Source organism: Mycobacterium sp. PSTR-4-N (assembly GCF_022348085.1).
Classification (GTDB): domain Bacteria; phylum Actinomycetota; class Actinomycetes; order Mycobacteriales; family Mycobacteriaceae; genus Mycobacterium.
On record NZ_JAKRFN010000015.1, the window covers coordinates 1 to 56,094 of the forward strand.

At 68.1% G+C, this 56,094-nt stretch carries 57 protein-coding genes and 1 tRNA gene (1 of these 58 only partly in view); 33 read left to right on the forward strand and 25 right to left on the reverse strand.

All coding sequences use genetic code 11. From position 1 onward, the window contains the following. Nucleotides 1–237: 237 nt before the first annotated feature. The 3 genes from nirD to MHN84_RS18940 are packed head-to-tail and all read right to left on the reverse strand — an operon-like array spanning nt 238 to nt 3,359. Nucleotides 238–540, reverse strand: a complete 303-nt coding sequence (gene nirD / locus MHN84_RS18930; protein ID WP_241206045.1) for a nitrite reductase small subunit NirD — start codon at nt 538–540, stop codon at nt 238–240. Then, nucleotides 537–3,002 (reverse strand): nitrite reductase large subunit NirB, encoded by a 2,466-nt coding sequence (gene nirB / locus MHN84_RS18935; RefSeq protein ID WP_241206046.1) that lies wholly within the window; start codon nt 3,000–3,002, stop codon nt 537–539. Before nirB ends, nirD begins: the two co-directional genes overlap by 4 nt. Nucleotides 3,003–3,005: 3 nt before the next feature. Continuing rightward, nucleotides 3,006–3,359 carry a molybdopterin oxidoreductase gene (locus tag MHN84_RS18940; protein WP_241206047.1) on the reverse strand — a complete coding sequence of 118 codons (354 nt, stop codon included), beginning with the start codon at nt 3,357–3,359 and terminating at the stop codon, nt 3,006–3,008. A gap of 211 nt (nt 3,360–3,570) precedes the next feature. On the opposite strand from MHN84_RS18940, the gene MHN84_RS18945 reads away from it, so the two are divergent. From MHN84_RS18945 to MHN84_RS18960, 4 genes are all read left to right on the forward strand, one after another. Beyond that, the gene (locus MHN84_RS18945; RefSeq protein ID WP_241206048.1) at nt 3,571–4,971 is read left to right on the forward strand and encodes a NarK family nitrate/nitrite MFS transporter; all 1,401 of its coding nucleotides are present in this window, start codon (nt 3,571–3,573) and stop codon (nt 4,969–4,971) included. A gap of 11 nt (nt 4,972–4,982) precedes the next feature. Next, on the forward strand, nt 4,983–8,915 hold the full coding sequence (locus MHN84_RS18950) for a bifunctional nitrate reductase/sulfite reductase flavoprotein subunit alpha (protein ID WP_241206174.1): 3,933 nt from the start codon (nt 4,983–4,985) through the stop codon (nt 8,913–8,915). A 138-nt stretch (nt 8,916–9,053) separates the two neighbouring features. Then, nucleotides 9,054–9,806 carry an ANTAR domain-containing protein gene (locus MHN84_RS18955; RefSeq protein WP_241206049.1) on the forward strand — a complete coding sequence of 251 codons (753 nt, stop codon included), beginning with the start codon at nt 9,054–9,056 and terminating at the stop codon, nt 9,804–9,806. A 47-nt stretch (nt 9,807–9,853) separates the two neighbouring features. Further along, the gene (locus MHN84_RS18960) at nt 9,854–11,269 is read left to right on the forward strand and encodes an HNH endonuclease signature motif containing protein (protein ID WP_241206050.1); all 1,416 of its coding nucleotides are present in this window, start codon (nt 9,854–9,856) and stop codon (nt 11,267–11,269) included. 10 nt (nt 11,270–11,279) lie between these two features. Here MHN84_RS18960 and MHN84_RS18965 read toward each other — a convergent pair whose 3' ends face one another. Together MHN84_RS18965 and MHN84_RS18970 are read right to left on the reverse strand one after the other, a co-directional pair. After that, nucleotides 11,280–12,236 carry an alpha/beta fold hydrolase gene (locus MHN84_RS18965; RefSeq protein WP_241206051.1) on the reverse strand — a complete coding sequence of 319 codons (957 nt, stop codon included), beginning with the start codon at nt 12,234–12,236 and terminating at the stop codon, nt 11,280–11,282. Between the two features lie 32 nt (nt 12,237–12,268). Then, nucleotides 12,269–12,354, reverse strand: a tRNA-Leu gene (locus MHN84_RS18970). A gap of 75 nt (nt 12,355–12,429) precedes the next feature. Here MHN84_RS18970 and MHN84_RS18975 point away from each other — a divergent pair. Further along, nucleotides 12,430–13,764 carry a M20/M25/M40 family metallo-hydrolase gene (locus MHN84_RS18975; protein WP_241206052.1) on the forward strand — a complete coding sequence of 445 codons (1,335 nt, stop codon included), beginning with the start codon at nt 12,430–12,432 and terminating at the stop codon, nt 13,762–13,764. 26 nt (nt 13,765–13,790) lie between these two features. Further along, a complete protein-coding gene (locus MHN84_RS18980) occupies nt 13,791–14,330 on the forward strand; it encodes a YbhB/YbcL family Raf kinase inhibitor-like protein (RefSeq protein ID WP_241206053.1) in 540 nt (179 codons plus the stop codon). On the opposite strand, the gene MHN84_RS18985 is transcribed toward MHN84_RS18980, so the two are convergent. From MHN84_RS18985 to MHN84_RS18995, 3 genes are read right to left on the reverse strand one after another with little or no spacing between them, the layout of a single operon-like run. Continuing rightward, nucleotides 14,327–15,388, reverse strand: coding sequence for a quinone-dependent dihydroorotate dehydrogenase (locus tag MHN84_RS18985; protein WP_241206054.1), 1,062 nt, complete (start codon nt 15,386–15,388; stop codon nt 14,327–14,329). The genes MHN84_RS18980 and MHN84_RS18985 overlap by 4 nt on opposite strands. After that, entirely contained in the window at nt 15,388–15,651 is a 264-nt protein-coding gene (locus MHN84_RS18990; protein ID WP_241206055.1) for a DUF5703 family protein, read from the reverse strand. The genes MHN84_RS18985 and MHN84_RS18990 overlap by 1 nt, the downstream gene beginning before the upstream one ends. Then, nucleotides 15,648–16,643 (reverse strand): hypothetical protein, encoded by a 996-nt coding sequence (locus tag MHN84_RS18995; protein WP_374238390.1) that lies wholly within the window; start codon nt 16,641–16,643, stop codon nt 15,648–15,650. The genes MHN84_RS18990 and MHN84_RS18995 overlap by 4 nt, the downstream gene beginning before the upstream one ends. Before the next feature lie 180 nt (nt 16,644–16,823). Here MHN84_RS18995 and MHN84_RS19000 point away from each other — a divergent pair, with 180 nt between their 5' ends. The 9 genes from MHN84_RS19000 to MHN84_RS19040 all read left to right on the forward strand — a co-directional run bounded on the left by MHN84_RS19000 (nt 16,824) and on the right by MHN84_RS19040 (nt 24,121). Further along, entirely contained in the window at nt 16,824–17,135 is a 312-nt protein-coding gene (locus tag MHN84_RS19000) for a hypothetical protein (protein WP_241206057.1), read from the forward strand. Between the two features lie 44 nt (nt 17,136–17,179). Next, complete coding sequence (locus MHN84_RS19005; RefSeq protein WP_241206175.1) at nt 17,180–18,010, forward strand: undecaprenyl-diphosphate phosphatase; 831 nt, start codon at nt 17,180–17,182, stop codon at nt 18,008–18,010. Continuing rightward, nucleotides 18,007–18,720: an MSMEG_4193 family putative phosphomutase gene (locus MHN84_RS19010; protein WP_241206058.1), complete on the forward strand. Its 714-nt coding sequence runs from the start codon at nt 18,007–18,009 to the stop codon at nt 18,718–18,720. The genes MHN84_RS19005 and MHN84_RS19010 overlap by 4 nt, the downstream gene beginning before the upstream one ends. 27 nt (nt 18,721–18,747) lie before the next feature. Then, complete coding sequence (locus MHN84_RS19015; protein WP_241206059.1) at nt 18,748–19,335, forward strand: DUF3090 domain-containing protein; 588 nt, start codon at nt 18,748–18,750, stop codon at nt 19,333–19,335. Continuing rightward, nucleotides 19,319–20,140: an SCO1664 family protein gene (locus MHN84_RS19020; RefSeq protein WP_241206060.1), complete on the forward strand. Its 822-nt coding sequence runs from the start codon at nt 19,319–19,321 to the stop codon at nt 20,138–20,140. The genes MHN84_RS19015 and MHN84_RS19020 overlap by 17 nt, the downstream gene beginning before the upstream one ends. Then, entirely contained in the window at nt 20,125–20,925 is an 801-nt protein-coding gene (locus MHN84_RS19025) for a 3'(2'),5'-bisphosphate nucleotidase CysQ (RefSeq protein WP_241206061.1), read from the forward strand. The genes MHN84_RS19020 and MHN84_RS19025 overlap by 16 nt, the downstream gene beginning before the upstream one ends. A 63-nt stretch (nt 20,926–20,988) precedes the next feature. After that, complete coding sequence (gene mshC / locus MHN84_RS19030; RefSeq protein WP_241206062.1) at nt 20,989–22,227, forward strand: cysteine--1-D-myo-inosityl 2-amino-2-deoxy-alpha-D-glucopyranoside ligase; 1,239 nt, start codon at nt 20,989–20,991, stop codon at nt 22,225–22,227. A 23-nt stretch (nt 22,228–22,250) separates the two neighbouring features. Continuing rightward, complete coding sequence (locus MHN84_RS19035) at nt 22,251–23,132, forward strand: SDR family oxidoreductase (RefSeq protein ID WP_241206063.1); 882 nt, start codon at nt 22,251–22,253, stop codon at nt 23,130–23,132. After that, the gene (locus MHN84_RS19040; protein WP_241206064.1) at nt 23,129–24,121 is read left to right on the forward strand and encodes a patatin-like phospholipase family protein; all 993 of its coding nucleotides are present in this window, start codon (nt 23,129–23,131) and stop codon (nt 24,119–24,121) included. The genes MHN84_RS19035 and MHN84_RS19040 overlap by 4 nt, the downstream gene beginning before the upstream one ends. A 3-nt stretch (nt 24,122–24,124) precedes the next feature. Here the strand turns inward: MHN84_RS19040 and MHN84_RS19045 are convergent, their stop codons facing one another. Next, a complete protein-coding gene (locus tag MHN84_RS19045; RefSeq protein ID WP_241206065.1) occupies nt 24,125–25,003 on the reverse strand; it encodes a PAC2 family protein in 879 nt (292 codons plus the stop codon). A 264-nt stretch (nt 25,004–25,267) separates the two neighbouring features. On the opposite strand from MHN84_RS19045, the gene metH reads away from it, so the two are divergent. Next, the gene (gene metH, locus MHN84_RS19050) at nt 25,268–29,014 is read left to right on the forward strand and encodes a methionine synthase (RefSeq protein ID WP_241206066.1); all 3,747 of its coding nucleotides are present in this window, start codon (nt 25,268–25,270) and stop codon (nt 29,012–29,014) included. A gap of 4 nt (nt 29,015–29,018) precedes the next feature. Continuing rightward, nucleotides 29,019–29,594: a pyridoxamine 5'-phosphate oxidase family protein gene (locus MHN84_RS19055; RefSeq protein WP_241206067.1), complete on the forward strand. Its 576-nt coding sequence runs from the start codon at nt 29,019–29,021 to the stop codon at nt 29,592–29,594. Here MHN84_RS19055 and MHN84_RS19060 read toward each other — a convergent pair. Genes MHN84_RS19060 through MHN84_RS19075 form a run of 4 tightly spaced genes read right to left on the reverse strand, consistent with a single transcriptional unit; the run spans nt 29,582 to nt 33,348 of the window. Further along, nucleotides 29,582–30,241, reverse strand: coding sequence for a nitroreductase (locus MHN84_RS19060; RefSeq protein WP_241206068.1), 660 nt, complete (start codon nt 30,239–30,241; stop codon nt 29,582–29,584). The two genes, MHN84_RS19055 and MHN84_RS19060, sit on opposite strands and share 13 nt — an antisense overlap. Continuing rightward, the gene (locus MHN84_RS19065; RefSeq protein WP_241206069.1) at nt 30,238–30,672 is read right to left on the reverse strand and encodes a cupin domain-containing protein; all 435 of its coding nucleotides are present in this window, start codon (nt 30,670–30,672) and stop codon (nt 30,238–30,240) included. The genes MHN84_RS19060 and MHN84_RS19065 overlap by 4 nt, the downstream gene beginning before the upstream one ends. A gap of 55 nt (nt 30,673–30,727) precedes the next feature. Then, entirely contained in the window at nt 30,728–32,176 is a 1,449-nt protein-coding gene (locus tag MHN84_RS19070) for an ATP-binding protein (protein ID WP_241206070.1), read from the reverse strand. Continuing rightward, nucleotides 32,173–33,348 carry an NAD(P)/FAD-dependent oxidoreductase gene (locus MHN84_RS19075; protein ID WP_241206071.1) on the reverse strand — a complete coding sequence of 392 codons (1,176 nt, stop codon included), beginning with the start codon at nt 33,346–33,348 and terminating at the stop codon, nt 32,173–32,175. The genes MHN84_RS19070 and MHN84_RS19075 overlap by 4 nt, the downstream gene beginning before the upstream one ends. A 36-nt stretch (nt 33,349–33,384) precedes the next feature. Here MHN84_RS19075 and MHN84_RS29725 point away from each other — a divergent pair, with 36 nt between their 5' ends. From MHN84_RS29725 to MHN84_RS19085, 3 genes are all read left to right on the forward strand, one after another. Continuing rightward, on the forward strand, nt 33,385–33,510 hold the full coding sequence (locus MHN84_RS29725) for a hypothetical protein (protein ID WP_255730634.1): 126 nt from the start codon (nt 33,385–33,387) through the stop codon (nt 33,508–33,510). Nucleotides 33,511–33,522: 12 nt separating this feature from the next. Then, nucleotides 33,523–34,200, forward strand: a complete 678-nt coding sequence (locus MHN84_RS19080; RefSeq protein WP_241206072.1) for an HAD family phosphatase — start codon at nt 33,523–33,525, stop codon at nt 34,198–34,200. An 89-nt stretch (nt 34,201–34,289) separates the two neighbouring features. Next, complete coding sequence (locus MHN84_RS19085; protein WP_241206073.1) at nt 34,290–35,762, forward strand: sugar porter family MFS transporter; 1,473 nt, start codon at nt 34,290–34,292, stop codon at nt 35,760–35,762. Here the strand turns inward: MHN84_RS19085 and MHN84_RS19090 are convergent. From MHN84_RS19090 to MHN84_RS19100, 3 genes are read right to left on the reverse strand one after another with little or no spacing between them, the layout of a single operon-like run. Next, a complete protein-coding gene (locus MHN84_RS19090; RefSeq protein WP_241206074.1) occupies nt 35,759–36,196 on the reverse strand; it encodes a hypothetical protein in 438 nt (145 codons plus the stop codon). The genes MHN84_RS19085 and MHN84_RS19090 overlap by 4 nt on opposite strands. Next, entirely contained in the window at nt 36,193–37,251 is a 1,059-nt protein-coding gene (locus MHN84_RS19095) for a hypothetical protein (protein WP_241206075.1), read from the reverse strand. Before MHN84_RS19095 ends, MHN84_RS19090 begins: the two co-directional genes overlap by 4 nt. Next, entirely contained in the window at nt 37,248–37,532 is a 285-nt protein-coding gene (locus tag MHN84_RS19100; protein WP_241206076.1) for a hypothetical protein, read from the reverse strand. The genes MHN84_RS19095 and MHN84_RS19100 overlap by 4 nt, the downstream gene beginning before the upstream one ends. 53 nt (nt 37,533–37,585) lie before the next feature. Here MHN84_RS19100 and MHN84_RS19105 point away from each other — a divergent pair, with 53 nt between their 5' ends. From MHN84_RS19105 to MHN84_RS19130, 6 genes are all read left to right on the forward strand, one after another. Further along, complete coding sequence (locus MHN84_RS19105; protein WP_241206077.1) at nt 37,586–37,867, forward strand: phosphoribosyl-ATP diphosphatase; 282 nt, start codon at nt 37,586–37,588, stop codon at nt 37,865–37,867. 1 nt (nt 37,868) lies between these two features. Continuing rightward, nucleotides 37,869–38,714, forward strand: a complete 846-nt coding sequence (hisG, locus tag MHN84_RS19110) for an ATP phosphoribosyltransferase (RefSeq protein WP_241206078.1) — start codon at nt 37,869–37,871, stop codon at nt 38,712–38,714. Between the two features lie 38 nt (nt 38,715–38,752). Then, nucleotides 38,753–39,235: a DUF4126 family protein gene (locus MHN84_RS19115; RefSeq protein WP_241206079.1), complete on the forward strand. Its 483-nt coding sequence runs from the start codon at nt 38,753–38,755 to the stop codon at nt 39,233–39,235. Between the two features lie 4 nt (nt 39,236–39,239). Further along, nucleotides 39,240–40,610, forward strand: a complete 1,371-nt coding sequence (locus MHN84_RS19120) for an FAD-containing oxidoreductase (RefSeq protein WP_241206080.1) — start codon at nt 39,240–39,242, stop codon at nt 40,608–40,610. 67 nt (nt 40,611–40,677) lie between these two features. Continuing rightward, on the forward strand, nt 40,678–41,397 hold the full coding sequence (locus MHN84_RS19125) for a TetR/AcrR family transcriptional regulator (RefSeq protein ID WP_241206081.1): 720 nt from the start codon (nt 40,678–40,680) through the stop codon (nt 41,395–41,397). After that, nucleotides 41,381–42,328, forward strand: a complete 948-nt coding sequence (locus MHN84_RS19130; RefSeq protein ID WP_241206082.1) for a R2-like ligand-binding oxidase — start codon at nt 41,381–41,383, stop codon at nt 42,326–42,328. Before MHN84_RS19125 ends, MHN84_RS19130 begins: the two co-directional genes overlap by 17 nt. A gap of 9 nt (nt 42,329–42,337) precedes the next feature. Here MHN84_RS19130 and MHN84_RS19135 read toward each other — a convergent pair whose 3' ends face one another. From MHN84_RS19135 to MHN84_RS19145, 3 genes are read right to left on the reverse strand one after another with little or no spacing between them, the layout of a single operon-like run. Next, the gene (locus MHN84_RS19135; protein WP_241206083.1) at nt 42,338–42,763 is read right to left on the reverse strand and encodes a pyridoxamine 5'-phosphate oxidase family protein; all 426 of its coding nucleotides are present in this window, start codon (nt 42,761–42,763) and stop codon (nt 42,338–42,340) included. A 47-nt stretch (nt 42,764–42,810) separates the two neighbouring features. After that, a complete protein-coding gene (locus MHN84_RS19140; protein WP_241206084.1) occupies nt 42,811–43,608 on the reverse strand; it encodes a thioesterase family protein in 798 nt (265 codons plus the stop codon). Then, nucleotides 43,605–44,459: a RecB family exonuclease gene (locus MHN84_RS19145; protein ID WP_255730646.1), complete on the reverse strand. Its 855-nt coding sequence runs from the start codon at nt 44,457–44,459 to the stop codon at nt 43,605–43,607. The genes MHN84_RS19140 and MHN84_RS19145 overlap by 4 nt, the downstream gene beginning before the upstream one ends. Nucleotides 44,460–44,567: 108 nt before the next feature. Between MHN84_RS19145 and MHN84_RS19150 the strand changes: the two genes are divergently transcribed. Then, a complete protein-coding gene (locus MHN84_RS19150; protein WP_241206086.1) occupies nt 44,568–45,398 on the forward strand; it encodes a tRNA (adenine-N1)-methyltransferase in 831 nt (276 codons plus the stop codon). A 3-nt stretch (nt 45,399–45,401) separates the two neighbouring features. On the opposite strand, the gene MHN84_RS19155 is transcribed toward MHN84_RS19150, so the two are convergent. Genes MHN84_RS19155 through MHN84_RS19165 form a run of 3 tightly spaced genes read right to left on the reverse strand, consistent with a single transcriptional unit; the run spans nt 45,402 to nt 46,831 of the window. Then, nucleotides 45,402–45,698 (reverse strand): DUF503 domain-containing protein, encoded by a 297-nt coding sequence (locus MHN84_RS19155; RefSeq protein ID WP_241206176.1) that lies wholly within the window; start codon nt 45,696–45,698, stop codon nt 45,402–45,404. A gap of 2 nt (nt 45,699–45,700) precedes the next feature. Continuing rightward, complete coding sequence (locus MHN84_RS19160; protein WP_241206087.1) at nt 45,701–46,300, reverse strand: hypothetical protein; 600 nt, start codon at nt 46,298–46,300, stop codon at nt 45,701–45,703. Between the two features lie 42 nt (nt 46,301–46,342). Continuing rightward, nucleotides 46,343–46,831, reverse strand: coding sequence for a hypothetical protein (locus MHN84_RS19165; protein ID WP_241206088.1), 489 nt, complete (start codon nt 46,829–46,831; stop codon nt 46,343–46,345). A gap of 147 nt (nt 46,832–46,978) precedes the next feature. Here MHN84_RS19165 and arc point away from each other — a divergent pair, with 147 nt between their 5' ends. Further along, a complete protein-coding gene (gene arc, locus MHN84_RS19170; protein ID WP_241206089.1) occupies nt 46,979–48,799 on the forward strand; it encodes a proteasome ATPase in 1,821 nt (606 codons plus the stop codon). Here the strand turns inward: arc and MHN84_RS19175 are convergent. From MHN84_RS19175 to MHN84_RS19185, 3 genes are read right to left on the reverse strand one after another with little or no spacing between them, the layout of a single operon-like run. Further along, a complete protein-coding gene (locus MHN84_RS19175; protein WP_241206090.1) occupies nt 48,796–49,410 on the reverse strand; it encodes a hypothetical protein in 615 nt (204 codons plus the stop codon). The genes arc and MHN84_RS19175 overlap by 4 nt on opposite strands. Continuing rightward, nucleotides 49,407–50,579, reverse strand: a complete 1,173-nt coding sequence (locus tag MHN84_RS19180) for a hypothetical protein (protein WP_374238391.1) — start codon at nt 50,577–50,579, stop codon at nt 49,407–49,409. Before MHN84_RS19180 ends, MHN84_RS19175 begins: the two co-directional genes overlap by 4 nt. Next, a complete protein-coding gene (locus MHN84_RS19185; protein ID WP_241206092.1) occupies nt 50,570–51,748 on the reverse strand; it encodes a hypothetical protein in 1,179 nt (392 codons plus the stop codon). The genes MHN84_RS19180 and MHN84_RS19185 overlap by 10 nt, the downstream gene beginning before the upstream one ends. A 95-nt stretch (nt 51,749–51,843) precedes the next feature. Here MHN84_RS19185 and dop point away from each other — a divergent pair, with 95 nt between their 5' ends. The 5 genes from dop to MHN84_RS19210 form a co-directional block, all read left to right on the forward strand. Continuing rightward, nucleotides 51,844–53,352, forward strand: coding sequence for a depupylase/deamidase Dop (gene dop / locus MHN84_RS19190; RefSeq protein ID WP_241206093.1), 1,509 nt, complete (start codon nt 51,844–51,846; stop codon nt 53,350–53,352). Nucleotides 53,353–53,459: 107 nt separating this feature from the next. Beyond that, nucleotides 53,460–53,654 carry a ubiquitin-like protein Pup gene (locus MHN84_RS19195; RefSeq protein WP_046365221.1) on the forward strand — a complete coding sequence of 65 codons (195 nt, stop codon included), beginning with the start codon at nt 53,460–53,462 and terminating at the stop codon, nt 53,652–53,654. After that, nucleotides 53,651–54,577: a proteasome subunit beta gene (prcB, locus tag MHN84_RS19200; protein ID WP_241206094.1), complete on the forward strand. Its 927-nt coding sequence runs from the start codon at nt 53,651–53,653 to the stop codon at nt 54,575–54,577. The genes MHN84_RS19195 and prcB overlap by 4 nt, the downstream gene beginning before the upstream one ends. Beyond that, nucleotides 54,574–55,308 carry a proteasome subunit alpha gene (prcA, locus tag MHN84_RS19205; protein ID WP_241206095.1) on the forward strand — a complete coding sequence of 245 codons (735 nt, stop codon included), beginning with the start codon at nt 54,574–54,576 and terminating at the stop codon, nt 55,306–55,308. Before prcB ends, prcA begins: the two co-directional genes overlap by 4 nt. Nucleotides 55,309–55,399: 91 nt before the next feature. Then, nucleotides 55,400–56,094: the beginning of an aldehyde dehydrogenase family protein gene (locus tag MHN84_RS19210; protein ID WP_241206096.1), read on the forward strand. The gene runs 805 nt beyond the window's last position; the window shows 695 of its 1,500 coding nt (coding positions 1–695); its start codon is at nt 55,400–55,402; the stop codon falls past the right edge of the window.

Genomic DNA, 56,094 nt, shown 5'->3' on the forward strand with positions numbered 1-56,094 from the left:
CGACATGGAAGTTCACCGCTTCCGCATCATCTACAACACCATCCGACCCCACCAAGCACTGGCCGACCACACCCCCAAACAGGCCTACCTCGCCAACAAAAACCTGCCACTTTCTTGACTCAAGACATCGTGCCGTGGCGCCGCGCCAGGGCATCAGCGACCGTCTGGGGATAACGGCCCTGCTGTGGATAAACAGCCCTGACAACAGGTTTGGTGTCAGACCCGTGTGGTAGTGCGCTACAAAATGACCCTGATGGCGCCGTCGGACACCTGCACCGGGTAGCTGCGGACCGCGAAATCCGTCCCGGACGTCTCGCTGCCCGTCGACAAGTCGTAGGCGTACCCGTGCAGGGGGCAGACCACGACGCAGTCGTCGGTGAGTCCGTCGGCCAGTGGGCCGCCGCGGTGCGGACACACCGCGTCGAGTGCGCGCACCGAGTCGTCACGCAGCCGGAACACCGCCACTTGGCGTCCGTCGACCGCGAACGTGCGTCCCTCGCCGACCGGGATCTCGTCGAGCCTGCCGACCTCGACAGTCATCGAACCGGCACCCGGGGGAGCGGTAACAGCGGCAGCGACGTGCGAAACTGGCCTTCGGTCTTGGGTTCTCGGCCGTCGCGCCACGGATCCCGGTATGCGGCCACCGACTTCTGCATCCGCTCGTCCAGCCCCGCGGCCAACCCGTCGGCGTCCTCGACGACCACCGCCCGGATGTGCTCGATCCCGAGCCGCGGCACCCACGTGTACGTGCGCTCCAGCCAGTTCGCGCTCTCACGGTAGTACTGCAGGAACCGGCCCGTCAGCGTCATCACCTCATCAGCCGAGTCGACCGTGGCCAGCAGGTCACCCTTGCGGATGTGCGCGCCGGCCGCACCGCCGACGTAGATCTCCCAGCGGCCGCCGTCGATCGCGACCACCCCGAGGTCCTTACAGAGTGCCTCCGCGCAATTGCGCGGGCACCCCGTGACAGCCAGCTTCATCTTCGCCGGACTCGCCAGCCCCTGGTACCGCTCCTCGATCGCGATGCCCAGTGCCGTGGAATCGCCCACGCCGTACCGGCAGAAGTCGCTGCCCACACAGGTTTTCACGGTTCGGAAGCTCTTGCCGTAGGCGTATCCGGATGGCATGTCCAGATCGGCCCACACCGCGGGCAGATCCTCCTTGCGCACGCCCAGCAGGTCGATGCGCTGCCCGCCCGTGCACTTGATCATCGGGATGTCGTACTTGTCGGCGACATCGGCGATCCTGCGGAGTTGGGCGGCGCTGGTGACCCCGCCTTTCATCTGTGGCACCACCGAGAACGTGCCGTCGCGCTGGATGTTGGCGTGCACCCGGTCGTTGATGAACCGGGCGTCGCGCTCGTCGACGAACTCGTCGGCCCACATCATGTCCAGCAGCGAGGCCAGAGCCATCTTCGAGCCCGCGTCCTCCTTACCGTCGGGGGCGAGTGCGGCGAACACCGAGGACACCGAATGCAATCGGAGCTCGCGGATGTGGCTCATCAGCGTCGGCTTGTCGTACGGCAGCGCGGGCACATACCAGGATGCCGACGGGTCCTCGGTGACGGCGCCGTCGGCGGCCCATTCCACCACCTGGCACACCAGCTCCTTGCAGGAGCCACATCCCTTGCCGGCCTTGGTCTTCGCCATCACACCCGACACCGACGTCTCACCGTCGCGCACACAGGCTGCGAGCGCACCCTTGGAGACGCCGTTGCAGTTGCACACCTGTGCATCGTCGGCCAGTTCGGCGATCCCGACGCCGACGTCGGGCGTGCCGATGTCGAACATCAGCGCCACCCGCTCGTCGGGCAGCGGCAGCCCACTGTCGAAGGCCTGGGTCAGGAACGAGACCTTCGAGACGTCACCGACGAGCGTGGCGCCCACCAGCTTGCCGTCGCGGATCACCACCGTCTTGTACACGCCGTGTTTGGGCTCGCTGTACTGCACGAACTCGTCGTCGGGGTGTTCGGGCGCCTTGACGCCCATCGCGGCGACGTCGACGCCGGCGACCTTGAGCTTCGTCGCCACCCGGGATCCGTGGTAGGCGGCCGTGACGTCCGCGCCGGTGAGATGGTCGGCCAGTACCCGCGCCTGCTCCCACAGCGGCGCGACCAGACCGTAGACCTGACCGCGATGCTGGGCGCACTCACCGACGACGTAGACGTCGTCGTCGTCTACCGACCGCATGTGATCGTCGGTGACGATGGCGCGTTCTACTGTGAGCCCGGCCCGTTGGGCCAGGCCGACATTCGGCCGGATACCGGCAGCGATCACCAGCATGTCGCAGTCCAGCTGGGAGCCGTCGGCGAACCGGATACCGGTCAGGCTGCCGTCGGCCACCAGAACTTCGCTGGTGCGCTTCTCGGTGTGTACTCCGATGCCCAGCGATTCCACCGACGCCCGCAGGATCGCCCCGGCGGGGTCGTCGAGTTGAGCGTTCATCAGCGTGGGACCGGCATGCACGACATCCACGGTGAGGCCGCGATTCTGGAGTCCTCGTGCGGCTTCCAAACCGAGCAGGCCGCCCCCGACGACGACCGCTTTGGTGCGGTGCGCCGCTTCGGCGATCATCGCCGCGGTGTCGTCGAGGGTGCGGAACCCGAACACTCCGTCGGCCAACGTCTTGTCGTCGGCCCACAGTCCGGCCATCGGTGGAAAGAACGACCGGCTGCCGGTCGCGAGGATGAGTTTGTCGTAGTGCAGAGTGGTTCCGTCGTCGGCGTGCACGAGATGGGCGAAGGTGTCCAGTCGCACGACGCGCACCCCCGCACGCAACTCGATGTCGTTGTCGGCGTACCAATCCAGCGTGTTGAGGTAGATGTCGGTCGGGTCGTCAGCGCCGGCTAGCACGTTCGACAGCAAGATGCGATTGTAGTTGCCGTAGGGTTCGTCACCGAAGACGGTGATCTGGAACTGTTCACCACCGCCGCGGGCGAGGATCTCCTCGAGCGCGCGAATGCCGGCCATGCCGTTGCCGACGACGACGAGCCGCTGCGCCATCGTCTACACCTCGACCAGGCCGAGATCGACGACGACCGTGCCGGCTAGCCCGTCGGGTGCGGCCACCTGGATTTCGAGCACGGTGTCGGCGAGCAGATCTTCGACCACCCGCAGCGCCACATGGGTGGCGCCCTTCGCGGCGATCGGGAAGTACCGCATCGGAATGCCGTCCCGGTAGAGCACCACGCTGATCATCTCGTCGCTCGAATTGCCGCCCCGGAAGTACACCGGTTGGGCGACGGCGCCGGCGGGCACCTGATATCTGAGCGAGGCGTCTACCGGCAAGGGCGCGTCATAGCCTTTGCCCACGAAGGTGAAAGTGCCTTGCAGGAATTGCGGACTGCTTCCGTCGGACATGCTGCGAAGCTAAAAGCACCGTGTTTCCGTCCGGTTTCGGTGACGCTGCGCCTGTGGATACCCCCGCTCACTCGACGACGGCCTCACGGTGAGCTCAGCGCGGATGTGAGGGCGAGTTTTCCGCCGCGTCATCGAGGTGCAACGGGTGTGGAATCGCGCGGCAGTTCACTCGGTTCAACCCCAACCGCCCCTTCCCCCGGTAGGAGAAACCATGACCGTCACCGACAGCGACTCCGCGCAGGCTGTGGCCGTCGCCCCGCCGGCGCCATCGCGGCGCGGCAGGCACTGGATCGACGACTGGCGACCGGAGGAGCCCGAATTCTGGTCCACCGTGGGTAAACCGGTCGCCCGGCGCAACCTGATCTTCTCGATCTTCGCCGAGCACATCGGGTTCTCGGTATGGCTGCTGTGGAGCATCGTCGTGGTGCAGATGACGGCAGGACCCGGAGGTGCCGCCGCGGCGTCCGGCTTCGCGCTGACGACGTCGCAGGCCCTGTGGCTGGTGGCGGTGCCCAGCGGCGTCGGCGCTCTGTTGCGCATCCCCTACACCTTCGCCGTTCCGGTGTTCGGTGGCCGCAACTGGACAGTCATCTCGGCGATGCTGCTGCTGATCCCGTGCCTGCTGATGGCGTGGGCGGTGAGCAATCCCGACGTGCCCTTCGTGGCGCTGTGCCTGATCGCGGCCACTGCGGGATTCGGTGGCGGAAACTTCGCGTCCTCCATGGCCAACATCTCGTTCTTCTATCCGGAGCGGGAGAAGGGCTGGGCGCTGGGCCTCAACGCCGCCGGCGGCAACATCGGTGTCGCGGTGGCGCAGAAGATCATCCCGATCGTCGTGGTGGCCGGTGGCGGCGTAGCACTGTCGCGGGCTGGGCTGTTCTACGTGCCGTTGGCATTGGCCGCGGCGGTGTGCGCCTTCCTGTTCATGAACAACCTGACCGAGGCGAAGGCCGACGTGAAGCCGGTGTTCCAGTCGCTTCGCCACGCGGACACCTGGATCATGTCGCTGCTCTACATCGGCACCTTCGGCTCGTTCATCGGCTACTCGGCCGCATTTCCGACGCTGCTCAAGGCGGTGTTCGGCCGCGGTGACATCGCGCTGACGTGGGCATTCCTCGGCGCCGGCATCGGTTCGATCGCCCGTCCGCTCGGCGGGAAACTCTCCGACCGGATCGGCGGCGCGCGCATCACCGCCCTGAGTTTCGTGATGCTGGCCGTCGGCGCGGCCGCGGCCCTGTGGTCGGTCCGCGCGGTCAACCTCCCGGTGTTCTTCATCGCCTTCATGTTCTTGTTCGTGGCGACCGGCATCGGCAACGGCTCGACCTACCGGATGATCTCGAAGATCTTCCTGATCAAGGGTCAGGACGCTGGTGGTTCACCCGAGACCATGGTGCACATGCGGCGCCAGGCCGCCGGAGCCCTCGGAATCATTTCCTCGGTCGGGGCATTCGGCGGGTTCATCGTGCCGCTGGCCTACGCCTGGTCGAAATCCTCGTTCGGCACCATCCAGCCCGCATTGCAGTTCTACGTCGGATTCTTCATCGTCCTGCTGATCGTGACGTGGTTCTTCTACATCCGGAAGAGCACCCGGTTGGGTGAGGTCGGCGTGTGACCTCGAGCCACCTGACCCGCACCGCATGTTCGTACTGCGGTGTCGGATGCGGGATCTCGGTCCAGACCCGACCCGACTCGGCGACCGGTGCACCGGTGATCGCGACGGTGTCCGGTGACACCCTGCACCCCACCAACGCCGGCCGGCTGTGCACCAAAGGGGCGACGCATGCCGAATTGATGGCCGCCACCGACGGTCGCCTGACGACGGGGTTGCTGCGCCCCTCGCGCGGGGCGGACCCGGTGGCGGTCGACGTCGACGACGCGCTTGCCGAGGCGGGTCGTCGATTGCGGGCGATCGTCGACGAGCACGGCCCCGATGCGGTGGCGATCTATGTGTCCGGGCAGATGTCGATCGAATCACAGTACGTGGCAACCAAACTCGCCAAGGGCTTCCTGCGTACGATTCACCTGGAGTCCAACTCGCGGTTGTGCATGGCCAGTGCCGGTGTCGGCTACAAGCAGTCGCTGGGCGCCGATGGACCGCCCGGGTCGTACAGCGATTTCGATTGCACCGACCTGTTCTTCGTGATCGGCTCGAACATGGCCGACTGTCATCCGATCCTGTACCTGCGCATGGCCGATCGGCTCAAAGCCGGCGCGAAGCTCATCGTCGTCGATCCGCGCCGCACCACCACCGCGGACCGGGCCGATCTGTACCTGCAGATCCGGCCGGGCACCGATCTGGCCCTGCTCAACGGCATCCTGCACCTGCTCGTCGCGGACGGCGCCATCGACGAACAGTTCATCGCCGAGCACACCGAGGGCTGGGAGGCGATGCCGGCCTTGCTCGCCGACTACCCGCCCGATCGCGTCGCGGAGATCACCGGCCTTTCCGAAGCCGACATTCGCACCGCCGCAACGATGATCGCCGAGGCGGGGGAGTGGATGACCTGCTGGACCATGGGTCTGAACCAGAGCACCCACGGCACCGCCAGCACCACCGCGATCTGCAACCTGCACCTGGCCACCGGCGCGATCTGCCGGCCGGGCAGCGGGCCGATGTCGCTGACCGGACAACCCAACGCGATGGGCGGGCGCGAAATGGGCTACATGGGGCCCGGTCTGCCGGGCCAGCGGGCCGTGCTCGCCGCGCAGGACCGCGCATTCGTCGAGGAGCAGTGGGGGCTCGAGCCCGGCACCATTCGCGCCGATGTCGGGCCGGGAACCATCGAGACGTTCCGAAGGCTGGCCGACGGGCAGATCAAGGCGATCTGGATCATCTGCACCAATCCCGTTGCCAGCGTGGCCAATCGTGCGACGGTTCTGGAGGGGCTGCAGGCTGCCGAGTTGGTGATCGTGCAGGATGCGTATGCCGAGACAGCCACCACCCGCCATGCCGACATCGTGTTGCCCGCGACGCTGTGGGCCGAGGCCGATGCGGTGATGGTCAACTCCGAGCGGACGATGACGCTGTTGGCGCAGTCGATTCCGCCGCTGGGGGAGTCTCGGCCGGACTGGGAGCTGATCTGCGGGGTGGCGCGCCACCTCGGGTTCGGCGACGACTTCGACTTCAAGTCCAGCGAGGAGATCTTCGACGAGATTCGTCGGTTCACCAACCCGGACACCGGCTACGACCTGCGCGGCATCACCTACGAGCGCCTTCGCGACGCCCCGGTGCAGTGGCCATGCCCGCCCGAGGACGGCGCCGCCGGATCGCCCGACCGCAACGCGATTCGCTACGTCAACGACGGTGTCTCGCAACCCCTGTACGTCGACGCCAACGGTCGCCGCCCGCGCCTGGCGTTCCCCACCCCGTCGCGCCGTGCCGTGTTCCATGCACGGCCGCACGTCGACGCCGCGGAACGGCCCGACGGCGACTATCCCGCGGTCCTGAACACCGGCCGGCTGCAACATCAGTGGCACACGATGACCAAGACCGGCAGGGTCGCCAAACTGAACAAGCTGAATCCGAAACCGTTCATCGAAATCCATCCCGACGACGCGGAGGCCACGCAGATCGCGAATGGGAGTGCGGTCGAGGTGGTGTCCCGGCGGGGCAGGGCGGTGCTGCCCGCCGTCGTCACCGATCGTGTCAGACCGGGGTGCACCTGGGTGCCGTTCCACTGGAACGACGAGCACGGTGAGGATCTCACCGTCAATGCGCTGACCAACGACGCCGTCGACCCCGCGTCCTTGCAGCCGGAGCTCAAGGTGTGTGCCGTCCGGTTGGCCCCGATCGCCGCGCCGCGTGTGGCAGACCACGAGAAGTTCTATCTGCAAGGCTTTTTCGCCGGTGTCGAGCAGGGTCGACCGGGCGTCCCTGTACTGCCGGCCGACGCGCCGCTGAGCATGCAGACGCGGTGGTTCGTCGAGGGCATGCTGGCCGGCCGCTACTCCCGTGCGTCCGATACGCCGTCGCCGGATGGACCGCTGGTGCTGTGGGCGTCCCAGACCGGGAACGCCGAGGAGTTCGCGGCCCGGGTCAGCCGCCGGCTCGGCGGGGCACGGCTGTCGGCCATGGACGACATCGACGTGGCGGAGCTGGCCGACGCGAGTGAGGTGGTCATCGTCACCAGCACGTTCGGCGATGGGGGGCCACCTGACAATGGAGCGACGTTCTGGGAGCGGTTGACGGCCGCGGATGCCCCCGCACTGAGCGGGATGCGCTATTCGGTACTGGGGTTGGGCGATCGCTCATACGGAAACTTCTGCGGTCACGCGAAAGCTCTCGACGCACGACTGACCGCGCTGGGCGCCACCAGGATGCTCGAGCGCGCCGACTGCGAAGTTCACGACGAGGCGCCGATGGCCCGGTGGGCCGACGCGGTCGCCGAGAGTCTGACCGGCGCAGCGCCGACCGACACGGTGACGTCTCTCCAACCGGTCACATTCACGCGGGCGAATCCGGTCGAAGCGCCGCTGTGCCGCAACGTGGCGCTGACGCCACCCGGTGCGGCAAAGGAGGTGCGACAGTTCGGGTTCGACATCAGTGCGCACGAGGTCTCCTACGCTGCGGGGGATTCGCTCGGCGTCTACGTGCGGAATTCGGATGCCACCGTCGAGATGTGGCTGCGGGCCACCGGATTCGCCGGCACTGAGGATGTCGTGGTAGACGGCGTGGCGATGCCGCTGCGTGACGCGCTGGTGACTCGTTACGACGTGTGCACGGTGACGCCCGATCTTGTCGCCTTCGCCGCGGAGCACGGCCGGGACGGGGCCTCTGTGCGACGGATGCGCGCGAACCGGCGGGAGTGGGATCGGTGGCTCGCCAACCGGAACGGCCTCGATCTGGTGGCCGAGTTCGGGGTGCGTGCCGACCTCGAAGTGTGGCAGGAGGTGCTGGTGCGGTTGACGCCGCGGCAGTACTCGATTTCCTCCAGCCCGCTGGTCAGTCCGCACGAGGTGCAGCTGACCGTGTCGGTGGTCCGCTACTCGAACCCGGGCGGTGAGCCGCGCGGCGGGGTCGGCTCGACCCATCTGGCCGATCTTGCCGACGGCACAACGGTTCCGGTGTTCCTGCAACGGTCGCCGCATTTCCGGCCGCCGACCGACCCTCGCACGCCGATGATCATGGTCGGCCCGGGCACGGGCGTCGCACCGTTCCGTGCGTTCCTGCAGGAGCGACGAGCTCTCGGGCACACCGGCCGCAATTGGTTGTTCTTCGGTGATCAGCACCGAGCGCAGAACTTCTACTATCGAGAAGACCTGCAGGACATGGTGTCCGACGGATTTCTGAACCGGTTGGATCTGGCGTTCTCACGCGATCAGTCGACGCGCGTCTACGTGCAGCACAAGATGCTCGACTACGGCGCGGATGTCTGGCGCTGGCTCGAAGACGGTGCGCACTTCTACGTCTGTGGGGACGCCGCCAGGATGGCGCGCGATGTCGATGATGCGTTGACCACGATCATCCGGACGCACGGCGGCATGAACGACGAGGCCGCGCACGCGTACAAGCGGGAGCTGGTGGGGGACAAGCGCTACGTGCGCGACGTGTACTGAGCGTTTCGGGACGCTACGGCGAGAAGTTCGGGTGGCCGTCTGGCCTGTTCGGTGACGACGCCGTAGCCTGGAACGAATTTTGGAGGGTGGGGCGTTCGAGCAGGTGGACGCACACGACTAGACGTGAGAGCTTTCGGGATGCGCAATCAGCAGGCATTCGATGCAATCGGCAGGAAGGTTGGCGAACAGTTCCCCGCCCGGCCGGTGTTGGTGCTCGACACCCAGCTGCGAATCCGGGCAGTGACGCCGGCGTACGCGGGTGCCACGCTGCGCGAGAGCGATGAACTCGTCGAGCAGTTCATGTTCGACGCCTTTCCGGATGATCCCAGCGACCCTCAAGCCACCGGCACCGCTAATCTCGCGGCGTCGCTGGAGACCGCGATGCGCACGGGTCGCAAGCACGACATGTGGATTCAGCGCTACGACATTCCGGACCCCGCCGTGGCCGACGGTTTTCTGCCGAAGGTGTGGAGCCCGACCAATTCGCCGATCATCGATCACGGCGAGCTGCTGGGCGTATTTCACCAGGTGGAGGAGGTCGCCGATGTCGGGGGCGCGCTTTCGTTGATGGCCCGGGCCATCGACGCCGGCGACTCGTGTCCGGTGGCCGAGCTGCTGCACGCACTGACAGCGGTCAACACGGCGGAAAACACGCGTCGTGGCAAGCGGGAACAGGCTTTGGTAGCCGAGACCGAGCAGTTGCGGCGTGCCATCGATACCCGAGACACGATCGGCCAAGCCAAGGGGATCGTGATGGAGCGCTTCGGCATCGACGCGGTCGCAGCGTTCCAACTGCTCAAGCGACTCTCGAGAGAGACCAACACCCCGCTCCGCGACATCGCCCGCAAACTCATCGACGCCGACCATCTGCCACCTCCGTCGTCCGCTTGAACTGTCACGGCCGTCAATCACGGTGGGCCGAATTTGTCGGTGTTCGAATGTATGTTCGAAGTATGTCGGTGGGCGTGGCGGAGGCGGTGGCGCAGTTACGGGCCGGTGTCGATGCCGTGCTCGCCGCCGATCTGGACCTGTCCACCGCCGCCGAGGTCGTCGAGCTGCTCGATGAGCTGCAATCCGCGTCCTGCCGATTGCCGGCCGCCGGGCATCGCGCCCTGGCGCGGCTGCAGGTCGAGACCACCCCGCAGAAGATGGGCGCCAAGAACTGGCGCGACGTGCTGGCGATCCGATACCGGATCAGCGGCTCCGAAGCGCACCGCCGGCTGACAGAAGCGGCGCTGCTGGCTCTCCGGCAGTCGATCACCGGGACGCCGTTACCGCCGGCGTTGCCGGCGACCGCGGCCGCGCAGGAGCAGGGGCGGATCACCCCGGAGCATGTCGAGGTGATCCGCAAGGTCGTCGACAAGCTGCCCGGCTTCGTCGACACGGTCACGCGCGAGCAGTTCGAAGCCGATGTGGTGCGCATCGCCACCGGCGCCGGCCCGAAAGAAACGCGCGACGCCGCAGAGTTGGAGCTGTTTCTGCTCGATCAGGACGGGCCTGAACCCGACGACACCGAACGCACCCGGAAACGGGCTCTGACGAAATCTCGGCAGGGTCGGGACGGGATGACGGCGTGGCGGGCAGATCTGACCCCAGAAGCCGCGGCGGTGTGGGAGGCGATCTTCGCCCGCTACGCCGCCCCGGGCATGTGCAACCCCGACGACCCCGAACCCTGCACGTCGGGGACTCCGACGCAGGCGCAGATCGATGGTGATCACCGCAGCCTGGCTCAACGCCAGCACGACGCGCTGGTCGCGGTCGGGCGGATCGCGTTGATGAGCGGGGAGTTGGGCCAGTTGAACGGGTTACCGGTCACGGTGATCGTGCGCACGACGCTGCAGGACCTGGAATCGCGCGCCGGGATCGGCGTGAGCGCTGGTGGGACGCGGCTGCCGATCCGCGATGTGATCCGGATGGGTGCGCACGCCTCCCACTATCTGGCGATCTTCGACCGGGCCACCGGTTCCGCGCTGGACCTGTTCCGCACCCGCAGAGTGGCCTCGGCGGCGCAGCGGGTCATGCTGATCGCCCGCGACGGGGGCTGCACCAAACCCGGCTGCCCCGTCGGGGCGTACGGCTGCCAGGTGCATCACGTCACCCAAGACTGGGCCCAGGGCGGGCTCACGAACATCGACGACCTCGGCCTGGCCTGCCCACCCGACAACCGCGCGGTGAAAGACGGTGGCTGGACCACCACGATGAACGACCGCCACGACGTCGAATGGACCCCACCACCAGACCTCGACACCGGCCAGGCAAGAGTCAACACCCACCACACCCCCGAACGCCTCCTCCGCCCACCCGACGGAGACGGCCCCGGCGGACCCGCACCACCCGACGACGAAGTGGCGTGACCGCCGGAGTTCAGAGTTCGCCGTCTCCGGCCGCTGACGTGCGCGCGAACTGGCGAATGCACGCGTTGACTTCTCCGGGTTTCTCGGCGGGCAACGCGTGCGTGGCGTCGGGCCACAGGCGAACCCGCCAGTGCGGTGCGACGTCCTGGATATGCCGAATAGCCCTGTCGGCGTTGTGGATTGATCTACCCGCCAACAGGACCTGGGTCGGAACGCCGACCGACCGGAGCAATCGGTCCCCGGGAAAGCGCAGTGGAGGCGTGTTCACCGGCAACGCGAAGGCATCGAATCCGGCGAGAAACACCGCCCTCAGCACATCGATATCGCTACCCGCCGGGGGATGCCCCGTTATCCAGGACGCGGCGCGTTCCGCGCGGATGGAGTGGGGACGCGCCAACAAGACGGCGAGGCTTCGCCAGAACTTCCCTGACAGGCGAACCACCGTGTGCGCCGGGTCGATCAACGTCAGCGACACCACGCGCTCGGGTCGCAGTGCCGCTGTATGCGTGGCCAGCCAGCCCCCGTAGGAGTGGCCGACCAGATGCACCCCGCGCAGACCCAGGCCCGCCAAGACGGCATCGAGGCAGAGCGCCGCCTCGGCTGGCCCGCTCATCTTCGCGGTCTGCATACTCGCACCGGGCTGCCCTGGCATGTCCAGTGTGTACACGGTGAAATCCGTTGCCAGATCACTCGTCTGAGCCCACCACATCGCCGAGGTCATGAAGAACCCATGGACCAGGACGACGGGCACGCCACGCTCGGGTCCGTACCGGTAAGCCCGGACCATCCCGAAGTCCGTGGGTAGGTCGTGCACGGCGGCGGGTGCCGGGCCGAGCGCCCGCAATCGCTCGTAGAGCGTCAGGAAGTCGTTGCGAGCGCGATCACTCGTGAAGCCGCCGTGGGTCACACTCACTGATGCCCCCGGTCCTCGATCGCGACCGCGGCTGCCGCGCGGCGCGGTGCTCATCGGCCGATCGTGCATCGGCGAGAGTTGAAGAGTGTCCGAGGGGGGACTTGAACCCCCACGCCCGTTAATAGGGCACTAGCACCTCAAGCTAGCGCGTCTGCCATTCCGCCACTCGGACCAGTTCGAAGGCAGCTTAGGTTAACGGATCGGTGGGCTCGGACCCAAACCGGGAGCGGGTGGTAGGAAAGGGGGCGTGAGCGGTCCCCTGACTCCCAGCGATGAGGTCGTCGATCTCGTCAGTTCCTTGATCCGCTTCGACACCTCCAACACCGGTGAGCTCGCCACCACCAAGGGCGAGGCCGACTGCGCCCGCTGGGTCGCCGCCCAGCTCGAAGAAGTGGGTTACACCTGCGAATACGTCGAGGCCGGCGCACCTGGCCGAGCCAATGTGTTCGCCCGCCTGGAGGGTGCCGACCGGTCGCGAGGCGCCCTGATGCTGCACGGCCACCTAGACGTCGTCCCCGCCGAGGCGTCCGACTGGAGCGTGCACCCCTTCTCCGGCGCCGTCGAGGACGGCTACGTGTGGGGCCGTGGCGCGGTCGACATGAAGGACATGTGCGGGATGATCATCGCGGTCGCCCGCCACTTCAAGCGTGCCGGCATCACCCCGCCCCGCGACCTGGTGTTCGCGTTCGTCTCCGACGAAGAGGCCGGCGGCAATTACGGCTGCAAGTGGCTCGTCGAGAATCGCCCCGACCTGTTCGACGGCGTCACGGAGGCCGTCGGCGAGGTCGGCGGCTTCTCGCTCACCGTGCCCCGCCGCGACGGCGGTGACCGGCGCCTCTACCTCATCGAGACCGCCGAGAAGGCCATGATGTGGATGCGGCTGACCGCCCGCGGACGCGCCGGGCACGGCTCGATGGTGCACGAGGACAACGCCGTCACCGCCGTCGCCGAGGCCGTCGCGAAACTCGGCCGTCACCAGTTCCCGATCGTGCTGACCGAATCGGTGGAGCAGTTCCTCGCCGCGGTCAGCGAGGAGACCGGCTACACCTTCGACGCCACGTCACCCGACATCGAGGGCGCGGTCGCCAAGCTCGGCGGCATCGCGCGCATCGTCGGCGCCACGCTGCGTGACACCGCCAACCCGACGATGCTCAAAGCGGGGTACAAGGCCAACGTCATCCCCGCCACGGCGGAGGCCATGGTCGACTGTCGGGTGTTGCCGGGGCGGCTCTCCGCGTTCGAAAAAGAGGTCGACGAGATCATCGGTCCCGACGTCAAACGCGAGTGGGTCACCGAACTACCCTCGTATGAAACACCTTTCGACGGTGAGCTGCTCGAGGCTATGAACGCGGCCATCCTGGCCACCGACCCCGACGCGCGCACCGTGCCCTACATGCTCTCCGGCGGCACCGATGCCAAGCACTTCGCCCGGCTGGGCATCCGCTGTTTCGGGTTCGCGCCGTTGCGGCTCCCGCCCGAGCTGGACTTCGCGGCGTTGTTCCACGGCGTCGACGAACGGGTACCCGTGGACGCGTTGACCTTCGGCGCGCAGGTGCTCGAACACTTTCTCCTGCACAGCTGACCACCGACTGAAAGGACTGTCTCGCCATGGCGTTCGACTACGACCCGTATTCCTTCCTCCCCGAACTGCCCACATTCACGGTGACCTCGCAGTCGTTCGAGGACGGCGACGCCTGGGGGAACGAGCAGGTCAGCGGGATCATGGGCGCCGGTGGTGAGGACGTGTCGCCGCAGCTGAGCTGGTCGGGCTTCCCGGAGGAGACCCGCAGCTTCGCGGTCACCGTCTACGACCCCGACGCGCCGACAGGTTCGGGGTTCTGGCACTGGGCGGTGTTCAACCTGCCGGCCACGGTCACCGAGTTGCCGGCCGGTGTCGGCGACGGCAGCAGCCAGGGCTTCCCCGGCGACGCGGTCACACTGTCCAACGACGCCGGGCTCAAGCGCTTCATCGGCGCCGCCCCGCCGCCGGGACACGGACCGCACCGCTACATCGTCGCCGTGCACGCCGTCGACGTGGAGAAGCTCGACGTGCCCGCCGATGCCACACCGGCCTACCTGGGCTTCAATCTGTTCAGCCACGCGATCGCCCGCGCAATGATCACGGGGACCTACGAAATCAAGGGTTAATCGGACGCCGAGCCGACGGCCTCGCTAAGACTGGTGAAACCGTTGGCGCGCAAGCGTTCTGCGACACCCTCGTTGACGGATCTGGCCCAGGAGCCGCCACCGTAGACGAAGCCGGTGTACCCCTGCAGCAGGGACGCGCCGGCGGTGATGCGTTCCCACGCATCGTCGGCGGTCTCGATCCCGCCCACGCTGATCAGCACCAGGGAATCGCCGACCCGCCGCTGCAGCCGCCGCAGCACCTCCACGGAGCGGCGCGCCACCGGCGGTCCGCTCACCCCGCCGGCGCCCAACTCCGCAACCCCGGGCGTGCGCAGCCCGTCGCGCGAAATCGTGGTGTTGGTGGCGACGATCCCGGCCAGCCCGCAGTCCACCGCCAGGTCGGCGACGGCGTCGACATCGTCGTCCGCCAGATCGGGTGCGATCTTGACCAGCACCGGCGCCGACGTGGCGGCGACGACCCCGTTGAGAATCGGGCGCAGGGATTCGACCGACTGCAGATCGCGCAGCCCAGGGGTGTTCGGTGAGCTGACGTTGACCACCAGATAGCTGCACAGCGGTCCGAGCAGCCGCGCGCAGTCGGCGTAGTCGTCGACCGCGTTCTCCGGCGGTGTGGTCTTGTTCTTGCCGATGTTGACCCCGATGGGGACCGCCGGACTGGAACGCGCCAGCGTGCGCACCAACGCGGATGCGCCATGGTTGTTGAAACCCATCCGGTTGAGCAGCGCCCGATCGTCCGGCAGCCGGAACAGTCTCGGCGCGGGGTTGCCCGGCTGCGGTCGCGGCGTCACGGTGCCGACCTCGGCGTGCCCGAATCCCAGCGCGCCCCACGTGTTCGCGCCCAGCCCGTCCTTGTCGAAACCGGCGGCCAGCCCCAGCGGCGCCGGGAACCGCACTCCGAAGACGGTGGTGGCCAGCGCGGGGTCGTACTGAGAGTACCTGCGTGCCAACGCTTCTCGCGTCAACCGGGGAGTGGTGGCACCGCGGAGGGCGGCGAACACGACGTGGTGGATCCGCTCGGGCGGCACCAGGAACATGGCGCGCCGCAGCGCTGCGTACATCACAGCGCCGGCTGACCGGGTTCCTGCGTGGAGTCACCACGCTTCTTGCGGCGCAGCAACACCCGTCGGCTGCCGTCGGTGTAGAGCCGCACGCGGGTCAGTTCCCAGCCGCGATATTCGGCCTCGATCGACAGCCGCACCGACGCGCTCACCCGCGTCATGTCGGGTGGCAGACGCAGCGGAATCCACTCGTACTCACCGGGATCGTCGGCGACCGCTTGGCTCCACGCCGCGGGCATCCGTCCTCGCGAGCCGGCGCTCATGGCGTCGCTTTCGGGATCACCTGGACACCGTCGCCCGCGCCGGACACCACGTACAGGGTGTCCGACCCATCGTCGAATGCCAGCGTGTTCGGTTGCCGCACGGTTCGATATCGCACCTTCTCGACGGGGATGCCGGTCGCCAGATCGTAACCAACGACCGTGTTTGTCGCCGTCTGGGCAACCCAGGCGAGTCCTGTTTTCTTCCCGGCGCCCGACGCGGTCAGCCCGTAGGGCGCGTCCGGGACGGGGTAGCGCTGACGCAACATCAGCGGATTCACCCCGTAGACGAGCAGTTCACCGCCCCGGGTGTCGGCGACCAGGACCCGACCATTGGGGTCGGCGGCGATCGTGGTGGCGCCGTCGCCGGCGCGCAGCGCCAGATCAGCGCTGGTGCCCTCGGTGTCGAGGCTCGTCACCGATGTCTGTCCGCGGTCGAGCACCACCGCGGTGTCGCCCTGGGTGACGATGCCGTCGACCCGGGCGAAGATCTTCAACGACGCGGCGACCTGGTCGTCCGCGGCCAGCGTGTAGACCGTGCCGCCGGCATCGCCGAGCACCACCTGCCCGTCGCTGCGCCGCGCGATCGCGGTGAACTCCGCGTCTTCGTGCCCGGTCACCGGCATCCGGGAGACGGCCCGCGTCGCGACGTCGACCACGGCGTACGCGCCGCGCATCGCGACCGCCACGCGACCGGGGCCGTCGGCTGTCAGTGCGGTGGCGCCGCCGGCGAGCGGGACCGAGGTCGCAGCGCCATCCGGGTCCATGATCGTCAGCGTCGCGCGGTCCGGCCCCTCGGCGCTGAGCATCACGAGCGCGCGGGTGGACGGATCGACGACCGCTGCGAACACCCCGGCGGGGGACGGGCGAACGCTTCCTGCCGGCGTGCCGGTGACCGGCGGCGAGTCAGCGGCGTGCGCCGGTGAGATGGTCGGCGGGGGCGTGGCCGCCTTGTCCGACGAACACGCTGCTACCAGCAGGATTGCCAGCGTCACCAATCCGTGACGAAACGGCTGAGAAAGTCGGTTTGAACCGCGCTGCACTGGGTAGCTCTCCGTCGTGCGTTCAGATCTTGATCGAACTGCCAGTGTAGGCGTCGAGAAATTTGCGTCCGGAGAGGACTTTCGGCCCTATCCAGTCCGTGCGAACGGCCCGGCGGGCGTATGGTACATACCATGACGCTGGCCATGGACCGCAGCGCGAGCCTTCACGGGTTCGTGCTCGAGGACATCATCACCGGTGTACATGCCAGCGGCTTCGGCCAGGTGGGGGACGGGCGGAGCTTCTCGTTCTACATCGAGCGCCATGAGCTGGTGGTCGAGATCTACCGGCCCCGGCTGCGTGGGTTGGTCCCGCAGCACGAGGACATCGTGGCCGTGGCCACCCGCAAGCTCACCGACATCGATCTGACCGACGAGCGGAGCATGGCGGCAGCCGTGCGCGATGCCGTCGCCGCAGCGCATCCGGTGGCGCGGAACGGACGCTGACACCGCCCCACGGTACGGTCGTCGACGTGACTGACGTCCCCGCCATGTCGTGGCTTCAGGTCGTTGTCCTCTCGGTCCTGCAGGGCCTGACCGAATTCCTGCCGGTGTCGTCGTCGGGACATCTGGCCATCGCGTCCCGGGTGTTCTTCGACGACGATGCCGGTGCGTCGTTCACCGCGGTCAGCCAGCTCGGTACCGAGGCGGCGGTGCTGCTCTACTTCGCCCGGGACATCGGACGCATCCTCAAGGCCTGGTTCAACGGCCTCTTCGTCGCGGCGCACCGCACGGCTGACTACTGGCTCGGCTGGTGGGTGATCATCGGCACCCTTCCCATCGGCGTCGTCGGCCTGCTGTTCAAGGATCAGATCCGCACCGGCGCACGCAACCTGTGGCTCGTGGCCACCGCGCTGATCGTGTTCTCCGTTGTGATCGCCGCGGCGGAGTACTACGGCCGCCAGGCCCGCCGGGTGGAGCAGCTCACGTGGCGCGACAGTGTCATCGTCGGCTTCGCGCAGTGTCTGGCGCTGGTTCCGGGGGTATCCCGCTCGGGTGCCACGATCAGCGCCGGCTTGTTCCTCGGGATGGACCGCGAACTCGCTGCGCGTTTCGGGTTCCTGCTTGCGATCCCCGCGGTGTTCGCCTCCGGGTTGTTCTCGCTGCCCGACGCCTTCGCGCCGGTGAGCGAGGGCATGAGCGCCACCGGGTCGCAGCTGCTGGTCTCCGTCGTCATCGCGTTCGTCGTCGGCTTCGCGGCGGTGGCCTGGTTCCTGCGATTCCTGGTCCGTCACAGCATGTACTGGTTCGTCGGCTACCGCGTGGTGCTGGGCACGGTGGTGCTGATCCTGCTCGGCACCGGGGTGGTCGCGGCGACATGACCGTTCTCCTCCTGCGGCACGGGCGCTCGACGTCGAACACCGCTCACACGCTCGCCGGCCGGTCCGAGGGCGTGGACCTCGACGACCGCGGCCGCGAACAGGCCGAGGCGTTGGTCGAGCGGCTCGGCTCGCTGCCGATCCGGGCGATCGTGCGCTCGCCGCTGCTGAGGTGCGAACGCACCGTCGAGCCGCTGGCCGCCGCACTGGGCCTCGCGCCGGTCGTCGACGAGCGGATCGTCGAGGTCGACTACGGGTCCTGGACCGGACGCTCGATCGGCGAGCTCGTCAAGGAGCCGCTGTGGGCCGTCGTGCAGCAACAGCCCAGTGCCGCGGTGTTTCCCGACGGGGAGGGCCTCGCGGCGGTGCAGGCGCGATCGGTGGCCGCCGTGCGCGACCACGACCGCCGGCTGGCCGCCGAGCACGGCGCCGACGTGCTGTGGGTCGCCTGCACCCACGGAGATGTCATCAAATCCGTGCTGGCCGATGCGCTCGGCACGCACCTGGACAGCTTCCAGCGCATCAACGCCGATCCTGCGTCGGTCAGCGTGATCCGCTACACCGCGGTGCGACCGTTCGTGATCCACGTCAATCACACCGGTGCTGCGTTGAACTCCGCGCTGACGGCCCCGCCGGCGGCGGAGGACGCCGGTGCAGAGAAGACCGGCGAGGTCCCCAGTGGTGACGCCGTGGTCGGCGGTTCAGCCGGATGAGCCGCGCACGGTATTTTGGACCCTGTCATGTCCCGTGAAATCCATGTCTTCCGCACGCCCGACCGCTTCGTGGCCGGGACCGTCGGGGAGCCCGGAAACCGGACGTTCTACCTGCAGGCGGTGCACGACACCCGCGTCATCTCGGTGATCTTGGAAAAGCAGCAGGTGGCCGTGCTGGCCGAACGGATCGCGGCGCTTCTGCTCGAGATCAACCGCCGCTTCGGGACTCCGGTCCCACCCGACACCGGTGAGGTCGACGATCTGAGCCCGCTGGTGACGCCGGTCGACGCGGAGTTCCGAGTCGGGACGATGGGACTGGGCTGGGATTCGGAGGCGCAGACGGTCGTCGTGGAGCTGCTCGCGGTCTCCGACACGGAGTTCGACGCGTCGGTGGTCCTCGACGATGCGGAGGACGGACCCGACGCGGTGCGGGTCTTCCTGACCCCTGAGTCCGCGCGTCAGTTCGCCACCCGGTCGAACCGGGTCATCTCGGCCGGCCGACCCCCGTGCCCGCTGTGCGACGAACCTTTGGACCCCGAGGGCCACATCTGCGTCCGCACCAACGGCTACCGGCGCGGCGCGCTGGCCGAGTCCGACGATGACGACGATCTCTGAGGTCCTCGAACGCGGCGAACTGAGTGTCCTCGGACGCATCCGCTCCGCGAGCAACGCGACCTTTCTGTGCGAGGCGACACTGGCCGGCGAGGTCGTCCACTGTGTCTACAAGCCGGTGCGCGGAGAGGCTCCGCTGTGGGACTTCCCCGACGGCACGCTGGCCGGCCGGGAGGCGGCGTCGTACCTGATCTCCGCGGCGTTGGGATGGAACCTGGTGCCCCACACCATCGTTCGCGACGGGCCCGCCGGCCCCGGCATGGTGCAGCGCTGGGTGGACCAACCCGGTGACGGGATCGGTGACGACGGCGACGAGACCGCCGAGCCCACCGGTCCCGATCTGATCGACCTCGTGCCCGCGGGCAAGGTGCCGCCGGGCTTCCTGCCGATCCTGCAGGCCTACGACTATGCCGGCGACGAGGTCACGCTGGTGCACGCCGACGACGACCGGCTGCGCCGGCTCGCGGTGTTCGACGTTCTGATCAACAACGCCGACCGCAAGGGCGGGCACGTCCTGAGCGGTGTCGACCGTCGGGTGTACGGCGTCGACCACGGCGTCACGTTGCACACCGAGGACAAGTTGCGCACCGTGCTGTGGGGGTGGGCGGGCAAGCCGGTCGACGATCAGACGCTGACCGACATCGAGGCGCTCGGTGACGCCTTGCGGGGCGACCTCGGCGCCGAGCTGTGTTGCCACATCACCCCGCGGGAGGTCGCCGCGCTGCGCGCCAGAGTGGCTGCGCTGCTGCGTGATCCGGTGATGCCGACACCTGATCGGCGCCGGCCGATCCCATGGCCGGCGTTCTGATGGGCTCTCCTGATCCCGTGGAGTCGACCGACGCAGAGCTGGCCGCGACCGTGGCCGCCGAGGCCGGTGAGCTGCTGCTGTCGATGCGCACGCAGTACGGGTTCTACGACCCCTATGAGCTCGGCGACGCCGGTGACATGCGCGCCAACACGCTGATCCTGGATCGGCTGCACCGCGCCCGCCCCGGCGACGCCGTGCTCTCCGAGGAGGCCGCCGACGACGTCTCCCGCGTCCATGCCGACCGGGTGTGGATCGTCGACCCCGTCGACGGCACGCACGAGTACTCGATGCCCGGCCGGGCGGACTGGGCCGTGCACATCGCGCTGTGGCAGCGCACCCACGAGAGCGGGGGAGCGATCACCGACGCCGCGGTCGCGCTGCCCGCACGCGGCGAGGTGTACCGCACCGACACGGTCACGCCGCCGCCGCCCCGCGCCGACGGCCCCATCCGCATCACCGCCAGTGCCAGCCGGCCGCCGGCGGTGCTGTGGCGCATGCGCGACGAGCTCGACATCCAGCTGGTGCGCATCGGTTCGGCAGGCGCCAAGGCGATGGCGGTGGTGCGCGGCGACGTCGACGCCTACATCCATGCGGGCGGTCAGTGGGAATGGGACTCCGCGGCACCCGCCGGCGTGCTGTGGGCCGCGGGCCTGCACGCCACCCGGATCGACGGGTCCCCGCTGATCTACAACCGGCGGGACCCGTATCTGCCCGACCTGCTGATGTGCCGTCCCGAAGTGGCCGCTCCGCTGCTCGAGGTCATCCGGTCGGTGCCCCGACGTTGACGGTGGCGGGGAATGAATCGGCCCGCGGCGTTGTCGCAGACCCTGATGTCTAGAGTCGATGCCATGAAATCGTGGTCGGCGCCGAGTGTTCCGGTGCTCGCAGGTCGGGGCCCGCAGTTGCGGCTCTACGACAGCGCCGACCGTCAGGTGCGGCCGGTCAGCGCCGGTGCCACCGCGAGCATGTACGTCTGCGGGATCACCCCGTATGACGCCACGCATCTGGGCCACGCGGCCACCTACCTGACGTTCGACCTGGTGCACCGCGTCTGGCTGGACAGCGGACACGACGTGCACTACGTGCAGAACATCACCGACGTCGACGATCCGCTGTTCGAACGCGCGCAGCGGGACGGCATCGGCTGGCGCGAGCTCGCCGACCGGGAGATCGACCTGTTCCGCGAGGACATGGCCGCGATGCGCGTGGTGCCGCCGCGCGAGTACGTGGCCGCCACCGACGCCGTCAGCGAGGTCGTCGAGGTCACCGAGAAGCTGCTGGCCTCGGGTGCGGCCTACGTGGTGGACGATGCGCAGTACCCCGACGTCTACTTCCGTGCCGACGCCACCGTGCAGTTCGGCTACGAGTCGGGCTATGACCGCGACACCATGCTGACGCTGTTCGCCGAGCGGGGCGGCGACCCCGACCGGCCGGGCAAGGCCGATCCGCTCGACGCCCTGCTGTGGCGGGCGCAGCGTCCCGGAGAGCCGAGCTGGCCGGCGCCGTTCGGACCGGGCAGGCCGGGCTGGCACGTCGAATGCGCAGCGATCGCACTGAGCCGTATCGGCACCGGACTCGACATCCAGGGCGGCGGAAGCGATCTGATCTTTCCCCATCACGAGTTCTCCGCCGCCCACGCCGAATGTGTCACGGGCGAGCGGCGATTCGCGCGTCACTACGTACACGCCGGCATGATCGGGTGGGACGGCCACAAGATGAGCAAGAGCCGCGGCAACCTGGTGCTGGTGTCCCAGCTACGCCGCGACGGCGTCGAGCCCGCCGCGATCCGGCTCGGATTGTTCGCGGGCCACTACCGCGAGGACCGGTACTGGAGTCCCGCGGTCCTGGAGGAGGCGCAGCAGCGCCTGCATCGGTGGCGCAGCGCCACCGCGCTGGCCGGCGCGCCGGACGCCGCGGACGTCGTCGCCCGGGTCCGGCAGTACCTCGCCGACGATCTCGACACCCCCAAAGTCCTTGCGGCTCTTGATGGTTGGGCAACCGATGCGCTGTCCTACGGCGGCCACGACGCCGCGGCGGGCGGCACGGTCGCGACGGCGGTCGACGCGCTGCTGGGCATCGAACTTTGAACCCTGTGCAGTAGGTTGCCGCTATGGCATCCGTGGCAGGCAAGACCGCATTCATCACCGGAGGCGCACGGGGCGTCGGTGCGGAGGTTGCGCGCCGGCTGCACGCCCGCGGCGCGAACCTCGTGCTCACCGATCTCGACGAGACCCCGCTCGGGGAGATGGCCGAGGAACTGGGTGCCACGCGCGTGAGCACCGAGCTCGTTGACGTGCGCGATCTCCCGGCGATGGAGGCGGCTGCGGCGCGTGCGGTCGAGCGCTTCGGCGGTATCGACATCGTCGTCGCCAACGCAGGTATCGCGTCGTACGGGTCGGTGCTGCAGGTCGACCCGGACGCCTTCCGCACGCTGATGGACGTCAACGTCACCGGGGTGTTCCACACGGTGAGAGCGACGATGCCCGCCGTCGCGGACCGTCGCGGCTACGTGCTGATCGTGTCCTCCCTGGCTGCATATGCGGCGGCGCCGGGGCTGGCGGCCTACAACGCCTCCAAGGCGGCCGTCGAGCACTTCGCCAACGCGCTGCGCCTCGAAGTGGCCCATCGCGGCGTCGCCGTCGGATCGGCGCACATGTCGTGGATCGACACCCCGATGGTGCAGGACACCAAGGCCGACTTGTCCACCTTCAGCGAGTTGGTGAGCAAGCTGCCCTACCCGTTGAACAAGACGACCTCGGTCGAAGCGTGCGGCGAAGCGTTCGCCGCCGGCATCGAGGGCCGCAGACGTCACATCGACTGCCCGCGCTGGGTCGGGGTGTTGCGGCTGCTCAAGCCGCTGCTGTCGACCCCGGTCGGGGAGGCGCCGGTACTCCGGTTCGTCCCCGACCTGCTGCCCCGAATGGACGCCCAGGTCGCGGCGCTGGGCCGGTCGATGAGCGCGCGTATCAAGGAAGTGGAGAAGCCCCGGTGACGCAGGCCGATCTGGTCCTCTCCGGTGGCGGAGTCAAGGGGATCGCGTTGGCCGGGGCAGTGGCGGCGCTGGTCGATGCGGGCTATACCCCGCAGCGGGTGTCGGGTACCTCGGCCGGTGCGCTGGTCGGCTCCCTGGTGGCTGCGGCCGCGCAGCGCGGCGAGCTGTCCTCGGCGTTGCTCGCCGACCTCGCGATCAGCATCGACTACCGGCGGTTCCTGGACCCGGGGCCGATCGAACGCATCCCGGTGCTGGGTCCGGTGGCCGGCGTGCTCAGCGGCGACGGGATCTACCGCGGCGACGCGCTGCACCGCTGGGTGGGTGAGCAACTGGCCCGCTTCGGCGTCGAGACGTTCGCCGACCTGGCGATCGACGATCCGCAGCTGCCACCCGAACAGCGCTATCGGTTGGTGGTCACCGTCGCCGACGTCACGCGGGGCCAGCTGGTGCGGCTGCCGTGGGACTACCGACGGGTCTACGGCCTCGACCCCGACCGGCAGCCGGTGGCCGATGCGGTGCGTGCCTCGACGGCCATTCCGTTCTTCTTCCGCCCCGCGACGCTGACCGCCGCGGACGGCCGCAGGTCGACGCTGGTCGACGGTGGGCTGCTGTCGAACTTCCCGATCGATTCGCTCGACCGCACCGACGGGCAACCGCCGCGGTGGCCGACGTTCGGGGTGACGCTGCTGCCCACGCTCCCTGCGGACAACGAGCAGGTCATCCCCGCGTTGCGGCCGGTGCATCTGTTCGGCGGCCCGACCCTGCTCGAACAGGTGATCACCACGACCCTGGTCGGTCGCGACCAGGCCTACCTGGATCAGCCGTGGGTCAGTGCCCGAACCATCCGCATCGACACCCAAGACGTCGGTGTGCTGGATTTCGACCTGTCGGAGTCTGCGAAGTCGGCCCTCTACGACGACGGCGCACGGGCCGGCCGGACGTTCCTGAGCACCTGGGACTGGGCGGAGTACCTGGCGCGATTCCGGTAGGCGCTACCGGCCGCGCCTGCGCAGGTAGCGCTCGAACTCCGCGGCCAACGCGTCACCGTCGATCTTGCCCAGCGCCTCGTTCATGTCGACCTCGGCGTCGCCGCGCTCCTCGAGCGACTGCACGTACTCGGCGATCTCGTCGTCCTCGGCGGTCATCTCGCTGACCGCCTGCTCCCACTCCTCCGCTTGGGCCGGCAGGTCGGCCAACGGCACCTCGATGTCGAGGACGTCCTCGACGCGGCGCAGCAGCGCCACGGTCGCCTTCGGGTTGGGCGGCTGCGACACGTAATGCGGCACGGCCGCCCAGAACGTCACCGCCGGGATGCCGGCCTGGACACAGGCGTCCTGGAACACGCCGGCGATCCCGGTCGGTCCCTCGTAGCGGGTCTCCTCGAGGCCGAACGTCTTCGCCGAATCCGAGGAGTAGGCCGCACCCGACACCGGCACCGGGCGGGTGTGCGGGGTGTCGGCGAGCAGCGCGCCGAGGATGACCACGGTCTGCACATTGAGTTTGTCGGCGATCGCCAGCAGTTCCGCGCAGAACGTGCGCCACCGCATGTTCGGTTCCACACCGTGCATCAGCACGATGTCGCGGTCGGCACCCGGCGGTCGGCAGTGCGAGATCCGCATCGAGGGCCACACCAACTCGCGGGTCACGCCGTCGATCTGCCGGATCACCGGCCGGTTGACCTGGTAGTCGTAGTAGGACTCGTCGTCGATCTCGACGATCGTGTCGGCCTCCCAGATCGCGTCGAGATGCTCGACGGCATCGCTGGCCGCGTCACCCGCGTCATTCCAGCCCTCGAACGCCGCGACGACGATGGTGTCGCGCAGGTCGGGCAGGTCAGGTCGCTTGGGACCGCCGAAATCCGGGTGGGTCACCAATCCAGCCTAAGCCCTCCGGGGGCCAGATGACGGGCATCGACCCGCCCCCCGGTGCAGTACCGGCGGCGTTCTGCGAAATAGGCTCGACAGCACGCGGGTTGATCCCTGCAAGCCACCACCGCCAGGCGTCCTGAAGTCGGTTGTGCTCTCGACGTAGACTCATCCACGTCGAGAGGCGTTGCAACGGGTACCGGTCGTTTCCGCCGGTATCCGCCACGCTCGGCAGAGTCAAGGACGCCTTCCGTCAAGGAAGGAGTGCACGTGACTGCTGCTACAGCAACTGACTTCACGCCGAACGTCCGCCCGGACTGCACCGAAGAACTGCGCGCGGCGCTGCGCGAACGCATCCTGGTGATCGACGGTGCGATGGGCACGGCGATCCAGCGTGACCGGCCCGACGAAGAGGGCTACCGCGGCGATCGGTTCACCGAGTGGCCGACGGCACTGCAGGGCAACAACGACCTGCTCAGTCTGACGCAGCCGCAGATCATCACAGGAATCCACCGCGAGTATCTCGAGGCGGGCGCCGACATCCTGGAGACCAACACGTTCAACGCGAACGCGGTCTCGCTCGCCGACTACGACATGGCGGATTTCAGCTACGAGCTGAACTACACCGGCGCGGCGCTGGCCCGCACCGCGGCCGACGAATACAGCACACCGGAGCGGCCCCGGTACGTCGCCGGTGCGATCGGACCGACGACGCGGACCGCGTCGATCTCGCCCGACGTCAACGACCCCGGTGCCCGCAACGTCTCCTACGACCAGCTGGTCGCCGCCTACCTCGAGGCGGCCAACGGCCTGGTCGACGGCGGTGCGGACCTGCTGATCATCGAGACGATCTTCGACTCGCTGAACGCCAAGGCGGCGGTGTTCGCCGTGGAGACGCTGTTCGAGGAGCGGGGCCGCCGCTGGCCGTTGATCATCTCCGGCACCATCACCGACGCGTCCGGCCGCACCCTCTCGGGTCAGGTCACCGAGGCGTTCTGGAACGCGATCCGGCACGCCAGGCCGCTCGCGGTGGGCCTGAACTGCGCGCTGGGTGCGCCCGAGATGCGGCCCTACATCACCGAGGTGGCCCGCATCGCCGACACCTTCGTGTCCTGCTACCCGAATGCCGGTCTGCCCAACGCGTTCGGCGAATACGACGAATCGCCGGAGCGGCAGGCCTCCTACATCGCCGAGTTCGCCGAGGCCGGCCTGGTCAACCTGGTCGGCGGCTGCTGCGGCACGGCACCGCCGCACATCGCCGAGATCGCCAAGGTCGTCGACGGCAAGCCGCCCCGGGCGCTGCCCGAGATCCCCGTCGCGACCCGGCTCTCGGGCCTGGAGCCGCTGAACATCACCGAAGACTCGCTGTTCGTCAACATCGGTGAGCGCACCAACATCACCGGGTCGGCCCGGTTCCGCAACCTGATCAAGGCCGAGGACTACGACAGCGCGCTGTCGGTCGCGCTGCAGCAGGTCGAGGTCGGGGCGCAGGTCATCGACATCAACATGGACGAGGGCATGATCGACGGCGTCGCCGCGATGGATCGCTTCACCAAGCTGATCGCGGCCGAACCCGACATCAGCCGCGTGCCGGTGATGATCGACTCCTCCAAGTGGGAGGTCATCGAGGCGGGCCTGAAGAACGTGCAGGGCAAGCCGATCGTGAACTCGATCTCGCTCAAGGAGGGCGAGGAGAAGTTCGTCCGTGAAGCGCAGCTGTGCCGCAAGTACGGCGCCGCCGTCGTCGTGATGGCGTTCGACGAGCAGGGCCAGGCCGACAACCTGGAGCGCCGCAAGGAGATCTGCGGCCGGGCCTACCGGATCCTGACCGAGGAGGTCGGCTTCCCCGCCGAGGACATCATCTTCGACCCGAACTGCTTCGCGCTGGCCACCGGCATCGAGGAGCACGCCACCTACGGCATCGACTTCATCGAGGCGTGCGCCTGGATCAAGGAGAACCTGCCGGGTGTGCACATCTCCGGCGGCATCTCGAACGTGTCGTTCTCGTTCCGCGGCAACAACCCGGTCCGCGAGGCCATCCACGCGGTGTTCCTGTTCCACGCCATCAAGGCCGGCCTCGACATGGGCATCGTCAACGCCGGGGCGCTGGTGCCGTATGACTCGATCGATCCCGAGTTGCGCGACCGCATCGAAGACGTCGTGCTGAATCGGCGCGAGGACGCCGCGGAACGGCTGCTGGAGGTCGCCGAGCGGTTCAACAAGACCGACAAGACCGAAGAGGCGAGCGCTGCCGAGTGGCGCTCGCTGCCGGTGCGCGAGCGCATCACGCACGCGCTGGTCAAGGGCATCGACGCCCACGTCGACGACGACACCGAGGAATTGCGGGCCGAGATCGATGCGGCGGGCGGCCGGCCGATCGAGGTCATCGAGGGTCCGCTGATGGACGGCATGAACGTCGTCGGCGACCTGTTCGGCTCGGGCAAGATGTTCTTGCCCCAGGTGGTGAAGTCGGCGCGCGTGATGAAGAAGGCCGTCGCCTACCTGCTGCCGTTCATCGAGGCGGAGAAAGAAGCCTCGGCGACCAAGAGCAAGGACACCAACGGCACGATCATCATGGCGACGGTCAAGGGCGACGTCCACGACATCGGAAAGAACATCGTCGGAGTCGTCCTGCAGTGCAACAACTACGAGGTCATCGACCTCGGCGTGATGGTGCCCGCGCAGAAGATCCTGGACGCGGCCAAGGAGCACGACGCCGACATCATCGGGCTGTCCGGGCTCATCACCCCGTCGCTGGACGAGATGTCGAACTTCGCCGTCGAGATGGAGCGTGAGGGGCTCGAGATTCCGCTGCTGATCGGCGGTGCGACCACGTCGCGCGCCCACACCGCCGTGAAGATCTCGCCGCGGCGAAGCGGGCCGGTGGTCTGGGTCAAGGACGCGTCCCGCTCGGTGCCGGTGGCCGCTGCGCTGCTCGACGACAAGCAGCGCCCGGCGTTGCTGGAAGCGACCGAGAAGGACTACGCCTCACTGCGGGAGCGGCACGCGCAGAAGAACGAGCGGCCGATGCTGACGCTGGAGAAGGCGCGGGCCAACCGCACGCCGATCGACTGGGACGGTTACACGCCGCCGGTACCGGCAATCGGTGCGGGAATCAGGGACTTCAGCGACTACGACCTGGCCGAGCTGCGCGAGTACATCGACTGGCAGCCGTTCTTCAACGCCTGGGAGATGAAGGGCCGTTTCCCCGACATCCTCAACAATCCGGCCTCCGGTGAGGCGGCCCGCAAGCTCTACGACGACGCCCAGGAGATGCTCGACACCGCGATCAAGGAGAAGTGGCTGACGGCCAACGGCGTCATCGGCTTCTTCCCGGCCAACGCCGTGGGAGACGACGTCGAGGTCTACACCGACGAGAGCCGTGACGAGGTGCTGACCACGCTGCGCAACCTGCGTCAGCAGGGCGAGCACCGCAATGGCGTGCCGAACCGATCGCTCGGTGACTTCATCGCGCCGAAGGACACGGGATTGGCCGACCACATCGGCGCGTTCGCCGTCACCGCCGGGCTCGGTAGCGGGGACAAGATCGCAGAATTCAAGAAAGCCAACGACGACTACAGCGCGATCCTGCTGGAGTCGCTCGCCGACAGGCTGGCCGAAGCGTTCGCCGAACGGATGCATGAGCGGGTCCGCAAGGAGTTCTGGGGCTATCAACCCGACGAGCATCTGGACAACCAGGAGCTGATCGGCGAGAAGTACGTCGGAATCCGGCCTGCGCCGGGATATCCGGCGTGCCCGGAGCACACCGAGAAGGTGACGCTGTTCGATCTGCTGGACGTCACGAAGCGGACCGGCATCGAGCTGACCGAGTCGATGGCGATGTGGCCCGGCGCCGCCGTCAGCGGCTGGTACTTCTCGCATCCGCAGTCGCAGTACTTCGTGATCGGGCGGCTGGCCCAGGATCAGGTCGCCGACTACGCCCGGCGCAAGGGCTGGACGCTCCCCGAGGCCGAACGCTGGCTCGCCCCGAATCTGGGGTACAACCCGGAGGACTGATCAGGTGACGAAGGTGTTCGACCGACTCGACGAGTCGCTACGCGAGTTCATCGCCGCCCAGGCGGTGTTCTTCGTGGCGACGGCGCCGTCCGACGGTGGCCGGATCAACTTGTCGCCCAAGGGGTATCGCGACACGTTCACGGTGCTCGACGACCACACCGTGGCGTATCTCGACCTGTTCGGCAGCGGCGCGGAGACGATCGCACATCTGCGGGACAACGGCCGGATCACCCTGATGTTCTGCTCGTTCACCCGGCAGTCCCGCATCCTGCGGCTCTACGGCACCGGTCGGGTCGTGCGCCCGGACGATGCCGAGTTCGACCGCGTCGCTGCGTGTTTCGATGTGCAGCATCCTGGGCTGAGGGCAGCCGTCGTCGTCGATGTCGAGCGCATCGCCGATGCGTGCGGCTTCGCCGTGCCGTACTACGAACTGGTCGGCGACCGACCCGTACTCGACGACTACCACGCCAGGGTGGACGAGCAGAAGTTCGCGCGGCGCATCGCCGGCGACAACGGGAGCAGCATCGACGGGCTCCCGGCGCTGGACCCCGACCACCCACTGCCGCGTCAATCCTCGTAGAGGACGACGTTGTCGGTCACCGCGTTGCGGGGGATGTCGAGGAAGTTGGCCGCGAACGTCGGGTCGCCGTAGCCGATGCAGATGCCGCACAGGACGGCCAGCTCCTCGGGGATGTCGAGGACCTCGCGGGCCACGTCGGGGTAGAGCGCGGTGGACACCTGCACGCAGGAGTCGAGTCCGCGGTCGGTGAGCGCCAGCAGCAGGGTCTGCAGGAACATGCCGACGCCGAGTGCGTCGGGCATCCCGAGGTCTCGGTGCATGCAGACGATTCCGGCGACGGGTGCCCGGAAGAAGTCCCAGTTGCGCAACTGCGCGTTCCAGCGCCCGTCGGCATCCTCTCGCGCGACGCCCATCGCGCCGTAGATGAGGGCGCCGAGCTGGCGGCGCAGATGGTTGTGGGAGTCGGGTATGCCCATCGTGGGCGGCCGGCTCTGCCGCACCGCGGCCGCGAGCGCGGCGGCGAGGCGGTCGCGCCGGGAGCCGGTGGCCAGGAACAGCCGCCATGGCTGCACGTTGGAGTTCGACGGCGCGCGCATCGCCAGGGCCAGTGCCTCGTTCAGCAACTCCTGTGGAACAGGCTTGTCGCGCAGGAACATTCGTGTCGAATGCCGACGCCGGATGATCTGGTCGAGGTGGGAGTCGGTCATGGTGCCTCCTGTCCGGCCGCAGGCACGCGGCGGTCCTTGCGGGCCTCGAGTTCAGCATCGTCGACCAGCACGAACATGTCGACGCCCGGCCGGCACAACATCGTGACCAGGAAACGCAGCGGCACGTCGTCGCGGTGGTTGCCGTCCGAGTAGTGGATGACGTCACCCCCGGGCTCCCAGAACGCCTGACCGGCCGTGACGACGCGCGGTTCCTCGCCCTCGAGTTCGAACCACATCTCACCCTCGAGGACGTACCCGAAGCACGGTCCGCCGGGGTGGCGGTGCGGCGGGGCGCCTTTGTCGCCGGGCCCCCACTCGATGATCGCGGTCATCGCTTCGGCGTTCTGCGGGAGGTGCGGCGGGGTGACGGACTGCACGACCGTCATCGCGGTCATGAGTCGCTGGATCTGATCAGACGCCTGGTCGGACATCGGGGACCTCTTTTCGTTGTCGTCGGTTTCTGATTCGAATCCGTGGTGGCGGGTGTCAGGGTGCAGGGGCATACCGCGGAAGGCACACGGTGACGCGGGTGTCTCCGGGCGCCGACTGCACCTCGATGTGGCCGCGGTGCTGGTTCACGACGATGTCCCAGGCCAGATCCAGCCCGAGCCCCGACCCCGAACCGACGGGTTTGGTGGTGAAGAACGGGTCGAAGACCCGCCCGATGATCTCGGCCGGGATGCCCGGCCCGTCGTCGCTGATCTCCACGCGAATCCTGTCCGCGCCCTCGGCGCGGGTGCGTACCGTGAGGGTTCCGCTGCCATTCATCGCATCGATGGCATTGTCGACGATGGTGGTCCACACTTGGTTGAGATCAGCGGGATAGCAACATATCTCGGGGATGCTGTGATCGAAGTCCTTGACCAGGGTGATGGCTGCGCCCATGCCCGCCATCGCGATACGGTCGCCGAACATCAGCATGGTGTTGCGCAGCATCTCGTGTACGTCGATGCACTGGTAGGGGCCGCGGTCGAGTTGCGAGTAGGTCTTCGCGCCGTCGAGGAGCGCGGCGATGCGTCGGCCGGCCTCGGTGATCTCCCGGATCCGCAGTTCGACCGCGACGATCGACTGCAACCAGGCCACCGCGTGGCCGAGCCCGTCGTCGGCGCCCGCCAACCGGGCCCGCACATCGGACAACCAGTCGACGTCGAGTCCGGCCTCGACGAACGTGGCGGCGCGGTCCCAGCTGTCGGTGACGCCGTGGTCGTCGAGCCAGGCAGCGACGGCGTCCTCGCTGTCCGCGACGCCCAGCGCAGTGGCGATCGGACGGTCCGGCCGGGACGCGGTGTGCACCACGTCGTCCTGTATGGCGGTCAGTGCCGCCACTGTGTCCGCGTTCGGACGGGTCTGCGCCAGACGGGCGAATTCGCGCCGCATCGCGGCGACGTCGTCGTGCAGGTTCGCGGCCGCGCGGATCACGGCGGCCGCCGGATTGTTGAGTTGGTGGGTCAGCCCCGCGGTCAACGTGCGCAGGGCGAGCAACCGTTCCCGGTGCGCGAGAATCCGCTCCTCCCGATCACGACGGACCCGTTGGCCTGCGACGAGGTGAATGGCCATGGGGAACTGCGTGCTGATGAACTGTGCGAACACCTCCGCGCCGAGCACCAGCAGCCGGGACGGGCGCGTCAGCCGCGCCGACACCTCGTAGGACTGGTCGACGTCGGGAAGATGGGCCGACCACGCTCCGAAGAACACACCGCGCTGGGTGCTGCGGTGCGTCTCGACATCCACTCCTGCGCAGAACCGGGACAGCACCACCTCACCGTCGAGGAGCACGTAGAGACAGGTGGCGGGTGTGCCCTCGACGCACACCGGACCCGCCGGCAGGGTGCCGATACGCCCCCCACGGCAGAGCATCTTGAGTTGTGCGTCCGACAGATGCTCGAACAGGAACAGGTCGCGCACCTCGTCGAGGAGCGCGGCAGGGTCGCTCACCGCAGGGCCCGTGTCTCGCTCGCTGCGCGCGCGATCGTGCGGCTGCGCCCGCCACCTCGGGGCCAGAAGTAGCTCCCCGGCCGGCGCGCCTCCTTCGCCAGGAACGACACGGTGCCGGCGCACACCGCCTCCTTGATCGTCGCGGCCAGGCGACCACCGAGGTGCAGCGGCACTGCGACGTCGCTGAACCGGGACATCTGGATGGTGCCGGCGCGGCGGCCCACACTGATGCACTGTCCGACCGAGGCCGGGTTGATGGTGCGCGGCGCGGCACCGTCGAGCCGGGCGATCAGCGTGTCCGCGGCATCGGCGGCCAGCGGCATGGCCAGCTGGCAGCTCATACGCAGCGGCATGCCGGACGGGCAGGCCGCGTCGCCGGCAGCGACGATCGAGGGGTCGTCGACGTAGGTGAGTGTCTCGTCGGTCAGCAATCGGCCGAGCCGGTCGGTACGCAGCCCGCTGTCAGCGGCCAGCTCCGGCACCCCGAACCCGGCCGTCCACACCGTCGCGGCGCTCAGAAGATGCCGGCCGTCGCGCAGGACCACGCGGTCGCTCTCGACGGCTGCGACCGTGGTGTCGTCGACGACCATGACGCCGAGCCGCCTCAGGCGCGAGGTGACCGATCGGCGTCCGCCCCGGGCCAGGGACGGCCCGACGACGTCGGTGACCAGGGTGACGTGCCGGCCGGCCTCGGCCAGTTCGCCGGCTGCTTCGATGCCGGTGAGGCCGCCGCCGACGACGACGATCGGGGCCTCCGGCGGCACCCCGGCCAGCCGTGCGGTCAGCCGCTGGGCGGGCTCCCATTCACCGAGCGGGTAGGCGAACCGGTCGGCGCCGGACACCGCCGCCGGCACGGGTGCGGTGCTCCCGACGGCGTAGACGAGGTAGTCATAGGCCAGGGAGCCCCCCGAAGCCAGGTCGACCTGGTGTGCGGTGGCGTCGACCCGCTCGGCCGTGTCGATGACCAGCCGGACCGACGGCGCGAGTATCGATGTGAAATCGGCTACCGCGGAATGGTTTCCCGCCACCAGCTGGTGCAGGCGAATGCGTTCGACGAACATCGGCCGCGGATTGACCAGCGTGACGTGGATGTCGTCTCGTCGGCTGAGCCGGTTCGCGGCGAGCACGCCGGCGTAACCGCCGCCGATCACGACGATGCGGGTGGCGGTCATCTCGGTCTCCGATTCCTGGTCCGGTGAGGTGGCATCATGAGGCTGGCACGCGGGGACGGGGGTGCGGACCCTGGAAACTCCGTAGTCCGCGTGTTGGCTGCGGCCGGTGTGATCGTCGCCTCGGTGCGGGTCGCAGATTGGCTCGTGGGCCTGCACCCGTGACACAATCGCGGGGTGCAAGCAGTGCTGTGGGACATGGACGGCACACTCGTCGACTCCGAAAAGCTCTGGGACATCTCGCTGTCGGCTCTCTACGAATCGTTCGGCGGCGAGATGAGCCGCGAGACGCGAACTGCGCTGGTCGGCGCGTCGGCGCACGAGACGATGGTCACGGTGTACGCGGAGTTGGGCCTTGAGCCCGATGCGGCGGCGATGGCCGACTCGATCCGCTGGTTGCACAGCTACACCGGTGAGCTCTTCGATCGAGGGCTGCCGTGGTGCGACGGCGCCCGCGAGATGCTCGATTCTCTTGCCGCGGCTGACGTTCCCATGGCACTGGTGACCAACACTCAGCGCGCGCTGACCGAACGTGCGTTGAACAGTATTGGCCGGCACTACTTTTCGGTGACCGTCTGCGCAGACGAGGTGCGCAGCGGAAAGCCCGAACCCGACCCGTACCTACGTGCAGCGGAGCTGTTGGAGCTGCGTCCCTCCGAGTGCCTGGCGGTCGAGGATTCGGTGACCGGCGCCGCGGCGGCGGAGAAGGCCGGTTGCGCAGTGTTGGTGGTACCCAACGACGTCCCCGTTCCCGGCGGGATCCGCCGCCGGCACGCCGATTCGTTGAACGGCCTCGGTGCCGCTGATCTGCGGCGGATCTTCGTCGAGATCGATCGCGAGCTGCGCAGCGCATAAACCCCCGCACTTGTGGGAATGCACCCGACCGCCGGTCACGAGTGATTGAATGTGACGGGTATCACGCGGGTGACGCGGAAGGGTGTCTGATGGCCGGTCAGGGTGGTCCAGTCGGGGAAGGCCCCGAGATCTTCGCCGAGGGCGAGGACTTCTCCTCGGGGAAAACAGCGGTACGTATCGCGTCGGTCGCCGCGCTCGGCGGGTTGCTGTTCGGGTACGACAGCGCGGTCATCAACGGCGCGGTGGACTCCATCCAGGAGGACTTCGGTATCGGCAACGCCGAGCTGGGCTTCGCGGTGGCCTCGGCGCTGCTCGGTGCGGCCGCGGGAGCGATGACCGCGGGCCGGATCGCCGACAAGATCGGCCGCATCGCGGTGATGAAGATCGCGGCCGTGCTGTTTCTCATCAGCGCCTTCGGTACCGGCTTCGCGCACGAGGTGTGGACGGTGGTGCTGTTCCGCATCGTCGGCGGCATCGGCGTGGGAGTCGCCTCGGTGATCGCGCCGGCCTACATCGCCGAGACCTCACCACCGGGCATTCGCGGACGGCTCGGCTCGCTGCAGCAGCTGGCCATCGTGTCGGGCATCTTCGCCTCGTTCGCGGTCAACTATCTGTTGCAGTGGCTCGCGGGCGGTCCCAACGAGCCGCTCTGGCTGGGCCTTGACGCGTGGCGGTGGATGTTCCTGGCGATGGCGGTGCCTGCGGTGCTGTACGGCGTGCTCGCCTTCACGATTCCCGAATCGCCGCGGTATCTGGTTGCGACCCATCAGATCCCGGAGGCGCGCCGGGTGTTGACGCGCCTGCTCGGGCAGAAGAACCTCGGCATCACGATCTCTCGCATCCAGGAGACCCTGGAACGGGAGGACAAGCCGTCCTGGCGGGACATGAAGAAGCCGACCGGCGGCCTCTACGGCATCGTCTGGGTGGGCCTGGGACTGTCGATCTTCCAACAGTTCGTCGGCATCAACGTGATCTTCTACTACAGCAACGTGCTGTGGCAGGCGGTCGGGTTCAGCGCCGATGAGTCCGCGATCTACACCGTGATCACCTCGGTGATCAACGTGCTCACCACGCTGATCGCGATCGCGCTGATCGACAAGATCGGGCGCAAGCCGCTGCTGCTGATCGGCTCGACGGGCATGGCGGTCACGCTGATCACGATGGCGGTGATCTTCGGCAACGCCACCGTCGGTCCGGACGGCAACCCGAGTCTGCCCGGGGCGTCGGGCATCATCGCGCTGATCGCCGCCAACCTGTTCGTCGTCGCGTTCGGTATGTCGTGGGGCCCGGTGGTGTGGGTGCTGCTCGGCGAGATGTTCCCCAACCGCATCCGCGCCGCCGCGCTCGGCCTGGCCGCGGCCGGTCAGTGGGCCGCCAACTGGTTGATCACCGTGACGTTCCCCGGCCTGCGCGAGCACCTCGGCCTGGCCTACGGCTTCTACGGCCTCTGCGCAGTGCTGTCGGGGCTGTTCGTGTGGCGCTGGGTGATGGAGACCAAGGGCGTGTCGCTGGAGGACATGCACGGCGAGATCCTGCGGGAGGACAAGACCGCCGCCGGCTAGGACTGAGGTCCGACTGTTCGTGCGATCTGAAGAGCTGGTTCGGCGAGCGCGGACAGCGAGGTGGCCGGTGTCGGGTAGATGTCGACCTGGCGGACTCCGCTGATGGCGGTGACGCGGCCCAAATAGCCCAGGGCGAATACATACTCACCGTCGACTGATGCCGCCAGTTCGAACGCATCGTCTCCCGGCATCGTCTCATTTGCGATCATCTCTCGGGTGTCGGCGGCTTGCTGCGCTCCGTCGCTGACTGTTCCAACGTAGACGGCGACTGAGCGGTCCTCGCCGGGCCGGGAAGAGCTCCACCTGAAAACGGTTCGCTCCCAGGGCGCTCCCGCTTCGAAGGCCGACGGGCTTGTGGCCGTCAACCTGGAGATGTGAAGCACCGGTTCAAGGATCCGCTCGATGAGCTTGCTTTGCTCCGAGTAGCTGTTCACGAAAGAGCCTCCTGCGTCCGTTCAGATAGGAGTCGATGTGGGGTAGGCGGTGATGATCTTGCCGTCCGACCCAGATACCAATACGCGGCAAGTGAATGAGTAGACCGCGCCGTCTTCGGTGATTCGGTAGATGTTGCGTTGAACCATGAAGGTGTCGTTCTTCGAGTTGTAGACGGTTTTCTCTGGATCTGAAAGAGTCGCGCCGATTGAGTAGTCGGCGAGGTAGCGCCAGTTTCCTGTGCGGGGAAGCGCTCGGCCGCGACGTTTGACCAATCCTGGCCGTGCCGGTTGACAACGTGATGAAAGCCGTATCTCTCGTTGCCGCAGTAGAGGACTGAGTCGCCACCAGGCATCGCGCTGACCCCATCGACCAGCGGCGCGCGATGAAACGTTCGCACGACCTTGTCGGGGTCGCCGCCACCCAGAGGGCATGCGCCCCAAATGCGCGGACTATACGGCGGCATGGGCACTTTCGGCGGCGCAGGTTCTTTCGTGGGACCTTGCGGAAAGGGAAGTTGGCCGAAGCCTGCCGCGAACGTGTTCAGTTTCGACGCGACCTTCTGATCAGTGGCGGCGAGGTGCATAGATCCCGCCTTGAGTTCCGCGGCGAAGACCTGTGCCTGTAGGTCGCGAATCAGCCGCTGCGGCTTGGAGGCCGTCGTCAAGGTATCGCGAACCGACAGGTCCTCCGAGACGTGAAATCCGGCGGAGGTGGCGTTGCCGATCGATGTCATCGCCTGCCGCTTTGCCGCCAGCAAGTCGTCGGCCTCGCGAATGGCAACCGCTGCCGCAGTGATGAGTCGGTCGGCAAAACCCGCGACCTGCACACGATCGCGGTCGGTGCGTAGCGACGCGGCGTCGGCGGCCGATCCGACCCATTCGGTTCCGCCGGGGCGGAGGATCGCTGAGTTGACCGCTGTGAAGCCGTCCTGCCAGCTCTGCGCTGTCGATCTCCAGGCGGATGCGGCGGCGCTGAGATGGTCGACGTCCCAGGATTCAATATCGGATCGTGTCAGCGTGGGCAGCCGAGTAGGCAAAGGGTCGCCGGGTATCACGACAGATGTGCGTCGATCTGTTTGCCGGAGCCGGTGTCGGATTGGAAGTACATTCTCGCCGCCTCTGCTGCGGCACTTGCCGTCGACTCGATCCGTTCAGCGAGGTTCCCCGCGACACGCTCGGTCGCGTTATGAAGCTGCGCTACCGCGATTGACGTGGCCTGCCTCGACAACGTCGGCTGAGTCGGGCAGCGGGGCACAGCGACATCGTTGGCGTGCTCGCCGCACAGCGCCGCGAACGCCCGCAGTCCATCCGGATCGCAGCTCACGGATCCAGCCACCGAACGATTGTCGCACCACTTGGGCCGGCCTATCGCAGCGTTTTCCGCCGGACGTGACAGAATCGCCCAACGTGAAGACCTTCGACGCCCTGTTCGCCGAGCTCAGCGAGCGGGCCCGTACGCGGCCCGCAGGCAGCGGCACCGTCGCCGCGCTGGACTCCGGGGTGCACGGCATCGGTAAGAAGATCCTCGAGGAAGCCGGCGAGGTGTGGCTGGCCGCCGAGCACGAGAGCGACGACGCGTTGGCCGAGGAGATCAGCCAGCTCCTCTACTGGACGCAGGTGCTGATGCTCTCGCGTGGTCTCACCCTCGACGACGTGTACGGGAAGCTGTGACATGCTGCGCGTCGCCGTTCCCAACAAAGGTGCGCTGAGCGAGTCGGCGTCGGAGATACTCTCCGAAGCCGGCTACCGCCGCCGCACCGATCCCAAGGATCTCACCGTCGTCGACCCGGCCAACAACGTCGAGTTCTTCTTCCTGCGGCCCAAGGACATCGCGATCTACGTGGGTTCCGGGCAGCTCGACCTCGGCATCACCGGCCGTGACCTGGCCGCCGACGCCGACGCCCCGGTCCGCGAGCGGCTCGCGCTCGGCTTCGGCGCCTCCACGTTCCGCTACGCCGCTCCCGCCGGCCGCGACTGGGCGGTGTCCGACCTGGTGGGTAAACGCATCGCGACGGCCTACCCCAATCTGGTCCGAAAAGATCTGGCCGACAAGGGCATCGAAGCCACCGTGATCCGACTCGACGGAGCCGTCGAGATCTCGATCCAGCTCGGGGTGGCCGATGTCATCGCCGACATCGTCGGATCAGGACGCACCCTCGGGCTGCACAATCTGGTCGCGTTCGGCGAATCCCTCTGCGATTCGGAGGCGATCCTCATCGAGCGCGACGACTCCGCGCCGAATCCGGCGCGGGACCAGTTGGCGGCGCGGGTGCAGGGCGTGGTGTTCGGCCAGCAGTACCTGATGCTCGACTACGACTGTCCCCGTTCCGTTCTCGAGCGTGCCACCGAGGTGACGCCGGGCCTGGAATCGCCCACCATCGCACCGCTGGCCGATCCCGCCTGGGTGGCGGTGCGGGCCCTGGTGCCGCGCCGGGACGTCAACGCGATCATGGACGAACTCGCCGCCATCGGCGCCAAGGCCATCCTGGCATCGGACATCCGGTTCTGTCGCTTCTAGCGTGTTAGCGTCGCGGTGTCCAACCACGGAGGTCGGAGATGACGCAGGTCCTTGTTCTGGTGTTCGCGCTGCTGATCGGGGTGATCGCGGGCTTACGCGCCATGACGGCCCCGGCCGTCGTCGCCTGGGGCGCCATGCTCGGCTGGATAGACGTCGACGGCAAGTGGTCGGACTGGATGGCCCTCCCGCTCACCGTGACGCTGTTGACGATCCTGCTGGTGGTCGAACTGGTCACCGACCAGCTGCCCAAGACGCCGAGCCGAAAAGTGCCGCCCCAGTTCATCGCTCGTCTGCTCACCGGCGGGTTCGCCGGTGCGGTCATCGGCAGCGCCTCTTTCCACACCTTCATCGGGACGGGGGCCGGCATGATCGGCGCCGTCCTCGGCACCCTGGCCGGCGCGGAGCTGCGCAGCCGGGTCGCCGCGGCCCGCGGCGGCAATGACCGTCCCGGCGCGTTCGGTGAGGACGCGATCGCCGTCGCCGGCGGAGTGCTCGTCGTCTTCCTCGTGAGCCTGGTGTAGCGCCATGGCGCAGAAATTCGACGCGGTCATCGTCGGCGCGGGGCAGGCGGGTCCGCCGCTGGCGGGCCGACTCACCGCAGCGGGCCAGAAAGTCGCGGTGGTCGAACGCAAGCTCGTCGGCGGCACCTGCGTCAACACCGGCTGCATTCCGACCAAGACACTCCTCGCCAGCGCACACGCGGCCCACATCGCCCGGCGCAGTGCCGATTTCGGGATCGGAACCGGGGACGTGACCGTCGACATGGCCGCGGTCAAGGCCCGCAAGGACCGGATCAGCATCGGCGACCGGGAAGGCCTCGAGTCCTGGCTCGACGGTATGGAGAACGCCACCTTGATCCGGGGGCACGCGCGCTTCGAGGATTCGCACACATTGCGCGTCGGCGACCAGGTGCTGGAAGCCGACCGCATCTTCCTCAACGTTGGCGGCCGTGCGGTCGCGCCGGACATGCCGGGACTCGCCGACATCGACTACCTCACCAACGTCGGCATCCTCGACCTCGACGTGGTGCCCGAGCACCTGGTGGTCATCGGCGGCAGCTACATCGCGCTGGAATTCGCTCAGATGTACCGGCGCTTCGGCGCCGAGGTGACCGTCATCGAGAAGGGGCCGCGGCTGACGTCCCGAGAGGACGAGGACGTCTCCGCGGCCATCCAGGAGATCCTCGAAGGCGAGGGCATCAGGGTGGTCACCGGCGCCGACGGCATCTCATTTGCCAAGCGGGAGAACGGGTTCACCGTCACTCCACGCTCCGGCGCCGATCCGATCGCCGGATCGCACCTGCTCGTCGCGGTGGGGCGGCGGCCCAACACCGACGATCTCGGGTTGGAGGCGGCCGGTGTCGAGACCGACAAGCGTGGCTACATCACCGTCGACGATCAACTACGTACCAATGTCGCCCACATCTGGGCGATGGGGGACTGCAACGGCCGCGGCGCCTTCACGCACACGTCGTACAACGACTTCGAGATCGTCGCCGCCAACCTCCTCGACGACGACCCGCGCCGCGTCAGCGACCGCGTCACGACCTACGCCCTCTACATCGATCCGCCGCTGGGCCGCGCCGGCATGACCGTCGACGAGGTGCGCCGTTCGGGGCGTGAGGCGCTGGTCGGCAAGCGCCCCATGACGCGGGTGGGGCGTGCCGTCGAGAAGGGCGAGACGCAGGGTTTCATGAAGGTGGTCGTCGACGCGGAGACCGAGCAGATCCTCGGCGCGGCGATCCTCGGCGTCGGCGGCGACGAGGTGATCCAGGACATCCTCGACGTGATGACCGCGAAGCTGCCCTACACCGCGATCTCGCGCACCATGCACATCCACCCGACGGTCAGCGAGCTGGTGCCCACGCTGCTGCAGGATCTGCACCCCTTGGAGTGAGCGCCCCTTGACTGTGGCTTGAGTCACAGTAATATGACCAGTGGTCATATCAAGCCTGGGAGGCGCGATGCCCACGGTCACCTGGTCCCGTCTCGGCGGTGAACGCCGCGCCGCGGTGGTGGCCGCGGCCGAATCCGAGTTCGCCGCGCACGGTTTCTCCGGCGGCAGCCTCAACGTCATCGCACGCCGCGCGGGCGTGGCCAAGGGCAGCCTCTTCCAGTACTTCGCCGACAAGCGGGATCTGTACGCCTACATCACCGACGTCGGCAGCCAACGCGTGCGGACGTACATGGAAGACCAGATTCGGGAACTGGACCCGACGCGGCCGTTTTTCACCTTCCTCACCGACCTGCTCGACGTGTGGGTGGCCTACTTCGCCGAGCACCCCCGCGAGCGGGCACTGCACGCGGCGGCCAGCTTCGAGGTCGACACCGATGCCCGGGTCAGCATCCGCGCGGTCGTGCACCGCCACTACCTGGAGGTGCTGCGCCCGCTCGTGCAGGACGCGCGGCAACGCGGGGACCTGCGTCCCGACGCTGACGTCGACGCGCTGCTGTCGCTGCTGCTCATGCTGCTGCCCCATCTGGCGCTCGCCCCCTATGTGCGCGGCATGGATCCGCTCCTCGGTCTCGACGAACTCTCACCGGACCAGCCGGCCCTGGTCGTGCGCCGCTACGTCGCGGTGCTCGCCACCGCTTTTGGATCCAGCACCGCTTTCGCATCCACCACCGAACCTCAGCCCATCGCAACGCACGAAGGAGAACACGCACATGGCCCATACACCTAGGACCCGTTCGGATTCGCTGGCCGCGGGCGGCCTCAACTGGGACAGCCTGCCGCTCAAGCTCTTTGCCGGCGGCAACGCGAAATTCTGGAATCCCGCCGACATCGACTTCTCCCGCGACCGCGCGGACTGGGAGGCACTGACCGACCTGGAGCGCGAATGGGCCACCCGGCTGTGCGCCCAGTTCATCGCCGGCGAGGAAGCGGTCACCCAGGACATCCAGCCGTTCATGGCCGCGATGCGTGCGGAGGGCCGCCTCGGCGACGAGATGTATCTGACCCAGTTCGCTTTCGAGGAGGCCAAGCACACACAGGTGTTCCGGCTCTGGCTCGACGCGGTCGGGGTCACCGACGACATGCAGGTCTTCCTCGACGACCTGCCGACCTACCGGACCATCTTCTACGAGGAACTGCCCGCCTCGCTGGACGCATTGGTCACCGACCCGTCGCCGGCCGCTCAGGTGCGTGCGTCGGTGACCTACAACCACGTCATCGAGGGCATGATGGCGCTGACGGGATACTATGCGTGGCACCGCATTTGCGTCGACAACAACATCCTGCCCGGGATGCAGGAACTCGTGCGCAGGATCGGTGACGACGAGCGACGGCACATGGCATGGGGTACGTTCACCTGCCGGCGGCACGTCGCGGCCGACGACAGCAACTGGGCGGTCTTCGAGAGCCGGATGAACGAACTCATCCCGCTGGCGCTGAAGAACACCGACGACGCCTACGACCTCTACGACGAGATCCCGTTCGGCCTGCAGAAGGACGAGTTCCAGGCCTACGCCGCCGACAAGGGGATGCGCCGCTTCGGCACGATCAGCAGCGCGCGCGGCCGCCCGCTGGGCGAAATCGACCTCGACTACTCGCCGCTGCAGCTCGAGGACACCTTCGCCGACGAGGACGCCAAGGCGCTGGCGACCTCTGCCTAGACGGTCTGCCTAGAGTTCGTCGGAGAAGTCCGCGGTGATCCACCGGTCCGGGCGCACCAGGAACACCAGGCTCGGGCTGTCCTCCATCGAGGCGACGAAGGCCTTTCCGCCCTCCTCGCCGAGGTAGCGGATCGCGATGGCCTCCGCGATGTCCCGCGGTGCCGGCTCGAGGGTGTCGGCGACGGTGCCCTCGACGGTCACGTACTGGTAAGGCGGCTCCTCACGCTGGACCACGAGCGTGAGGGCGCCGGCCTCGCGGATGAGGCGCGCTTTGCGCGACGACGATCCGGTGTTGATACGGATCAGACCGTCGACGTAGTCGTACCAGATCGGGACGCTCGTCGGTGGTCGGCCGTCCGACGTCGCCACCGACAGCACGCCCACGTGCAGATCGGTGAGAAACTGCTGCCGCTCTTCGTCCGAGAAAGCCTTCATGGTCAGCCCCAACAGTGCCGCAAATCACTGTTATTCCCGCGGGCGCCTCACGGCCGGCGTTGCACGAACAGCGTCTGCGCGCAGGTCCCGACGAATCCGGTGCGGTCGAAGATCTCGGCGGTGGTCACGCCGATGCCGTCGGGGCCGATCGACGCCCGCGCGCGCAGCCCGAAATCGTGGCCCGCGGGCAGCCGATGCAGGTGCACGACGGTGTCGGTGTTCATGAACACGAACTGCGCGGGATCGAGCACCGCACCCGTGCCGTTCGCCGAGTCGACCACCATCGCGAGCCGTTGCAGCGGGGTGGTCAGCTCTGAATCCACGAGCGGCACAAGCGGAGTCAGCCACGCCTCGAATGCGGCGTCGGGCGCGGTGCGCTGCCTGCGCCAGCTCACCGTCTCCAGATATCCGGTGGCGCCTTCCCATGCGTGCGTCGCGCCGGCCGTCTCGCCCTCGACGATCGGCGGATAGCGGTCGACCGCGGCGTCGGCGGTGTCACTGGTCGCCAGCAGCCAGGCGGTCAATCGCGCGACCGTGCGGGTGGTGCCGTCGGGGCGATCGACCACCATCTCGGCGACCATCAGTGCGATCCGGGCACCCGGGCGGTCCACCCAGGCTCTCACCTTCACCGGCGCCACCGGGATCGCGCCGAGGATGTCCAAGCTCAACCGACCGATCCGCATGCCGGTGCCGTCGGCGAGGCGCTCCACGGCCCTGGTCAGCAGCGCCAGCGGTGGCGAGCCGTGCTGGATCTGCGGGTCCCAGTTGCTGCGGGTGCCGTCGGTGGAGTCGAACACGTCGAACCCGCCGTCGTCGCCACGCGAGCGGAACAGACAGTCGATCACGCCGCGGCCCCGGGGGCGTGCAGCACCGCGTCGGGATCGCCGTCATCGGGCACCTGCGGCCAGCCCGGATAGGGCGGCGGTGTGCCACCGAACGCCGGGCAGAGTGACTGGTAGGCGCACCAGTCACACAGTCGCGACGGATTGGGCCGGAAATCGCCTGTGGCGCCGGCGGATTGGATCGCCGTCCAGATGGCCATCAACGTCTTCTCGAACCGCAGGAGCTCGTCGAGTTCGGGGCTGTAGTCGAGCACCTGGCTGTCGGCGAGATAGATGAGCCGCAATCGGGTCGGCTGGACGCCACGAGAACGCAGGAGCGCCACCGCGTAGAACTTCATCTGGAACATCGCCTTGAACTCGGCCAGCGCCCGCGCCGCGGGCGGCGCCTTCCCGGTCTTGTAGTCGACCACCCGCATCTCACCGGTGGGTGCGACGTCGATGCGGTCGATGAAGCCGCGCAGCAACGTGCCGTCGGCGAGTTCGACCTCGACACGCTGTTCGCACGCCTGCGGATCGAACCGGGTCGGGTCCTCCAGTCGGTAGTAGCCCGCCAGCAGGGTCCTGGCCTCCTCGAGCAGGACGCCGCGCATCTCGGGACTGATGTCCTCGGCCAGGGCGGGTTTGTCGGCGAGCACACGCTCCCACGCCGGGGCCGCCAGCGCGAGCGCCGCCTCCGGGACCCGATCGGCGGCCGGCAGCAGGTACAGCTGCTCCAGCGCGGCATGCACCAGGGATCCGCGCACCTGCGCGGTCGACGACGGCTCGGGCAGACGATCGATCGCCCGGAAGCGGTACAGCAGCGGGCACTGCTTGAAATCGCTGGCCCGCGACGGGGACAACGCGGGCCGGCGCATCTCCCGCTCAGGCTGCTCATCCACGATGCCCACCCTAGAACCGGCCGCCGACAGATCGGGGTAACCCGGCCGTCGCCGGTGCCGCCGGGGCTGGCAGTCTGATCAGCTGTGCGCAGAACCGGTCCGTTCGACGTGGGTGACCGCGTGCAGCTCACCGACGCCAAGGGCAGGCGCTACACGATGGTGCTCAAGCCGGGCGGGGAGTTCCACACCCACCGCGGCATCATCTCGCTCGACGAGGTCGTCGGGCTGCCCGAGGGCAGCGTCATCAAATCGACCAACGGCGACCAGTTCCTGGTGCTGCGCCCGCTGCTCGTCGACTACGTGATGTCGATGCCGCGCGGTGCCCAGGTGGTCTACCCCAAGGACGCGGCACAGATCGTGCACGAGGGCGACATCTTTCCCGGCGCGCGGGTGCTCGAGGCGGGTGCGGGTTCCGGCGCGCTGACGTGTTCGCTGCTGCGCGCGGTCGGCCCCGAGGGCCGGGTGACCTCCTACGAGCTGCGGGAGGATCACGCCGAGCACGCGCTGCGCAACGTGACGACGTTCTTCGGTGCGCCGCCGGACAATTGGGAGTTGGTCACCGCCGACCTGGTCGACTACCCCGGGCCTGAGGTCGACCGGGTGGTGCTGGACATGCTCGCGCCGTGGGAGGTGCTCGGCCGCGTCGCCGAGGTGCTCGTCGCGGGTGGGGTGCTGATGATCTACGTCGCCACCGTCACGCAGCTGTCCAAAACGGTCGAGGCGCTGCGCGAACAGCAGTGCTGGACCGAACCGCGCGCCTGGGAGAGCATGCAGCGCGGCTGGCACGTCGTGGGTCTGGCCGTCCGGCCCGAGCACACGATGCGCGGCCACACCGCGTTCCTGATCAGCGCGCGCAAGCTCGCACCCGGCGCGATCGCGCCCGTTCCGCTGCGCAAGAAGCGTCCGACCGTTTAGCGCTCAGTCGTCGTCACTGCGCCGCATGCTCCGCCGGGTCGAGAGCAGCTCGACCTCCGGACGCGCCGCCACCAGACGTTCCGCGGCGTCGAGCACCGCCACCACGTGGGCGCGGTCGCCGGACACGACGGCGACTCCGACGCCGGCTCGTCGGTGCAGATCCTGCGACCCTGTCTCGGCGGCCGACACCGCGAACCGGCGGGCCAACTCGGCGATCAGGGGCCGCACCACCGAGCGCTTCTGCTTGAGCGAATGCACGTCACCGAGGAGGAGGTCGAACTCCAACCAGCCGATCCACATGCTCACCGCGGCGGCGACGGCGGTGCCAGTGGTGGCGCGGGAGACGGTGGTGGTGGCGGCGGGGGAGCAGCGGTCGTCGCGGGTGCATCGAGTGCCAGGAGCTGGTCGGCGGTCTGGCGGGTCAGCTGCCACGAGCCTGCCTGGGGCGCGAACTGCATGGGATAGGTGAACTGCGAGCCCGGCGGGTTGGCCAGTGTGATCGTCACGGTCGCGACGACATCGCCGGAACCGTTCTGGGTCCAGCCGAGGTCACGCGCCTCGAACGCCAGCGGCAGCGCGCCGTTGTCGCGCAGCGCGGCCGCGAACCGATCCAGGCCGGCGGCCTCGCTCGGGGTGCCGTTTTCGATCAGCGAAATCTTCTGCTCACCCGGCACGGCGGGATCGGACAACCGGGCCAGGACGTCGGTCAGTGCAGAGGGCTGCGGCAGCGGTGGCCCGCCCGGTGCGGGCGGCGCGGGAGCCGGGATGCCCGCCGACGGGGTGGGCGACGTCTCGACGGTCGTCGCCGCCGGAGGCGACGGCGCCGGCGCGCACCCACCCAACGCGAACGCCGCCACAATCGTGGCGGCGCCGCGGTGAAGAGGGAGACGCACCGGCGTCATCGATCGGTAAGGATCACCGTCGGCTCGAGATTCGGGCCTCGATCAGCCGAGCATTCCGGCGAGGGTGAACAGCGACGACTGCGAGAGCTGCCAGCCGGTCGGGCTGGGGCCCTGCACGAAGCTCAGGGGCATCGTCCGGCTCTCACCGGTCGGCAGCGTCGCGGTGACGTTGGCCGTCGCGACATTGCCGTTGACGTCGACGTCGGCGACGGTCGCGGTCAGCGGCAGGTAGCCCTTCTGCACCGCGCTGTTGTACTTCGCGGAGACGCCGATTCCACCGATGCGGCCCAGGTCCTGCACGTAAGCCTGCTTGCCGGCGAACGACCCACCCGAGCCGAGGACGTTGACGGTCTGCTGCAGCGGACCGGCGAGTTCGGGCGCCGGCGCCTGCGGCGCATTGACCACGATCGGGTCGGCCGCCGCCACACCGGCGCCGACTGCAATCGAGGTCACACCCACGGCCGCCGCGCCCGCGAGTGCGGCTGCTGCGGTCCCAGCGGTCACGCTGGTAAAGAGGGATTTGAGGGTCACGACGGTCCTTCCGTTCGGACAAACTGATGTAAAGAGGCTAACAGTGTTGCTGGTGTGTCGAATTCCTAGAGCACACACAATGGCTGAATCGCCGGTAGCGTTGAAGTTGTTACCGCACCAACTCCCGGTGTGGGGAAGGAGCTCAGTATGAGTGAGTCCGAGCGTTCCGGAACATCCCCCGAGAGAAGGCTGTCCGCCGAGGACGCTGCCGAGTTGGAGCAGCTCCGTCGGGAAGCGGCGATCCTGCGTGAACAACTGGACGGCGCGGTGGGCGCGCAGAGCGGCGCGCGTGCCGCACGCGACGTCCACCAGCTGGAGGCTCGCATCGATTCTCTGGCGGCCCGCAACGCCAAACTGATGGACACGCTCAAAGAGGCCCGCCAGCAGTTGCTGGCGCTGCGCGAGGAGGTCGACCGGCTCGGTCAGCCGCCCAGCGGCTACGGCGTTCTGCTGGGGGTCCAGGACGACGACACCGTCGACGTGTTCACCTCCGGCCGCAAGATGCGCCTGACGTGCTCGCCGAACATCGACACCAAGGTGCTCAAGAAGGGGCAGACGGTTCGCCTGAACGAGGCGCTCACCGTGGTCGAGGCCGGGCACTACGAGTCCGTGGGTGAGATCAGCACCCTGCGCGAGATCCTGTCCGACGGTCACCGCGCCCTCGTCGTCGGCCACGCCGACGAAGAGCGCATCGTGTGGCTGGCCGAGCCGCTCGTCGCCGCCGAGCACCTGCCCGAGGTCGAGGATCCGAGCCTCGGCGACGATCAGCCGCGCAAGCTCCGGCCGGGGGACTCGCTGCTGGTCGACACCAAGGCGGGCTACGCCTTCGAGCGCATCCCCAAGGCCGAGGTCGAAGACCTCGTGCTCGAGGAGGTGCCGGACGTCAGCTACGGCGACATCGGCGGTCTCACCCGGCAGATCGAGCAGATCCGCGACGCGGTCGAGCTGCCGTTCCTGCACAAGGACCTGTACCGCGAATACGCGTTGCGGCCGCCCAAGGGTGTGCTGCTCTACGGGCCGCCCGGGTGCGGTAAGACGCTGATCGCCAAGGCGGTGGCCAACTCGCTGGCCAAGAAGATGGCCGAGCTGCGCGGTGAGGACTCGCGCGAGGCGAAGTCGTACTTCCTCAACATCAAGGGCCCCGAGCTGCTCAACAAGTTCGTCGGCGAGACCGAGCGGCACATCCGGTTGATCTTCCAGCGGGCGCGCGAGAAAGCGTCAGAGGGCACGCCGGTGATCGTGTTCTTCGACGAGATGGATTCGATCTTCCGCACCCGCGGTACCGGTGTGAGCTCCGATGTGGAGACCACTGTGGTGCCGCAGCTGCTCAGCGAGATCGACGGTGTCGAGGGTTTGGAGAACGTCATCGTGATCGGCGCCTCCAACCGCGAGGACATGATCGACCCGGCGATCCTGCGGCCCGGCCGCCTGGACGTCAAGATCAAGATCGAGCGGCCCGACGCCGAGGCGGCGCAGGACATCTTCAGCAAGTACCTCACCGAGGACCTGCCGATCCACGCCGACGACCTCGCCGAGTTCACCGGCGACCGCAGGCTGACCATCAAGGCGATGATCGAGAAGGTCGTCGAGCGGATGTACGCCGAGATCGACGACAACCGGTTCCTCGAGGTCACCTACGCCAACGGTGACAAGGAAGTCATGTACTTCAAGGACTTCAACTCCGGGGCGATGATCCAGAACGTGGTGGACAGGGCGAAGAAGAACGCGATCAAGTCCGTGCTGGAGACCGGTCAGCCGGGTCTGCGCATTCAGCACCTGCTGGACTCGATCGTCGACGAATTCGCCGAGAACGAGGACCTGCCGAACACGACGAATCCCGATGACTGGGCCCGTATCTCGGGCAAGAAGGGCGAGCGGATCGTCTACATCCGCACGCTGGTCACCGGGAAGTCGTCGAGTGCCAGCCGGGCCATCGACACCGAGAGCAACCTCGGGCAGTACCTCTAACCGCGCGACACCAGCGAGTAGCTGTTGGTCAGGTCGTCCTGGAGCACCTGGGCGGCCTGACTGCTGGTGTCGACGCGCAGCTCGGTCTCCGGTGTGCGGGTGCGGAAGGTCCAGCCTTCGGGAAGTGTCAGTCGCTCCGCCAGTGCGGGCAGGTCGTCGTAGCTCAGCGCCGGGTCGACGATCCGACTCCACGTCTGCATCACCCATGTCCTGCCGTCGGCGTCGGTGAGCTCGAACACCGGTGCGCCGGAGTCGAAGACGAACACAGCGTGACGCGCGACCGTGTTGGGCACGTAGGGCGCCGGATTCATCGACGACAGCGTGACGGTGGCCTGGCGATACATGTCGAGACCGCCGAAGGTGACGATCTCGCGATCCGGACCCATGTCCTTCTCGATGGCGTCCATCAACCAGTAGCGCGGCCCGTTGAGCAGAGCGGCGAGCGCCCCGTGCTCGGTGGCGATCGCTGCGGCGTCGAGCGTGTTCCACAGCTCGGGGGGACAGTCGTTGAGTGGGTAGGTGTTGTAGACGGTCGCCTGCGGACCGTCCGGTCCGGCACTGACCAGCAGCACCTCGCCATAGCGCTTGCCCCGCAATCCGGTGTTCGTCACGGGTTCGACTCCTCTCGTTGCATCGCCAGGTAGGTGTCGCGGCCGGCCAGGCTGACCGCGACGTCGGAGATCAGTGGTTCGAAGAAGCGCTGACGGTAGAGCGGGTCGACGCTGGTGCTGACGGTGAAGTACAGGCCGGAGAGCACGGCGACGAACAGCGACATGTGCACCACGGTCTGCGGTACGGGCACGTGGATGCCGAACCACGTTCCGTCGCAGGGCGGTACGCCGACGGGACAACTCTGTTCGCCCGACCACAGCACGAGCACGTCGGAGGGGACGGCGACGAAACCCAGGGCGACGAAGAACACGAACAGCCCGGTGGTGAACAGCACCACCTGGATCGCCTGAGCGATCACCATGACCGCGACGACGTTGACCTGCTCGGCCCGCGACAGCGGTGTCGCCGCGCCGGCGGGAAGACCGGCCAGTGGGGTGTCGGCGAGCAGCGCCGCGGGATCAAACTGCCGGGTCCTGTCCTGCCGCAGCGCGCCGACCTCGTCACGGATCGTGGTCACCATGAACACCAGAGCCACCGCAGCGAGGAAACCGATGGTCTGCCAGAGCCTTTCGCGGGTCATGCGGGCCGACAGCTGCCACAGTTCGCCGGTGAAGTAGACCACCACGGTGAGCATCAGCAGCGGCAGCGCCCGGCTCATCAACGTGCCGAGAGCCCCCACCTGCTCCCACGCGAACCGGAAGGCCCACAGCGTGATCGAGCCCAGGCCGATGTAGGTCAGCCATATGGTCAGCAGCGTCACCGCCACGAAAGCCGGCACCTCTGCCAGCGCCGCGGCCGACCAGCCTGACACCATGACCGGCATCACCAGGACGGCGATGCCCATCACCGCCAGGGCGGTGGTCCGGCGGCCCATCCGCGCCGCGGTGGTGGACCGCTGGTGCAGGACCTCCAGCGCGAACGGCGTCGCCGCCAACACGACGGCGATGACGGCCAGCCGCAGCAAGACCGCGACGTCGGGGTTCCCGCCGGTCCATTCGGCCAGCAACAGGACTGTCGCTGTCAGCGCGCCGACCCCCGCCACCGCCGGCGCGGCGCGGGCGATCAGCGCCCGGGACCGAACCCGCCGGGTGAGCACCAGCGGCAGTCCGCGGTGCAGGAACCACTCGTGGATGGTGCGTGCCTCGACCGCCGATCCGCTCACCGGGATCCGTCCTGCGCCGACGTGCCCGCCACCGTCGCCGTGCGGTAGCGATCGCGGGCGACCAGCGTGAGCAACAGATCCTCGATCGACGGGTCGACGAACTGCCGGCGATACTCCTTGTCGGTGACCGCGCGCGCGGACAGGTACATGAACGTCAGGGCGGTCAGGAACATCGTGAGTTGGATCAGAGCCGCGGGGATCGGCAGGGTCATGCCGAGCAGTTGCCCGTCGCGCGGGCTCCCGCCGGTCAGGGCGTCCAGCAGCTCGGGGCTGATGAGGATCAGGCCGAGAACGCCGAACAGCGCGCCGGTCACCACGGCCACCGTCAACACCTGGATGATCTGCGACAGGGCGAGCACGAACACGACATTCACCCGTTCCGGCCGCGACAACGGAACCCGCCGGGGTCGATCGGGCATCGCCTCGAACGGGGTGCCGACGAGCATCTGGGCATGCTCGGGCCGCTTGGCCTCCGGCGTCAGGATGGGGCGGACCAGGCCGAGGGTGCTGGACACCAGAAACGACGCCGCGATGGCGAACAGGAACAGCAGGGCCAGCCACAATCTGGGCCGGCTCACCGTCGAGGCCATCGTCCACACCGGGCCGTTGAAGAACACCAGCACGGTCAACAGCATCACCGGCAGCGCCCGCAGCAGCAGGCTGCCCACCGAGGCGAGATTGCGCAGCGTCACGTTCGCGGCCCAGCCCAGCACCGACCCCAGTCCCGTCGCGGTGGCCGCCAGGATCACGGCGATCACCACGCCTTCGGCCACGATGTCGACGACGATCCGCGCACTCGGGCCGCCGAAGACAGCGGCCAGGCCCGCCACCCCGACAGCGGCCGCCGACACCGCTTCCCGCCGCCGGCGGTGGGCGATCCGTGACACCAGCCGGCCCGCCGTGACCGCCGTCGGCGCCACCAACACCACGATCACCAGGACGAACCACTCCGTGCGGGTGGGGGTGCCGTCGATGTCGATCGTGTGCTTTCCGGTCACCGCGACGATCACGATCGAGAACGCCATGCTCACCGCGAACGCGGCCAGTGCGGGGGCCGACCGGGACCACACCCCACGAACCAGCGTGCCCGGCCGCAGCACGGCGGGCAGGCCTCGGCGCAGGAACCACTCTTCTGCGGCCGAGCGCAGGTCGGCGGCGCCGGAACGGGTGATCATGGTCGCTCTCATCTCACCACGCCGCCCAGCTCACCGACGGATTTCCGGACCGGGCAGCTGCGGGGCGGTCGGCGGGCACCTCTAGGCTGGACGGCATGCAACGGATCATCGGAACGGAGGTCGAGTACGGCATCTCCTCGCCGTCCGATCCGACCGCGAATCCGATCTTGACGTCCACCCAGGCGGTTCTCGCCTATGCCGCGGCCGCCGGTCTGCAGCGAGCCAAGCGCACGCGCTGGGATTACGAGGTGGAATCGCCGCTGCGCGATGCCCGGGGCTTCGATCTGAGCCGCTCGTCGGGGCCGCCGCCGATCGTCGACGCCGACGAGGTCGGCGCGGCGAACATGATCCTGACCAACGGCGCCCGGCTGTACGTCGACCACGCCCATCCCGAGTACTCCGCTCCCGAGGTCACCGACCCGATGGACGCCGTCATCTGGGACAAGGCCGGCGAGCGGGTCATGGAAGCCGCGGCTCGGCACGTCGCGAGCGTGCCCGGGGCGGCGAAACTGCAGCTCTACAAGAACAACGTGGACGGCAAGGGCGCGTCGTACGGCACGCACGAGAACTACCTGATGTCGCGGCAGACGCCGTTCTCGGCCGTCATCGCCGGTCTGACCCCGTTCCTGGTGTCCCGTCAGGTGGTCACCGGCAGCGGCCGGGTCGGTATCGGTCCGTCGGGCGACGAGCCGGGCTTTCAGCTGTCTCAGCGCTCGGATTACATCGAGGTCGAGGTGGGCCTCGAGACGACGCTCAAACGCGGCATCATCAACACCCGCGACGAGCCGCACGCCGACGCCGACAAATACCGTCGTCTGCACGTCATCATCGGCGACGCGAACCTGGCCGAGACGTCCACCTACCTCAAGGTCGGCGCCACCTCTCTGGTGCTCGACGTCATCGAGGAGGGGGCGCACGTCGGCATCGACCTCAGCGACCTCGCGCTGGCCCGGCCGGTGCACGCCGTGCACGTGCTGTCCCGGGATCCGTCGCTGCGCGCGACGGTGGCGCTGGCCGACGGCCGTGAACTCACCGGGCTTGCGCTGCAGCGGATCTACCTCGACCGGGTGGCGAAGCTGGTGGACAGCAAGGACCCCGACCCGCGGGCCAACCACGTCCTCGAGACGTGGGCCCATGTGCTGGACCTGCTCGAGCGCGACCCGATGGAGTGCGCCGACCTGCTCGACTGGCCGGCGAAGCTGCGTCTGCTCGAGGGCTTCCGCAGCCGGGAGAACCTGAGCTGGAACGCTCCGCGCCTGCACCTCGTCGATCTGCAGTACTCGGATGTGCGGCTGGACAAGGGCCTGTACAACCGGCTCGTGGCGCGCGGCTCGATGCAGCGGTTGGTCACCGAGCAGCAGGTGCTCGACGCCGTGGACAACCCGCCCACCGACACCCGGGCGTACTTCCGCGGAGAGTGCCTGCGCCGGTTCGGCGCCGACATCGCCGCGGCCAGCTGGGATTCGGTGATCTTCGATCTCGGCGGCGACTCGCTGGTGCGCATCCCGACACTCGAACCGCTGCGGGGCAGCAAATCCCATGTCGGTGCGCTTCTGGACTCGGTGGACAGCGCGGTGGAGCTGGTCGAACAACTCACCACCTGACCGGGCTATCCCCGGCAATATGGCGGCTGACCGGTAGTGTGGGGGAACGGCGGACACCGACATCCCAGGGTGGCGGCACTGTCCGAACAGAGACGCAGGAGGCAGCGATGGCGCAGGAGCAGACCAAGCGCGGCGGCGGAGGCGGCGAGGACGACGACCTCACCGGCAGCACGGCTGCCGGCCAGGAGCGCCGCGAGAAGCTGACCGAGGAGACCGACGATCTGCTCGACGAGATCGACGACGTCCTGGAAGAGAACGCAGAAGACTTCGTGCGTGCATATGTGCAGAAGGGTGGACAGTGACCTGGCCGCATCGCGATCAGACCTCTGCCCACCCCGTACCAGGAGCCTTTGACGCCTTGCCCGCAGGCCTGTCGCACGGTGGCGTGAACCCGTCGTCGTTCTCCGACTTCCTGCGTCACCAGGCGCCGCACCTGCTCCCGGGCGCGGGTGGCTCGGGTGGTCAGGTGCCGGCCGCCCTGCCGACCGACGTGGTGCCGCACGGCACCACGATCGTGGCGTTGAAGTTCCCCGGCGGTGTGGTGATGGCCGGAGACCGTCGCGCCACCCAGGGCAACATGATCGCCAGCCGTGACGTGCAGAAGGTGTACATCACCGACGACTACACCGTCACCGGCATCGCGGGCACCGCGGCCATCGCCGTCGAGTTCGCCCGCCTCTACGCCGTCGAGCTCGAACACTACGAGAAGCTCGAAGGTGTCGCGCTGACGTTCTCGGGCAAAGTGAACCGGCTGGCCACCATGGTGCGTGGCAATCTGGGGGCCGCGTTGCAGGGCTTCATCGCGCTGCCGCTGCTGGCCGGCTACGACCTCGACGATCCGAACCCCGAGGCGGCCGGGCGCATCGTGTCCTTCGACGCCGCGGGCGGCCACAACCTCGAAGAGGAGGGCTACCAGTCCGTCGGCTCGGGGTCGATCTTCGCCAAGTCGTCGATGAAGAAGCTCTACTCCCAGGTGCGCGACGCCGACTCGGCGCTGCGCGTGGCGATCGAGGCGCTCTACGACGCCGCCGACGACGATTCGGCCACCGGTGGCCCCGATCTGGTACGGGGCATCTTCCCGACCGCAGTCGTCATCACGGCAGACGGCGCGGTCGAGGTGACCGAGCAGCAGATCGCCGGGGTGGCCCGGGAGATCATCGACAACCGTTCGCGGGCAGACACTTTCGGGCCCGACGCTGAACCTGTCCGGGGTGACGAGCTGTGAGCTTCCCGTATTTCATCTCGCCCGAGCAGGCGATGCGCGAGCGTTCCGAGCTCGCCCGCAAAGGCATCGCCCGGGGCCGCAGTGTGATCGCGCTGGCCTACGCCGACGGCGTGCTGTTCGTCGCGGAGAATCCGTCGCGCTCACTGCAGAAGGTCAGCGAACTCTACGACCGCGTCGGCTTCGCCGCCGTGGGCCGTTTCAACGAGTTCAACAATCTGCGCAGTGGCGGTATCCGCTTCGCCGACACCCAGGGCTATGCCTACTCGCGGCGCGACGTCACCGGCCGCCAGCTGGCCAACGTCTACGCCCAGACTCTCGGGACCATCTTCACCGAGCAGGCCAAACCGTACGAGGTGGAGCTGTGCGTGGCCGAGGTGGCCCACTACGGCGAGACCAAACCGCCGGAGCTGTATCGGATCACCTATGACGGATCGATCGCCGACGAGCCGCATTTCGTGGTGATGGGCGGGACGACCGAGCCGATCTCAACAGCGCTGACCGAGTCGTACCAGGAGAACCTGAGCCTGGGCGAGGCCGTGTCCATCGCGGTGACCGCGCTGGGCGCCGGCGGCAACGGCAGCGAGCCGCGCACACTGGGCCCGAGCACCCTCGAGGTCGCCGTGCTCGACGCCAACCGACCGCGGCGGGCGTTCCGCCGCATCACCGGCGCCGCGCTCGAGGCGCTTCTGCCCGCCACGGATACGGCGGCTGCCGACAGCACCGAAGGCTGACCTCCTTCCCGTTCTCCGCGCGCATGGTGTCCTGACTGGGTAGTGTCCCCGCTGGCGACGTCGAGACACCAGGCGAGGAGGCCGCAGCGGCATGGACGGTCAACCCGACCTCTGTATCGGTGGTGCATGGCGGCACGCCTCCGACGGCGGCACCCGCGACATCGTCGACCCCGCCGACGGCAGTGTCGCCGCGGTGGTCGACGAAGCCACCCCTGACGACGCGGTGGCCGCCGTTGCGGCGGCCCGCGCCACTTTCGACGACGGATCCTGGCGTGCCACTCCGGCATCCGAGCGGTCCGCGCTGCTGCACCGGGTCGCGGAACTGTTGCAGCGCGACAAAGAAGACCTCGCGCTGCTGGAGACACGTGACACCGGAAAGACGTTGGCGGAGAGTCGTATCGACATCGACGACGTCACCTCGGTGTTCCGGTATTACGCGCGGTTGATCGGTGTCGAGACCGACACGCTCGTCGACGTCGGGGACCCGACGGTGATCAGTCGGGTGGTCGCCGAACCGATCGGCGTGTGCGTGCTCATCGCGCCGTGGAACTATCCGCTGCTGCAGATGTCGTGGAAGGTGGCTCCGGCGTTGGCGGCCGGCTGCACCATGGTCGCCAAACCCAGCGAAGTCACCCCGTTGAGCACCATCGCGTTCGTCCATCTGCTCGACGAGGCGGGCCTGCCGCCGGGTGTGGTGAACCTGGTGCAGGGTAGCGGTGCAACGTTGGGCGCCGCACTCACCGACAACCCGGACGTCGACTTCATCTCGTTCACCGGCGGCCTGTC

Excerpts from the sequence above, each read along its gene's own strand:
- nirD (WP_241206045.1), bottom strand. The coding sequence starts at position 540 with ATGACTGTCGAGGTCGGCAGGCTCGACGAGATCCCGGTCGGCGAGGGA.
- nirB (WP_241206046.1), bottom strand. The coding sequence starts at position 3,002 with ATGGCGCAGCGGCTCGTCGTCGTCGGCAACGGCATGGCCGGCATTCGC.
- MHN84_RS18940 (WP_241206047.1), bottom strand. The coding sequence starts at position 3,359 with ATGTCCGACGGAAGCAGTCCGCAATTCCTGCAAGGCACTTTCACCTTC.
- MHN84_RS18945 (WP_241206048.1), top strand. The coding sequence starts at position 3,571 with ATGACCGTCACCGACAGCGACTCCGCGCAGGCTGTGGCCGTCGCCCCG.
- MHN84_RS18955 (WP_241206049.1), top strand. The coding sequence starts at position 9,054 with ATGCGCAATCAGCAGGCATTCGATGCAATCGGCAGGAAGGTTGGCGAA.
- MHN84_RS18960 (WP_241206050.1), top strand. The coding sequence starts at position 9,854 with ATGTATGTTCGAAGTATGTCGGTGGGCGTGGCGGAGGCGGTGGCGCAG.
- MHN84_RS18965 (WP_241206051.1), bottom strand. The coding sequence starts at position 12,236 with ATGAGCACCGCGCCGCGCGGCAGCCGCGGTCGCGATCGAGGACCGGGG.
- MHN84_RS18980 (WP_241206053.1), top strand. The coding sequence starts at position 13,791 with ATGGCGTTCGACTACGACCCGTATTCCTTCCTCCCCGAACTGCCCACA.
- MHN84_RS18985 (WP_241206054.1), bottom strand. The coding sequence starts at position 15,388 with ATGTACGCAGCGCTGCGGCGCGCCATGTTCCTGGTGCCGCCCGAGCGG.
- MHN84_RS18990 (WP_241206055.1), bottom strand. The coding sequence starts at position 15,651 with ATGAGCGCCGGCTCGCGAGGACGGATGCCCGCGGCGTGGAGCCAAGCG.
- MHN84_RS19000 (WP_241206057.1), top strand. The coding sequence starts at position 16,824 with ATGACGCTGGCCATGGACCGCAGCGCGAGCCTTCACGGGTTCGTGCTC.
- MHN84_RS19005 (WP_241206175.1), top strand. The coding sequence starts at position 17,180 with ATGTCGTGGCTTCAGGTCGTTGTCCTCTCGGTCCTGCAGGGCCTGACC.
- MHN84_RS19010 (WP_241206058.1), top strand. The coding sequence starts at position 18,007 with ATGACCGTTCTCCTCCTGCGGCACGGGCGCTCGACGTCGAACACCGCT.
- MHN84_RS19015 (WP_241206059.1), top strand. The coding sequence starts at position 18,748 with ATGTCCCGTGAAATCCATGTCTTCCGCACGCCCGACCGCTTCGTGGCC.
- MHN84_RS19020 (WP_241206060.1), top strand. The coding sequence starts at position 19,319 with ATGACGACGATCTCTGAGGTCCTCGAACGCGGCGAACTGAGTGTCCTC.
- MHN84_RS19025 (WP_241206061.1), top strand. The coding sequence starts at position 20,125 with ATGGCCGGCGTTCTGATGGGCTCTCCTGATCCCGTGGAGTCGACCGAC.
- mshC (WP_241206062.1), top strand. The coding sequence starts at position 20,989 with ATGAAATCGTGGTCGGCGCCGAGTGTTCCGGTGCTCGCAGGTCGGGGC.
- MHN84_RS19035 (WP_241206063.1), top strand. The coding sequence starts at position 22,251 with ATGGCATCCGTGGCAGGCAAGACCGCATTCATCACCGGAGGCGCACGG.
- MHN84_RS19060 (WP_241206068.1), bottom strand. The coding sequence starts at position 30,241 with ATGACCGACTCCCACCTCGACCAGATCATCCGGCGTCGGCATTCGACA.
- MHN84_RS19065 (WP_241206069.1), bottom strand. The coding sequence starts at position 30,672 with ATGTCCGACCAGGCGTCTGATCAGATCCAGCGACTCATGACCGCGATG.
- MHN84_RS19075 (WP_241206071.1), bottom strand. The coding sequence starts at position 33,348 with ATGACCGCCACCCGCATCGTCGTGATCGGCGGCGGTTACGCCGGCGTG.
- MHN84_RS29725 (WP_255730634.1), top strand. The coding sequence starts at position 33,385 with ATGAGGCTGGCACGCGGGGACGGGGGTGCGGACCCTGGAAACTCCGTA.
- MHN84_RS19085 (WP_241206073.1), top strand. The coding sequence starts at position 34,290 with ATGGCCGGTCAGGGTGGTCCAGTCGGGGAAGGCCCCGAGATCTTCGCC.
- hisG (WP_241206078.1), top strand. The coding sequence starts at position 37,869 with ATGCTGCGCGTCGCCGTTCCCAACAAAGGTGCGCTGAGCGAGTCGGCG.
- MHN84_RS19115 (WP_241206079.1), top strand. The coding sequence starts at position 38,753 with ATGACGCAGGTCCTTGTTCTGGTGTTCGCGCTGCTGATCGGGGTGATC.
- MHN84_RS19120 (WP_241206080.1), top strand. The coding sequence starts at position 39,240 with ATGGCGCAGAAATTCGACGCGGTCATCGTCGGCGCGGGGCAGGCGGGT.
- MHN84_RS19125 (WP_241206081.1), top strand. The coding sequence starts at position 40,678 with ATGCCCACGGTCACCTGGTCCCGTCTCGGCGGTGAACGCCGCGCCGCG.
- MHN84_RS19130 (WP_241206082.1), top strand. The coding sequence starts at position 41,381 with ATGGCCCATACACCTAGGACCCGTTCGGATTCGCTGGCCGCGGGCGGC.
- MHN84_RS19135 (WP_241206083.1), bottom strand. The coding sequence starts at position 42,763 with ATGAAGGCTTTCTCGGACGAAGAGCGGCAGCAGTTTCTCACCGATCTG.
- MHN84_RS19145 (WP_255730646.1), bottom strand. The coding sequence starts at position 44,459 with ATGCGCCGGCCCGCGTTGTCCCCGTCGCGGGCCAGCGATTTCAAGCAG.
- MHN84_RS19155 (WP_241206176.1), bottom strand. The coding sequence starts at position 45,698 with ATGTGGATCGGCTGGTTGGAGTTCGACCTCCTCCTCGGTGACGTGCAT.
- MHN84_RS19160 (WP_241206087.1), bottom strand. The coding sequence starts at position 46,300 with ATGACGCCGGTGCGTCTCCCTCTTCACCGCGGCGCCGCCACGATTGTG.
- arc (WP_241206089.1), top strand. The coding sequence starts at position 46,979 with ATGAGTGAGTCCGAGCGTTCCGGAACATCCCCCGAGAGAAGGCTGTCC.
- MHN84_RS19185 (WP_241206092.1), bottom strand. The coding sequence starts at position 51,748 with ATGATCACCCGTTCCGGCGCCGCCGACCTGCGCTCGGCCGCAGAAGAG.
- dop (WP_241206093.1), top strand. The coding sequence starts at position 51,844 with ATGCAACGGATCATCGGAACGGAGGTCGAGTACGGCATCTCCTCGCCG.
- MHN84_RS19195 (WP_046365221.1), top strand. The coding sequence starts at position 53,460 with ATGGCGCAGGAGCAGACCAAGCGCGGCGGCGGAGGCGGCGAGGACGAC.